Source organism: Waterburya agarophytonicola KI4, from assembly GCF_020640915.1.
Classification (GTDB): Bacteria; Cyanobacteriota; Cyanobacteriia; order Cyanobacteriales; family Xenococcaceae; genus Waterburya; species Waterburya agarophytonicola.
Genome location: NZ_JADWDC010000029.1, coordinates 1 through 55729, shown reverse-complemented (window position 1 = coordinate 55729; position 55729 = coordinate 1). Strand labels below are relative to the sequence as shown.

The 55729-nt window shown below is 37.9% G+C and carries 54 protein-coding genes, 1 tRNA gene, 2 pseudogenes and 1 riboswitch; of the genes and pseudogenes, 20 read left to right on the top strand and 37 right to left on the bottom strand.

Features of this window, described 5'->3' with window-relative positions:
- The first annotated feature begins 37 nt into the window (after positions 1-37).
- Positions 38-373 (top strand): hypothetical protein, encoded by a 336-nt coding sequence (locus I4641_RS12735; RefSeq protein WP_229640908.1) that lies wholly within the window; start codon positions 38-40, stop codon positions 371-373.
- A 71-nt stretch (positions 374-444) separates the two neighbouring features.
- Here the strand turns inward: I4641_RS12735 and I4641_RS12730 are convergent, their stop codons facing one another.
- Entirely contained in the window at positions 445-1674 is a 1230-nt protein-coding gene (locus tag I4641_RS12730; protein WP_369426782.1) for a 4-hydroxy-3-methylbut-2-enyl diphosphate reductase, read from the bottom strand.
- 198 nt (positions 1675-1872) lie between these two features.
- Here I4641_RS12730 and I4641_RS12725 point away from each other — a divergent pair, with 198 nt between their 5' ends.
- The 3 genes from I4641_RS12725 to frp (I4641_RS12715) all read left to right on the top strand — a co-directional run bounded on the left by I4641_RS12725 (position 1873) and on the right by frp (I4641_RS12715) (position 3769).
- A complete protein-coding gene (locus I4641_RS12725) occupies positions 1873-2148 on the top strand; it encodes a DUF3143 domain-containing protein (RefSeq protein ID WP_229640906.1) in 276 nt (91 codons plus the stop codon).
- Between the two features lie 209 nt (positions 2149-2357).
- Positions 2358-3320, top strand: a complete 963-nt coding sequence (locus tag I4641_RS12720) for an orange carotenoid-binding protein (RefSeq protein WP_229640905.1) — start codon at positions 2358-2360, stop codon at positions 3318-3320.
- 128 nt (positions 3321-3448) lie between these two features.
- Positions 3449-3769: a fluorescence recovery protein gene (gene frp, locus I4641_RS12715; protein ID WP_229640904.1), complete on the top strand. Its 321-nt coding sequence runs from the start codon at positions 3449-3451 to the stop codon at positions 3767-3769.
- Positions 3770-4001: 232 nt separating this feature from the next.
- Here the strand turns inward: frp (I4641_RS12715) and I4641_RS12710 are convergent, their stop codons facing one another.
- The 8 genes from I4641_RS12710 to I4641_RS12675 form a co-directional block, all read right to left on the bottom strand.
- A complete protein-coding gene (locus I4641_RS12710; protein WP_229640903.1) occupies positions 4002-5201 on the bottom strand; it encodes a phosphoglycerate kinase in 1200 nt (399 codons plus the stop codon).
- A gap of 84 nt (positions 5202-5285) precedes the next feature.
- Positions 5286-5432 carry a hypothetical protein gene (locus I4641_RS12705; RefSeq protein ID WP_229640902.1) on the bottom strand — a complete coding sequence of 49 codons (147 nt, stop codon included), beginning with the start codon at positions 5430-5432 and terminating at the stop codon, positions 5286-5288.
- 67 nt (positions 5433-5499) lie between these two features.
- A complete protein-coding gene (locus tag I4641_RS12700; protein WP_229640901.1) occupies positions 5500-6210 on the bottom strand; it encodes a class I SAM-dependent methyltransferase in 711 nt (236 codons plus the stop codon).
- Between the two features lie 52 nt (positions 6211-6262).
- On the bottom strand, positions 6263-7645 hold the full coding sequence (gene opcA, locus I4641_RS12695; RefSeq protein ID WP_229640900.1) for a glucose-6-phosphate dehydrogenase assembly protein OpcA: 1383 nt from the start codon (positions 7643-7645) through the stop codon (positions 6263-6265).
- A gap of 33 nt (positions 7646-7678) precedes the next feature.
- The gene (zwf, locus tag I4641_RS12690) at positions 7679-9208 is read right to left on the bottom strand and encodes a glucose-6-phosphate dehydrogenase (RefSeq protein ID WP_229640899.1); all 1530 of its coding nucleotides are present in this window, start codon (positions 9206-9208) and stop codon (positions 7679-7681) included.
- A 101-nt stretch (positions 9209-9309) separates the two neighbouring features.
- Positions 9310-10449 carry a transaldolase gene (gene tal, locus I4641_RS12685; protein ID WP_229640898.1) on the bottom strand — a complete coding sequence of 380 codons (1140 nt, stop codon included), beginning with the start codon at positions 10447-10449 and terminating at the stop codon, positions 9310-9312.
- A gap of 48 nt (positions 10450-10497) precedes the next feature.
- A complete protein-coding gene (gene fbp / locus I4641_RS12680; protein WP_229640897.1) occupies positions 10498-11559 on the bottom strand; it encodes a class 1 fructose-bisphosphatase in 1062 nt (353 codons plus the stop codon).
- Positions 11560-11962: 403 nt separating this feature from the next.
- Entirely contained in the window at positions 11963-12175 is a 213-nt protein-coding gene (locus tag I4641_RS12675) for a ssl0294 family protein (RefSeq protein ID WP_229640896.1), read from the bottom strand.
- A 300-nt stretch (positions 12176-12475) separates the two neighbouring features.
- On the opposite strand from I4641_RS12675, the gene I4641_RS12670 reads away from it, so the two are divergent.
- Both I4641_RS12670 and I4641_RS12665 read left to right on the top strand, forming a co-directional pair.
- Positions 12476-12751, top strand: a complete 276-nt coding sequence (locus tag I4641_RS12670; protein ID WP_229640895.1) for a hypothetical protein — start codon at positions 12476-12478, stop codon at positions 12749-12751.
- Between the two features lie 111 nt (positions 12752-12862).
- Positions 12863-12933 (top strand) — tRNA-Gly (locus I4641_RS12665).
- A 108-nt stretch (positions 12934-13041) separates the two neighbouring features.
- On the opposite strand, the gene I4641_RS12660 is transcribed toward I4641_RS12665, so the two are convergent.
- Positions 13042-13293 (bottom strand): helix-turn-helix domain-containing protein, encoded by a 252-nt coding sequence (locus tag I4641_RS12660; RefSeq protein ID WP_229640894.1) that lies wholly within the window; start codon positions 13291-13293, stop codon positions 13042-13044.
- Between the two features lie 329 nt (positions 13294-13622).
- Here I4641_RS12660 and I4641_RS12655 point away from each other — a divergent pair, with 329 nt between their 5' ends.
- A complete protein-coding gene (locus tag I4641_RS12655; protein ID WP_229640893.1) occupies positions 13623-14999 on the top strand; it encodes a VapE domain-containing protein in 1377 nt (458 codons plus the stop codon).
- Between the two features lie 434 nt (positions 15000-15433).
- On the opposite strand, the gene I4641_RS12650 is transcribed toward I4641_RS12655, so the two are convergent.
- A complete protein-coding gene (locus I4641_RS12650; RefSeq protein ID WP_229640892.1) occupies positions 15434-15931 on the bottom strand; it encodes a hypothetical protein in 498 nt (165 codons plus the stop codon).
- Between the two features lie 388 nt (positions 15932-16319).
- Here I4641_RS12650 and I4641_RS12645 point away from each other — a divergent pair, with 388 nt between their 5' ends.
- From I4641_RS12645 to I4641_RS12605, 9 genes and pseudogenes are all read left to right on the top strand, one after another.
- Positions 16320-16919 (top strand): superoxide dismutase, encoded by a 600-nt coding sequence (locus I4641_RS12645; protein WP_229640891.1) that lies wholly within the window; start codon positions 16320-16322, stop codon positions 16917-16919.
- A gap of 35 nt (positions 16920-16954) precedes the next feature.
- Positions 16955-17101 (top strand): hypothetical protein, encoded by a 147-nt coding sequence (locus tag I4641_RS12640; protein WP_229640890.1) that lies wholly within the window; start codon positions 16955-16957, stop codon positions 17099-17101.
- A gap of 29 nt (positions 17102-17130) precedes the next feature.
- Positions 17131-17340 (top strand): hypothetical protein, encoded by a 210-nt coding sequence (locus I4641_RS12635; RefSeq protein WP_229640889.1) that lies wholly within the window; start codon positions 17131-17133, stop codon positions 17338-17340.
- A gap of 187 nt (positions 17341-17527) precedes the next feature.
- Positions 17528-18487 carry an orange carotenoid-binding protein gene (locus I4641_RS12630; RefSeq protein WP_229640888.1) on the top strand — a complete coding sequence of 320 codons (960 nt, stop codon included), beginning with the start codon at positions 17528-17530 and terminating at the stop codon, positions 18485-18487.
- A 97-nt stretch (positions 18488-18584) separates the two neighbouring features.
- Positions 18585-18728, top strand: a complete 144-nt coding sequence (locus I4641_RS12625) for a CAB/ELIP/HLIP family chlorophyll-binding protein (protein WP_229640910.1) — start codon at positions 18585-18587, stop codon at positions 18726-18728.
- A gap of 234 nt (positions 18729-18962) precedes the next feature.
- Positions 18963-19193 (top strand): annotated as a pseudogene (gene frp / locus I4641_RS12620) (fluorescence recovery protein); the annotation flags it as partial.
- Between the two features lie 220 nt (positions 19194-19413).
- Positions 19414-19575, top strand: a riboswitch (cobalamin riboswitch).
- 255 nt (positions 19576-19830) lie between these two features.
- Entirely contained in the window at positions 19831-20823 is a 993-nt protein-coding gene (locus I4641_RS12615; RefSeq protein ID WP_229640887.1) for a sirohydrochlorin chelatase, read from the top strand.
- 61 nt (positions 20824-20884) lie between these two features.
- Positions 20885-21739 carry a DUF4382 domain-containing protein gene (locus I4641_RS12610; protein WP_229640886.1) on the top strand — a complete coding sequence of 285 codons (855 nt, stop codon included), beginning with the start codon at positions 20885-20887 and terminating at the stop codon, positions 21737-21739.
- A 75-nt stretch (positions 21740-21814) separates the two neighbouring features.
- Positions 21815-23443: an iron uptake porin gene (locus tag I4641_RS12605; RefSeq protein WP_229640885.1), complete on the top strand. Its 1629-nt coding sequence runs from the start codon at positions 21815-21817 to the stop codon at positions 23441-23443.
- A gap of 101 nt (positions 23444-23544) precedes the next feature.
- Here the strand turns inward: I4641_RS12605 and I4641_RS12600 are convergent, their stop codons facing one another.
- The 5 genes from I4641_RS12600 to I4641_RS12580 form a co-directional block, all read right to left on the bottom strand.
- On the bottom strand, positions 23545-23919 hold the full coding sequence (locus tag I4641_RS12600; protein WP_229640884.1) for a hypothetical protein: 375 nt from the start codon (positions 23917-23919) through the stop codon (positions 23545-23547).
- A gap of 100 nt (positions 23920-24019) precedes the next feature.
- A complete protein-coding gene (locus tag I4641_RS12595) occupies positions 24020-24580 on the bottom strand; it encodes a hypothetical protein (RefSeq protein ID WP_229640883.1) in 561 nt (186 codons plus the stop codon).
- A 55-nt stretch (positions 24581-24635) separates the two neighbouring features.
- On the bottom strand, positions 24636-24983 hold the full coding sequence (locus tag I4641_RS12590; protein WP_229640882.1) for a hypothetical protein: 348 nt from the start codon (positions 24981-24983) through the stop codon (positions 24636-24638).
- Positions 24984-25079: 96 nt separating this feature from the next.
- A complete protein-coding gene (locus I4641_RS12585; protein WP_229640881.1) occupies positions 25080-25547 on the bottom strand; it encodes a hypothetical protein in 468 nt (155 codons plus the stop codon).
- Positions 25548-25551: 4 nt separating this feature from the next.
- Positions 25552-25770: a hypothetical protein gene (locus I4641_RS12580; RefSeq protein WP_229640880.1), complete on the bottom strand. Its 219-nt coding sequence runs from the start codon at positions 25768-25770 to the stop codon at positions 25552-25554.
- Positions 25771-26814: 1044 nt separating this feature from the next.
- Here I4641_RS12580 and I4641_RS12575 point away from each other — a divergent pair.
- A complete protein-coding gene (locus I4641_RS12575; RefSeq protein WP_229640879.1) occupies positions 26815-28008 on the top strand; it encodes a hypothetical protein in 1194 nt (397 codons plus the stop codon).
- A 1258-nt stretch (positions 28009-29266) separates the two neighbouring features.
- Here the strand turns inward: I4641_RS12575 and I4641_RS12570 are convergent.
- The 7 genes from I4641_RS12570 to I4641_RS12540 form a co-directional block, all read right to left on the bottom strand.
- Entirely contained in the window at positions 29267-29848 is a 582-nt protein-coding gene (locus tag I4641_RS12570) for a hypothetical protein (protein WP_229640878.1), read from the bottom strand.
- A gap of 100 nt (positions 29849-29948) precedes the next feature.
- Entirely contained in the window at positions 29949-30479 is a 531-nt protein-coding gene (locus tag I4641_RS12565) for a hypothetical protein (RefSeq protein ID WP_229640877.1), read from the bottom strand.
- An 80-nt stretch (positions 30480-30559) separates the two neighbouring features.
- Positions 30560-31249 (bottom strand): hypothetical protein, encoded by a 690-nt coding sequence (locus I4641_RS12560; RefSeq protein WP_229640876.1) that lies wholly within the window; start codon positions 31247-31249, stop codon positions 30560-30562.
- Between the two features lie 176 nt (positions 31250-31425).
- Complete coding sequence (locus tag I4641_RS12555; RefSeq protein ID WP_229640875.1) at positions 31426-31713, bottom strand: hypothetical protein; 288 nt, start codon at positions 31711-31713, stop codon at positions 31426-31428.
- A 52-nt stretch (positions 31714-31765) separates the two neighbouring features.
- The gene (locus I4641_RS12550; RefSeq protein WP_229640874.1) at positions 31766-31945 is read right to left on the bottom strand and encodes a hypothetical protein; all 180 of its coding nucleotides are present in this window, start codon (positions 31943-31945) and stop codon (positions 31766-31768) included.
- Between the two features lie 22 nt (positions 31946-31967).
- Positions 31968-32204, bottom strand: coding sequence for a hypothetical protein (locus I4641_RS12545; RefSeq protein ID WP_229640873.1), 237 nt, complete (start codon positions 32202-32204; stop codon positions 31968-31970).
- Positions 32205-32598: 394 nt separating this feature from the next.
- Entirely contained in the window at positions 32599-36315 is a 3717-nt protein-coding gene (locus I4641_RS12540; protein WP_229640872.1) for a hypothetical protein, read from the bottom strand.
- 699 nt (positions 36316-37014) lie between these two features.
- Here I4641_RS12540 and I4641_RS12535 point away from each other — a divergent pair.
- Positions 37015-37389 carry a hypothetical protein gene (locus tag I4641_RS12535; RefSeq protein WP_229640871.1) on the top strand — a complete coding sequence of 125 codons (375 nt, stop codon included), beginning with the start codon at positions 37015-37017 and terminating at the stop codon, positions 37387-37389.
- Between the two features lie 36 nt (positions 37390-37425).
- Here I4641_RS12535 and I4641_RS12530 read toward each other — a convergent pair whose 3' ends face one another.
- From I4641_RS12530 to I4641_RS12500, 7 genes are all read right to left on the bottom strand, one after another.
- Positions 37426-38592, bottom strand: coding sequence for a tyrosine-type recombinase/integrase (locus I4641_RS12530; protein WP_229640870.1), 1167 nt, complete (start codon positions 38590-38592; stop codon positions 37426-37428).
- A gap of 435 nt (positions 38593-39027) precedes the next feature.
- Positions 39028-40344 carry a DUF58 domain-containing protein gene (locus I4641_RS12525; protein ID WP_229640869.1) on the bottom strand — a complete coding sequence of 439 codons (1317 nt, stop codon included), beginning with the start codon at positions 40342-40344 and terminating at the stop codon, positions 39028-39030.
- 67 nt (positions 40345-40411) lie between these two features.
- Positions 40412-41308, bottom strand: coding sequence for a phosphate ABC transporter permease PstA (pstA, locus tag I4641_RS12520; protein ID WP_229640868.1), 897 nt, complete (start codon positions 41306-41308; stop codon positions 40412-40414).
- Between the two features lie 43 nt (positions 41309-41351).
- Positions 41352-42248 (bottom strand): phosphate ABC transporter permease subunit PstC, encoded by an 897-nt coding sequence (gene pstC / locus I4641_RS12515; protein WP_229640867.1) that lies wholly within the window; start codon positions 42246-42248, stop codon positions 41352-41354.
- A 101-nt stretch (positions 42249-42349) separates the two neighbouring features.
- Positions 42350-42811 (bottom strand): DUF302 domain-containing protein, encoded by a 462-nt coding sequence (locus I4641_RS12510; RefSeq protein ID WP_229640866.1) that lies wholly within the window; start codon positions 42809-42811, stop codon positions 42350-42352.
- Positions 42812-42927: 116 nt separating this feature from the next.
- On the bottom strand, positions 42928-44472 hold the full coding sequence (locus tag I4641_RS12505; RefSeq protein WP_229640865.1) for a mercuric reductase: 1545 nt from the start codon (positions 44470-44472) through the stop codon (positions 42928-42930).
- A 49-nt stretch (positions 44473-44521) separates the two neighbouring features.
- Positions 44522-45265 (bottom strand): TVP38/TMEM64 family protein, encoded by a 744-nt coding sequence (locus I4641_RS12500; protein ID WP_229640864.1) that lies wholly within the window; start codon positions 45263-45265, stop codon positions 44522-44524.
- A gap of 338 nt (positions 45266-45603) precedes the next feature.
- Here I4641_RS12500 and gmd point away from each other — a divergent pair, with 338 nt between their 5' ends.
- Positions 45604-46692 (top strand): GDP-mannose 4,6-dehydratase, encoded by a 1089-nt coding sequence (gene gmd / locus I4641_RS12495; protein ID WP_229640863.1) that lies wholly within the window; start codon positions 45604-45606, stop codon positions 46690-46692.
- A 135-nt stretch (positions 46693-46827) separates the two neighbouring features.
- Here gmd and I4641_RS12490 read toward each other — a convergent pair whose 3' ends face one another.
- The 7 genes from I4641_RS12490 to rimP form a co-directional block, all read right to left on the bottom strand.
- Positions 46828-48249, bottom strand: coding sequence for a helix-turn-helix domain-containing protein (locus I4641_RS12490; protein WP_229640862.1), 1422 nt, complete (start codon positions 48247-48249; stop codon positions 46828-46830).
- A 219-nt stretch (positions 48250-48468) separates the two neighbouring features.
- On the bottom strand, positions 48469-48663 hold the full coding sequence (locus I4641_RS12485) for a hypothetical protein (RefSeq protein WP_229640861.1): 195 nt from the start codon (positions 48661-48663) through the stop codon (positions 48469-48471).
- A gap of 109 nt (positions 48664-48772) precedes the next feature.
- On the bottom strand, positions 48773-49396 hold the full coding sequence (locus I4641_RS12480; protein ID WP_229640860.1) for a low-complexity tail membrane protein: 624 nt from the start codon (positions 49394-49396) through the stop codon (positions 48773-48775).
- A 91-nt stretch (positions 49397-49487) separates the two neighbouring features.
- The gene (gene infB / locus I4641_RS12475) at positions 49488-52439 is read right to left on the bottom strand and encodes a translation initiation factor IF-2 (protein ID WP_229640859.1); all 2952 of its coding nucleotides are present in this window, start codon (positions 52437-52439) and stop codon (positions 49488-49490) included.
- Between the two features lie 267 nt (positions 52440-52706).
- Positions 52707-52958 carry a YlxR family protein gene (locus tag I4641_RS12470; protein WP_229640858.1) on the bottom strand — a complete coding sequence of 84 codons (252 nt, stop codon included), beginning with the start codon at positions 52956-52958 and terminating at the stop codon, positions 52707-52709.
- 162 nt (positions 52959-53120) lie between these two features.
- On the bottom strand, positions 53121-54500 hold the full coding sequence (nusA, locus tag I4641_RS12465) for a transcription termination factor NusA (protein WP_229640857.1): 1380 nt from the start codon (positions 54498-54500) through the stop codon (positions 53121-53123).
- A gap of 106 nt (positions 54501-54606) precedes the next feature.
- Positions 54607-55065: a ribosome maturation factor RimP gene (gene rimP / locus I4641_RS12460; protein WP_229640856.1), complete on the bottom strand. Its 459-nt coding sequence runs from the start codon at positions 55063-55065 to the stop codon at positions 54607-54609.
- Positions 55066-55355: 290 nt separating this feature from the next.
- Between rimP and I4641_RS12455 the strand changes: the two are divergent.
- Positions 55356-55595: pseudogene (locus tag I4641_RS12455) on the top strand (transposase domain-containing protein); the annotation flags it as partial.
- Positions 55596-55729 lie beyond the last annotated feature (134 nt).

The following is a 55729-nucleotide window of genomic DNA, read 5'->3' as shown; positions in this document are numbered from 1 at the left end:
ATCGCTCTTTTTTTTCCCTGATTATAACCTAAACTAGGTGCGTCTAAGCTTATCAACAAATCCAGTTGAAGGACAAGAAAATATTAGTAAGGCTTGTGGCTATGCCACTAAATCCAATAACAACAGCCTTATTTTGAGAGGGAAGGGGGGTATTCCCGCACCTCCAGGTTTAACCTTAGATTCTCAAAGCATCTCAATCAATGGTGCAACTAAGCCAAAATCAACAATCCCTGACGCTATAGACACTAGCAAAGGTAAAATACAGCCAGCAAGAGGAATTAAGGTTACTGATTCTGGAGAGATTATTTTAACAGCATACCGCACAAATAATTCAGGCGATCGCTTGACCCAAATCAAACGCAATTGCATTTAATATCTCGTAGGGGCGAATGGCTATTCGCCCCTACATAATCGTGTGGTTTTTATTTAAAATAACTATATGAGTCAATATTTAGTTATCAAACTGTCGCCATCTGTCGCCATTGCTTTTAAATTAAATATCTTTTCGATAATATCAGCCACAACTTTATCGGGAGTCGAAGCACCAGAAGTAATACCGACAGTGATTTTCCCTTTTGGCAGCCAATTTTCTGCCACAGTTATATCTTGTCCTAAAGGCTTATGTTCCAAGCGATCGCGACTTGTAATTCGTTCTACACTATCAATATGATAGGAAGGGATATTATATTCCACTGCAATTTCTTGTAGGTGGGTAGTATTAGAAGAATTAAAACCACCGATAACTATCATTAGAGATAAGTCTTCTTTAACCAAATCGAACATCGCATCCTGTCTTTCTTGGGTTGCATCGCAAATGGTATTAAAGCTCATGAAATGGTCGTTTAATTCTGCTGGACCATACTTTTTCAGCATAGTTTGTTCCAATAGTTTGCCAATATGCTCGGTTTCACTCTTCAGCATGGTGGTTTGATTGGCGATACCCACTTTTTCTAAATCTGTATCGGGATCGAATCCTTCAGAATATGCGCGCTCGAACTTAGTCAAAAACTCCTCTCTATCTCCACCATTAAGGATATAGTCAGTTACATATTTAGCCTGATCTAAATTTAAGACTACCAAATAGCGATCGGCAAAGGAACTAGTAGCAACAGTTTCTTCGTGGGCGTATTTACCGTGAATAATCGAAGTATAGTCGCGTTTTTTGTGTTTTTCTACGGAAGTCCAAACCTTAGATACCCAAGGACAGGTGGTATCGACAATTTTACAGCCTTTATCGTTGAGTAATTGCATTTCTTGGACGCTTGCACCAAAAGCGGGCAAAATGACCACATCCCCAGAATCTACTACAGTAAAATCCTTCTCATCATTAATAACTTCAATAAAACCAACGTTCATCTCGCGCAAACGCTGATTGACAGAAGGGTTGTGAATAATTTCGTTAGTAATCCAAATTTTTTCGGTAGGGAAATGCCGACGAGCTTCATAAGCCATCGCCACAGCCCTTTCTACACCCCAACAAAAGCCAAAAGACTCTGCCAAGCGGATCGTAACATCTCCATCAACATAACTATAATTGCGATCGCGGATCGTCTGGATCAGATCGCTTTGATACTCACTATTCATTGTCCCCGCAACTTCTTCCCCGTGTCCGAAGCTACGACGATGATAGTTTTCTGACTGTTGCAAAGAACGTTTAAAAGCTTTTGTATCTATTTTTCGATCGGTCATATTTTTTAAATTAAAGCAATTATTAACAGGATAATTTAGGCGATCGCATTATCAAAAACCCCATTCACATCTTACAATAAGAGTTCGATCGCCTCATCGGAATGTTGAAGCTAATTCACATATAGTTAGATAAAAAATCTCGAATATTCTATAGTTTGTATATATCTTCTTAAAATAATTTTTATGAGTCTACCAGAGGCAAACACTCCTTTATACAATCACACTTTACCAACTATTGAAGATTGGCTGCGGGCAAAAGGATGCGATCGCGATAATGATAATATTCACTGTTGGTATATCGATCGAACTTCTTGGAAAGCAGAAATCTGTCTGGAGATTGAAGAATTGACAGTACGTTATTTTGATACATCCGATATAAGTCAAAATAATCTCAGTCGTTCGTTTAAATATTCTTTGAGTCGAGAAGATGTAGAAGAGGCTGTTTTTGCTGGACCATAATCCTGAAGATCCTAAATCATATTTACCTTAAGTTTATCAATACAGTAATTGTTAGGTTTTCTTAACATTATTCCGAATCCCTTGCTAGAGATAGGTTCGTCACTTCTGCAAGATAAGAACCTTCCCCTTGTGTCAAGTTTAATTAACACTTTGTAACAAAAGTTGCTAGTATATTTACATAAGTTAATAAAAGCAACGGAGAAATATCTGTGCCATTTACTATCGATTCTGCTCGTAACATTTTCTCATCCAATACTTTAACTGCTGATGCAGTACCAGCTTTAACAGCTAGATTTAATCAATTGAGTGCTGAAGATCAACTAGCTTGGATTTGGTTTGCGTATTTGGAAATGGGTAAAACTGTCACTGTTGCTGCCCCTGGAGCAGCTAATATGCAGTTTGCCGAGCCTACTCTTGATGCAATTAAAGCAATGGATTTCCAAGCACAGTCGCAGGTAATGTGCGATTTGGCTAACCATACTGATACAGAAATTTGTCGCACCTATGCTACCTGGAGTCCTAATATTAAGCTAGGCTTTTGGTACAGACTTGGAGAATGGATGGAGCAAGGTATTGTCGCTCCAATTCCTGAAGGATATAAGCTTTCAGCCAATGCGAACGCTGTATTAACTACCTTACAGGGTTTAGACTCTGGTCAACAAATTACCGTCCTACGCAATACTGTAGTCGATATGGGTTTTGACACTGGTAAAATGGGCAACTTTCAACGTGTCAGCGAACCCGTTGCCCCTCCAACGGAAATTGCCAAAAGAACTGAAGTAACTATTGAAGGCGTTACTAATAGTACTGTATTAAACTACATGAATTTATTAAACGCCAATGACTTTGATGAGTTGATTAAACTATTTACAGAAGATGGTGCGTTGCAACCTCCTTTCAAAAAACCAATCGTTGGTAAAGATTCCGTCTTCAAATTTTTCAAAGAAGAATGTCCCAATCTAAAGCTCGCTCCCGAGCGTGGTGTTGAAGAACCCGCAGAAGATGGATATACTCAAATAAAAGTAACAGGAAAAGTACAAACTCCTTGGTTTGGTGCTGGTGTCGGTATGAATATGTCTTGGAGATTTTTGATTAATTCCGAAAACAAAATCTTTTTCGTAGCAATTGATTTGTTAGCTTCTCCCCAAGAATTACTCAAACTAGCTCGTTAAATAGAGCTTAATATAGGCTTTTTTAATAACTTCAAAGCCATGTCAAGTTTGTTGATTGTGGTTTTGAGGTATCATGCTTATATTTAAAAACATATATATTAAGTTAAAGTTCAAGATTAGTGTTAAAAGTGAGTAAAATAAAATGGTCTGAAGCGGAGGATACAATAGCCAAACAAGCTTTACAGAAGGCTTATACTAGAGAAACATCAGCTCTGATTGCGAATATTCGCGATCGCGCTGCCTCGATTACAGAATTGTCAGATTTGTGGTATTTACACGATTTATTAAGTACTAAAAGGTACGAAATAGATGGTAAATATACTTATGATTCCTCGGCTATTGTGTTTGACTTTGCCAAATTAATTAAACAAGGATGGCTTAGTCTTGAAGATTTAAAAGGTTTAAGCCCAGAAATATTATCTAAAATATCTGCATTGGCACGGATGTAAAAAACAAAAAACAATAGAACTCTTGCAAAAGTTTTTTATGATCAGATATAGGGTTAACTTTTTGATTGACTAAGAAAGAAACTGGGTAGAAGTATTCTATCGAGAATCAAAAGGGTGGTTAGGATTAAGTGAATACCAAGTTAAAAAAACACCTGTAGAAAGATCAAAGTCAATCCACAGGCATAATAAAACTATATTCAAAAGCTAGCTAATAGCTAATTGCACAGCGATTCTAAGCATCATCCAAAGCAACAATACCAGGAAGGGTTTTACCTTCTAGCAACTCTAAACTTGCACCACCACCAGTAGAGATGTGGCTCATTTTTTCAGCAACACCTACTTTTTCTACCGCAGCTACGGAGTCACCACCACCGATGATCGTGACAGCATCGGATTTACCTGCTAAAGTGTGAGCGATCGCTTCTGTCCCAGCAGCAAATTTATCGAATTCAAATACACCCATAGGGCCATTCCAAATAACTGCATTACAGTCAGCAAGAGCATCTTGGAATACTTTAATTGAATCAGGGCCAATATCTAGTCCCATCCAACCATCGGGAATATCATTAATGCTGACAGTTTTTGCATTAGCATCGGGAGCGAAGTTATCAGCTACGACAACATCAGTAGGTAACAACAATTGAACGCCTTGTTCTTTAGCTTTAGCTTCCAAAGATTTAGCTAATTCTAACTTGTCTTCTTCTACCAAAGAATTACCAACGCTCAAACCACGGGCTTTGTAAAAAGTGAATATCATACCGCCACCGATAAGCAACTTGTCGCACTTGTCGAGTAGGGTTTCGATTACGCCGATTTTACTAGAAACTTTTGAACCACCAATAATTGCAGCTAGAGGACGTTTAGGATTATCGACTGCATCTTGAAGATAGTCTAATTCTTTCTCGATTAAATAGCCAGCAACGCTAGGACTTAAATATTTAGTTACCCCTTCAGTAGAAGCGTGAGCGCGGTGCGCAGTACCAAATGCTTCGTTAACATATAAGTCAGCATTTGCAGCCAGTGCTTTAGCAAATTCAGGGTCGTTACTAGTTTCTTCACTATGGAAACGGAGGTTTTCTAGCAATACAACTTGACCGTTGCTCATACTATTAACAATAGAAGCAACTCCATCGCCTATACAGTCATCGCACTTAGCAACCTCTTGTCCGAGTAATTCGGAAAGTCTTTTGGCAACTGGAGTTAGACGCAATTCTTCTTTTACTTCACCTTTGGGACGACCCATGTGGCTACACAAGATTACTTTACCACCTTTACCAGTTAGATCCTTAATTGTAGGTAATGCAGCTTTGATGCGAGTATCATCTGTAATGTTGCCATTATCATCTAATGGAACATTAAAATCGGCTCTTACTAAAACTTTCTTTCCAGAAACATCTGCTTCTGTTAGACTCGCGACAGTCTTCTTAGCCATTGCGGTTTCCCTCCTAGTTGCTTGTTAAATAATTTAATAAAAATTTCCTATACATAAACAAAAGTTTAAATATTAGGACTACGATTAATCTACCAGAGGGGCTGCACTAAGGAAAGTATTTAAGATAGGAATTTTCAGCGTGAGGGACACCGAGGTTTCCTCGCCATGTCCAATCAAGCTGTTGGTAAACAAAGATTGTTGCTTAATGTGGCGTAGTACTTCTGAAGTCAAATACAAAGAGAATTTCTTGATAACCAAGCTAATTACTAAAGACAAATTCGCGATGAGTATTCGCGAATCATTTTGCTGTTTGTCCAAAGTCCAATAAGTAAGGAATATCTCGCAATTGAGAATATTCAATTCGGTGCTGTTGGATACCGCTTTCTATAAAGCGATCGCGACGTATTTCTGATAATCCCAAGTTTACAAATTGAGCTAATTCCTGATCGGATAAAGCCCAGGGAGGACCATCGGCAATAGTATCGTTGTCTCGGTGGCGAGTAATAATTAATAAAGTTCCCTTGATTGCTACAGTTAAAGCGATCGCTTTGATAACTTGCGATCGCACATTTAGAGGTAAGGCTTGAATATTACGACATTCATAAACTAGATCGAACTTATTTTGCCAATCGGAGTTTAACGCAAATAAATCTCCTACTTGATAATCTACCGTGGATTCGGGAAATCTCTTTTTACACCAAGCGATCGCACTGGAAGAAATATCAAAAGCGGTGACTCGATAACCAATACTAGCCAATATTTCGGCATCGTCTCCCAAGCCACAACCCGTTACTAAGGCAGATTTTCCTTTTGTTTGGGATGGATACTTGGCTAACCAATCTTGTAGATAGGGATGAGCCTGATTTTTTGCCCAGGGTACTTGCTCCGAATCCCCCCCAGCCTCAGCATACAAAGGTTCAAACCAACCAGAAGGATTTTTTTTGGCGATCGCTTCTTGAGACAAACTTGCTACTCTATCTCGCAGTGTTTTTGCTTGTTCTTCAAACATATTTTATCGATCCATATTAGACCTGTCTTAAAAATAGACAGGTCGATTAAGACTATTCTGCTAATTCCGAAAGTTGAGCGTTAAATTCTGCCAGTTTCAAAATTTTGGCGGTAATTGCCATGCTTTCTTCATAGAGCATTTCTCGACCCCATCTTTGTAACTGTTGACTCAGCAAGCTTTCAGTATTTTGATCCGATACGGGAGTCACCTGTTCGATATAGCAAGATTGCGCTCCACCACCAGCTTCCATCCGCATACAGCCTGTGGTGCTAGAGCAAAGCACGGTACAGCAGTCTGCATCCAAATTAGTCGAACTAAGACGCAAGCTAACCAAATCCCCTGGTATATCTCCCCAGTCAGCAGTCGGAATACCAGCTAACTCAGCTAAAATATCCCGTTGTTGATCGTCGATAAATTTGACTTTGCGAATATCGTAGTCTCCACCTTCAAATTTATACTCAACGGGCGTCCATTTGAGACGGCTAGCTAACCAACCCAAATACATTAAAGCTTGGGATTGATTGCCAAGTTCGTAGTCGATAGTTACTTCGTCTACTTCATAAATTTCTGATCGCCTTTCTGGAGGATCGAAAGCAGCAGCAGCCAATTCTTGCCAGGGGGCTAATCTGCGCCAGTTAATGTCTGCTAGGGCAGTATCTTCAGTCAGTAATTCCGCTAAAGATTTTAAATCGATTTCGGGTTGCACGAAACTACTAGAATCAAAAATTACCGTATCGCTGGCAGATACTAAGCGTTTGAATAAAGGATGTTCGGGAGTGGGGGTAGCTTTCCACCAGACAAACTTCGGTAAATCGGCGATCGCTAGTTCGGCAATAATACCACCAATTCTTTCTAATGCTTCGGCAGTACCGCTAAGGGTAATATATTCGCAACAAACCAAGGTATTTTTAGTTTGTTTGTTAATTGGGCAATAAGCCGAAACTTGAGCTTTTACCCCAACATCTTCCTCCAAAATAGGACAAAGAGTGATAATACGACAAGGGTTGGAAGCTGCGATCGCATCAGCGGTAATTCCCTCTGAGTCAGGAGTATAACTAATTGCTGCGGTTTTGTTTTCTGAGGTCAACTTGTCTTCTGCTTTAGCTTTAACAAATGCAGCTTGAAGCTTTTCGTGCAATGCAGTATCGGATTTACCCGTAGCTTCCATGCCATAGGCTTTTTGGGCTGCTTTAATCGCTGCTTTAATTCTAGGCCCTGCAATACCGTCAATTGGACCAGTATAAAAGCCTAAAGATGCCAATAACTGCTGCGTGCCGTCTGGCTCGTAGACAATTAAGCTAAAAGTAGCTGCTCTAGTTACTGCTGTGCCATCTTCGTCCGAACCTTGGCTTTGCCAAAGCGATCGCAATTCTGCTTCAATTTCATCGATGGATACGTCTTTTGGTGCTTGTAGAGATACTATTGGTGAAACCATTTTTCAAATAATCAGTAATTAGTAAAGTAATTATCAAAGTCTGCGCCAGCGACGTTTATCGCGGTTGAGCATCACTTCTGCTTCGGTTGGCTGCCATGTCCCTGCTTCATATTGAGGCATTTTACTAGGATCGCTAGGAGATTCCCACGCATTGATGATGGGCGTCACGATGTTCCAAGCAGCCTCTACTTCGTCAGCGCGAGTAAACAAAGTTTGATCTCCCAACATACAGTCTAATAACAGACGATGATAAGCATCGGCAGTAGTCATACCAAAGGACGAACCATAGCTAAAGTCCATATTTACCGTTCTCGTCCGCAGATCGGGACCAGGAGTTTTAGCTTCAAACTTCAAGGATATGCCCTCATTAGGTTGAATCCTCATGGTCAGAACGTTGGGACTGGTTTGTTGAGCTGCGGATTGAAAGATTAGTAGAGGTACTTCGCGGAAATGGATCGAAATCTCGGTCACTTTCTTGGGCATCCGTTTGCCCGTGCGGAGATAAAACGGTACACCTTTCCATCGCCAGTTATCGATCTCTAGTTTTAATGCCACAAAAGTAGGAGTTGTAGATTCTGGATTAACTCCGTCTTCTTGGCGGTAGCCCTTGACTGGCTGTCCTTTCATCCAACCATCAGAATATTGCGCCCGAATTGCTGATTGTTCTAGATTATTAGAGTCAGCGATATGAGTTGCTTGCAGTACTTTAGTTTTTTCGTTGCGAATACTATCTGCATCTAAAGCGTTAGGCGGTTCCATGGCTGTAATCGCAAATAGTTGCATCAAATGATTTTGCAACATATCTCGCAACGCGCCAGAGGTTTCATAATAACCCGCTCGTTCCTCTACTCCAACGGTTTCGGCTACAGTGATTTGAACGTGATCGACAAATTGACGATTCCACAATGGTTCAAAGATGGCATTGCCAAAACGGAATACCAATATGTTCTGAACTGTTTCTTTGCCCAGATAGTGATCTATGCGATATACCTGTTCTTCTTTGCAAACTCTCTGTACTGCGCGATTAAGGGATTTTGCCGTACTCAAGTCTTTCCCAAAAGGTTTTTCGATTACAATGCGATGCTTGACAGGATCGTCGAGCATTCCTGCGTTTCCTAGCTCTTTGAGGGCTGGTTTAAAGAATTTGGGCGATACTGCCAGATAAAAGACTCTATTGCCTCTAGTTCCCCGTTGAGCATCTAAATCTGCTAAGAAAGTTTTTAATTTTTCATAGCTTGCTGCCTCGTCCATGTTCCCCGAACAGTAGAAAATGCCATTAGCAAAATCTTTCCACAGTTCTTCGTTACCTACGCCATTACCAAATTCTTCTACACCTTCTTTGAGATGTTGTCGAAAAAAGTCATGAGTCCAATCTCTTCTTGCTACCCCGACAATAGTCATTTCTGGGGGCAAACGACGTTCTCTTCTGATTTGGTAGATGGCAGGAATCAGTTTTCTTTGGGTAAGATCTCCTGACGCACCAAAAATCACGATAATTGCAGGATCGGCAGTACGTTCTTGTTGTAAACCAACTCGTAACGGATTTTCTAATATTGCAACCATATTTTATTTATGGGTAATTTTTTTAAAGTTTTAAGTAACAATCTGGGTCAAAGGAAAAAAGGGAAAGGAGAAAAGGGAAGTTTTCCCCGTCGCCCTGTTAATTAAACTGCTGCTAATTGTTGGACTTTTGATTCGAGAGATGACATCAATGATTCAAAAGGTTTGATGAATTTATCGATACCTTCTTCTAATAATTCGTCCATCACTGCATCGAGATCGATACCAACAGCTTCATCTTTTAAGCCATCAATTACTTGTTGTGCGGATTCCAAATCGCTTTCAATCCGATTGGCAGGATCGCAATGATCGACACAAGCTTCAATAGTATTGGGAGGTAGGGTGTTGACTGTATCTATCCCAACCAACTCGTCAACATACATTACATCGCTGTATTCGGGATTTTTGGTACTGGTACTCGCCCACAACAAACGTTGTACTTTAGCACCTTTGGCAACAAGAGCTTCCCATCTATCGCCGTTAAAGATTTCTTTGTATTTTTGGTAAGCAATCTTGGCATTAGCGATCGCAACTTTACCTTTGATTGCTTCTAGTTTTGCCTTTGCTTCTCCTTTAGCAGAGGTTAGTTTGCTATCGATGCGATCGTCAATATTGCTATCAATACGACTGAGGAAGAAACTCGCCACCGAAGAGATTTTGCTAATATCTTCTCCTGCTGCTACTCTTTTTTCTAGCCCTTTGATATAAGCCTCGGCAGTATCGATATAGCTTTGGACTGAAAAGAGCAAAGTTACGTTGACGCTCATACCATCGGCGATCGCTTGTTCTACTGCGGGTAATCCTTCGGGAGTACCAGGAATCTTGATCATCAGGTTAGGGCGATCGATAGTTTTATAATAGCGACGAGCTTCTTTAATCGTACTATCGGTATCTTTCGCCAAGTCGGGCGGAACTTCAATGCTGACGTAGCCATCTAAGCCATCGGTTTCATCGTATACTGACATGAAGATATCACAAGCATTACGAATATCGGTAAAGACTAAATCTTCATAAATTTCTTGGACTGATTTATTCGATTTAATATTACTTTTGATCGCACTATCATATATTTTATTACCCGCGATCGCTTTTTCAAAAATAGCAGGATTAGAAGTAATTCCTCTAATTCCCTGATCGCTAATGGACTGTTTTAATTCTCCCGACTCAATAATGTCACGACTTAGATTATCCATCCAAATACTTTGACCGTATTGATTGCCAATTTCTACAATGGGATTAGACATAATAAATAATTCTCCTATTCATACTTACTTAACAACTAAAATTTGTAGCTAAACCAGAGCCTTTTCTTCTGTATCGCGACGCACTCGATCTTGAATAAAAGATTCAACCAAATCGACATCTTCCGTACTACCAATAAACAAAGGTGTCCGATAGTGTATTTTGTCTGGTACGACGCTTAAAATTCTCTCAAAGCCAGTGGTAGCTTTTGCTCCTGCTTGTTCGGCTAAAAATGCCAAAGGTGCAGATTCATATAACAATCTCAACTTCCCTTCAGGATTTTTCTCCGTACCTGGATAGAGGAACACGCCGCCTTGAAGCAGAATACGATGGAAATCTCCCACTAATGCACCGCTATAGCGAGAAGTGTATCCTTCGTGACGATGAACGTACCGAATATAGTCTCTAATTGATTCGTCCCATTGCCAATAGTTTCCTTCATTAACGCTGTAAACAGAGCCATGAGGGGGAATGATAATATTTTCTTGGGCTAGGATAAATTCTCCCAAACTGGGGTCGAGAATAAATGAATGTACGCCATTTCCCAGAGTGTAAACTAACACAGTAGAAGGGCCATAAAGAACGTAACCCGCTCCTATCTGGCGATCGCCATCTGTTAGTAAATCTTTAGCTTCGCCATCGAGATCTTCTCCCTCTTGTTGGCGTAAAGAAAAGATCGAACCTACATTGAGGTTAATATCTACGTTAGAAGACCCATCAATAGGATCGTATAACAAGGTATAGCGTCCTATAGGACAGTTTTCGGGGATATAATAGGGTTTTTCCATTTCTTCTGATGCTAAGCGACAAACTAAGCCACTTTGCTTGAAGACAGATATAAAGACATCATTGGCATAGATGTCCATTTTTTTAACTGATTCCCCTTGAACGTTGGTTTCTCCTGTAAAACCTAATGCTCCAGCCATCAAACCCGCTTTGCTCAAACGGCGACTAACCAATTTGGCAGCTAGCGCGACTCGATTCATGATGGCACTAACATCTTGTGCTTGGGTAGAGAAATCTGAGAATTGTTGCAATACATGCCTCGAAAGAGTTTGGCAATCTCGATCTAAGCTATATTCTGGAATGACAGCGTTGTCTGAATTTTCCATGAAATTAATATAAGTGAATCTTGTATATCTTGCCTTCTTAGCCTTCTTGATAAATAGATTGCGATCGAGGACAAGAGCTAGATAAATTAACTACGAGATTCGATAAAGCAAAAGTCTAAAGAATAGCGTTGTTATTAAGAGCAAAGTTTATTTAAAGCAAGGGAGGATTTTTCTCACCTGGTTAAATGGAAAGACGTAACCTCCAGTGTTACTTCAGATTTACTACACTCTCTATGTACTCATATTAGAAAGGGATTTCCCCTGAGACTCATAAGCTTAAGGCGAGCTTCAGGTTATTGATAATTTTGGCTGTTTTTGATACAAAAATTCATTAAGCGCAAACGTTTTTTGGCGAAGAAAGGAGATAGCTATTTTGCTTTGCTCTCCTTTGTCTAAAAGGTTGCTAATCTATATTAATTGATTGAGGGCGATCGCCACTATTGGGAGTCGCAGAATTATGATGACTGGAGGAATTATATCCCTGTTGTTCGAGCCATTGAGATAAGGGTTCTTCGTTCAGCTTCAACTGTAAAATGCCAGATACAAAACCTCCTGTAAAGGCGATTGGCTGTTGAATCAATTTTTGCAATGCAGGAGTCAATTCGCTTAAAAACATAAATCTCAGGGATAATTAATAAAGTTTTTGCCAGAAGTAAGTATTAAGGTTTTTGTTGGAAATTGTAGCGTAATTTAATGATTCACTGCATTGCGATCGCCATTATATTTTAATTTGATTGCGATATTTAACAAGGAATATAGAACTATTAAGTTAATCAGTTGAAACTTATACAAGGCTTTTCATTTTGATTTCAATTAGGTTTAATGCCAATAGTGGGTCTTTTTATTGCGGTTGCAATTTTTTAGCAAAAAGAAGATTCTATTGCTGAAAATAGTACACAATTTTGGAAACGGAAAGATGGACGAAGCACCTAAAAAAGACATCTTGCTGGCAGAACTAGAAAGAGAACGTTCTATACGCCGTACGGCAAGATTATTATCTGCCAAGCGATCGCGTATGATAGATGAACTCGACCGTCTTATTAGTCATCTTTCTCTACTCGTGGCTGTTCCTAGCAAAACTTCAGAAGGTTCTCAAACCGAAACAGACCTTTTGATTGAAGCTGCTAAAAGAATTGACGACCCTGTTTTTACTGATTTATTAATCCAGATTATCCAAGAACGAAAAAAATAAGTTCTTAAAAATCCTAAAATATTACAAAATATCAAGATTATTTGGCAAATTGGTTGACCAAAGTAAGGAATATCGTTATCATGATTAAGTCAACAAAAAATTGACGTTGCTGCGGATGTCGTATAGTGGTAATACCTTAGCCTTCCAAGCTAAAGCTAGGGGTTCGATTCCCCTCATCCGCTTACACTATATACAGTAGGGTTTATAGCCTTTCTAATATCGAGTCAAAAATGGGGTGTTTAACTATTCTGACCCATTTCTGACCCAATATCTCGGTCTTCATAATAACTTCACGCTACAGAAGCCCATATTTTGCATCTGTTTATTTCACCGATAGTTGAATGACTCACGCCATATATAGAAGCAATTTCGCGTTGAGTTAATCCTTGTTTAATCAGGTTTTTGATTTCAGCTACTTGTATTTCAGACAGCTTGGTTTTTCTTAACTTAGTTCTGTAAGCGTGTAATACATTATTACTGCCAGTAGCCCACTCTAGCTTGCCGACGTTATTGTCTGTCTTACAGCCGTTAATGTGATTCACTTCAAGTAAGTTACCTGGATTTGGAAGGAAAGCCTTTGCTACAAGCCTATGTATCACTATCATATTCCACATATAAATAGTGTGACCAAAATCAAACAAGAGATTGATTCAAATCACATTGCCTTGTATTACAAAAACATATATTGTTATATACAAGAACTTTGTTCTTGAGCTTTCCAATCTTGGTAAGCAAGTCATCGTCAGTGACTTTAATAACTTGATAAACGGCAAGTTTATAACTCCAGTTAATTTAGCTTGAGTTGATAACTTACTTCAGTCTTTGAAGAGGTTATTAAACTCGGAAAAATTAATCATATAGGAGATATTAAATGTCATTTAATCAAGAACAATTCCTAAATTCTAGTAATGAAGGAATCAATAATTCACAAAATAGTAAGCTAGAAGCAGTTGACGATTTTATCAGTCAATATGAAGCTCCTGAGCTAAGAGAAATATCCGAACAACAAACTCTAGGATTTTTGGAGGAATTCTTAAAACCCAGATTGCGTTATAACCTTCTAACTCAAGACGTTGAGTTGGATGGTCGAAGCTTGCGAAGACATGAAACTGAAACATTGAAGGTCGAAGACCGTATCCAGGTTCTCTGCCAGACAGAATATCAATCTGTATTCCAAAAGCCAAAAACATTCAAGAATGGCTTGATGGATATCATTAGCAACAATCACTATCATCCAGTAGAGAAATATCTCGAAGGCTTGAAACAAAATTGTGCTAATCCAGCAAACATTGATAACTTAGCTGAACGATATCTTGGCAATAATGACCCTTTATCTAATTTGCTATTAAAGAAAACCTTAATAGCTGCGGTTGCCAGAATATTTGACCCTGGGTGCGAAGTTCATTCTGTTTTAGCCCTCTATTCTCCCAAGCAAGGAATAGGAAAATCAAGGTTCTTAAAAACGCTAGCTAAAAACCAAGCTTGGTTTAACGACACTGTTCCTAAAATCTCGGTTAACAGAGACTTCTATTCCAAGCTTCATCGTCATTGGATAACTGAAGTGGGAGAAATTGACACCAAATTTGATAAACATCAAGAGGAGAAAATTAAGGATTTTATAACATCAACTAAAGATTCTTTTAGACCAGCTTATTCTGCTCAATTCCTTAATTGCCGTAGACGTTTCATCCTGACTGGAACAACCAATAATGGAAACTTTCTTAAAGACCAAACTGGCTCACGCCGTTATTGGATTGTGTCTGTTCTCAAGGACAAGATTGACATTCCTGCTTTGAAAAAAGAGGTAGATGCAATCTGGACTGCTGCTGTTGAAGCCTATTTCTCAGGCGAACAATGGTGGTTAACTGATGAAGAAGCTGAACTCGTCGAAGAATCCAATGCTTCGTATTGTTATCAACATCCTTGGTATCAACCAATTAAAAGTTATCTTGATGACCATAAGGACGATAAGTATATTCTGCCCAAGAATATTGCAGCCATTTCCTCTCTTGAAATTCCCAGGAAGGAAATAAATAAGCCTAGTAGCAAAGCTATCAAGGAGATTAGAACCTTATTGCAACAGAAGTTTGAATATGCTCCGAAGAAAATTAGCAATCAGCAGAGACAAAAATTGTTCGATGAACTAACAAATGATTCATCCCTTCGACCACAGGTAAGCAGTATCAAAGATATTCCTTATTCCATCTGGGTTAAGTTCGATGAATTATTTGAAAAAGACTCTGTTTAACGTCAACTAGATGAAACCAAGTTAGAGCAAGGGTTTTAGCTTGGTGAATTTAACAAAATTGACGTTAGGACAAAAATCAAAGTCAGGAATTTTCTATTTCGGTAGAGTTCCTGATTTTTTCTGTTTTGGGAAGATTTAACGTCAACTAGCCGAAAGCCATATATATCAGGGGGTATAGCTTCTAAGAAAAATATTAATTGACGTTACTTGTGTAGTGAAAAAGAAAAAATATTAGAACGCACTTCCTTTCATGAAGTGAGCAGCATCTTCTACGAAGAATGAGTAGCACTTCCTACGTCAGTGGGAACGGGTTGGCGTAAGCGGATTTGTATTAGCTGAGGATAGCTTATGGTGCAATGCCAGAATTGACATATCCAGGTAATACAAACAACCCGTAAACGCCGTAGGCTTGGAAGATTAAGTCAATAAGAAAGTTAACCATTTGTTTTACTGATTAAATCACTGTATATTTCCTGAATAACATAGTCGCACCATATTGATTGACCTGTCGTTGTTCTAGCCCAAATACACAAACCCATAAAATCTCGTTCTACAGTTTCACCTTTATCTTCTAGCTTGTTTAATAACCACTCACTGACTAACCAGTATTCACAAACCTCACAGTGGTAATCGGACAAGTCCCAATTGACATCACTAAAATACTCACGTATTGCATCAATTTTGTTTTCGTGGGTTGGTTCTACTGTGTAGTAATCATTGTCTTTGTCATAGACACCCCATAGATTATCTACGTCTGGTTGAACAACACAAATATTTTGGTTAATAGCCTTCTCTGCTTCATCCCAATCTGTTGAAGTGGTCAAGTGATAAAATTCTTCACGATACTTTTCTTGTTTGAGTAGTTCATCAACTAGGGGACTGATGAAATAGATTACTTCATTAGTTATTAATTCTCTAATTGTTCTAGTCATAATATTGATTTTTTAGTCAAGTAAATTAACAACAAAAAACCCGCCAGTTTAAAAGACATAGCGGGTAGAAGGTCTATTCATATTCAATTGTTGGAAAGTGTTTAAGAGGTCATTACTTCTAGAGCAATCTCGACTCTTTCAACTTGGTTGAAGTTAATTATTTAAACTCCATCAAAGGTAGGGTTAGCTTCAATAGGTCTACTCTCATGTTCGTCTAATCCCCCTCCAGGGGACAAGCATTTTTTATTAATTGAAACTACGCTACTATCAGCAATGGAATCGGGAATAGGCTCAAAATCTCTTATATGCTGTCGATTACAACCGCAGCAAACAGTAATCTTCCCAATATTCGATCGCAGTTACTTTTTATAGCAAGAGGAGAACGAACATGGCTTACGAGCTACCATCCCTTCCTTACGATTACAAGGCTTTAGAACCAGCAATTTCTCAAAGCACTTTAGAATTTCATCACGACAAGCACCATGCGGGTTATGTCAGTAAGTACAACCATGCCGTTCAAGGAACAGAATTAGATAGTAAATCCATTGAAGAGGTGATTAAGGCAATCGCCCAAGATGCTAGCAAAGCAGGACTATTTAATAATGCTGCCCAAGCTTGGAATCATACTTTTTATTGGCAATGTATGAAACCTGATGGCGGTGGTATTCCTACAGGAGAATTGGCACAAAAAATAAACTCTGACTTTGGTAGTTTCGATCTGTTTGTAGAAGCTTTTAAAAATGCAGGGGCAACCCAGTTTGGTAGCGGTTGGGCTTGGTTAGTGCTTGATGGCGATACCCTAAAAGTGACTAAAACCCTTAATGCCGATAATCCTCTAGCTAACGGACAAGTTCCCCTTTTAACAATGGATGTTTGGGAACACGCTTACTATCTCGATTATCAAAATAAACGTCCTGCTTATATCGATGACTTTCTAGGGTTATTGGTTAACTGGGATTTTGTAGCTAAAAATTTAGCTGCTGCGTAAGTAGAAATTAACCACATTTAAAAAAACATTAAACCATGAATGAATTTAAGGACTTCTCAACCCGCAACATTCCTCGCTGGCAATCAAACAAAATGAAACAAATAATCATCGACCGCTGGCAAGAAATTTGGACAGTTGTTGAGACGAGAAATAAAACCAAAAAATCTGACCACACTTATTAGGGCGTGTCAATTTTGTTTAAGCAATAATTATGATGAAGCCAAATTATCCTCAGATTATTCTTTCTTTTGCCTATCGTGGCTGCAAGGTAGAAATAGACCGCGACGAATTGGATGAAGGGTACTGTTCTTATGCAGCTTGGGTCAATCACGACCGAGGTTGTGCTGTGGCAGTCCCCAGTGCTATGACGACAAGAGATGCGATTCGTCAGGCAAAAAGCTGGATCGATCGCAGGTATTAATTTGCTTAATTATTAAGCGGGATAGGGACTAATATTTCTATACCATAGAAGATAGACAATGTAAGTCTTTACACAGTTTTGTTTAAAAAATGTAACTTAAATAAAAATATGTTTACAATAGAGCTAGCGTTTTAAACTACACGCACTTTGAACATAATTTGCACAATAATTGATTAAAAGATCATCTATGCCATTTACTGTAGACTCAGCACGCAATATATTTCCCAACACCTTATCTGCTGATGCTGTACCAGCTTTAACTGCCAGGTTTAATCAACTGAGTGCAGAAGATCAGCTAGCCTGGATTTGGTTTGCTTATTTAGAAATGGGTAAAACTGTTACCGTTGCTGCTCCTGGGGCTGCAAATATGCAATTTGCCGAGCCGACTCTCGATGAAATTAAACAGATGAATTTCCAAGAGCAATCTCAGGTAATGTGCGATCTGGCTAATCATGCAGATACGCCAATTTGCCGTACTTATGCTACTTGGACTCCCAATATCAAGCTGGGTTTTTGGTATCGGTTGGGAGAATGGATGGAACAAGGAATCGTCGCTCCTATTCCTGAAGGATATAAACTTTCCGCCAATGCCAATGCAGTATTGACTACGTTACAGGGATTAGATTCGGGTCAACAAATTACGGTATTGCGTAACACTGTATTGGATATGGGATTCGATACCGCCAAAATGAGTAACTTTACTAGAGTTAGCGAACCTGTTGCTCCTCCTACAGAAATGTCGAAGCGAACTAAAGTCGATATTGCAGGGGTGACTAATCCTGTTGTATTGAGCTACATGAACTTGTTGAATGCCAATGATTTTGATGAGTTAATCAAATTATTTGCTGAGGATGGTGCGTTGCAACCTCCTTTCAAAAGACCAATTGTTGGTAAAGATGCGGTACTAAAATTCTTCTTTGAAGAATGTCCCAATCTTAAACTAGCTCCAGAGCGCGGTATTACCGAACCAGCAGAAGATGATTACACCCAAATCAAAGTGACAGGAAAAGTGCAAACTCCTTGGTTTGGTGCGGGAGTAGGCATGAATATGTCCTGGCGATTCTTGCTCAATAGCGAAAACAAAATTTTCTTTGTGGCGATCGATCTGTTGGCATCTCCCAAAGAATTACTCAATCTAGCTCGTTAGCTGTAAAAATACGAAGTTTGTCAAACGATTGCAATAAAAATTTACATTAGCTATAATAATGATAGGAATTATTAGCAATAGTACATTTGAGGTCATCATGGAAAATCAAGAGAATAAGTTTGGTTTTAGTCGATTTGCTGAAGTATGGAACGGTCGTTTAGCAATGCTAGGTTTTGTAATTGCTGCCATCACTGAATATTTCACAGGTCAAGGCATTCTTAGTCAGATCGGTTTAATGTAAACTTCATCTAAAAAGGTTTTATTTAGTCAAGTTGACCAAATAACGAACGGACAAAGAAATTATAATAGCAGCCGATCTCGCAAAACAAAACCAGAGATCGGCTGTTTATTTTTGCTTATTTTGATGATAGGATTTTAATTTATAAAATAAACATATGTACTAAACAGAAATTAATTATTAATGCTAGAAATCATTAAAAACCAATTATCTGCAACGGAATAAAAAGTAGCTAAACAAGCTTTACAAAAAGCTTATGAGAGAGAAATTTCTGCTTTGATGAACGATATTCGCGATCGCGCTACTTCTTTAAACAAGATAGAAGACTTATGGTATTTGCACGATTTATTAAGCACTAAAAGGTACGAAATTGATGGTAAATATGTCTATAACTTTTCTAGTATTGCATTTGACTTTGCTGGCTTGATTAAAGAAAAATGGTTAACCATTGAGGATATTCAGGGTTAACCATTGGAAATGTTATCTAAAATATCTGCTTTAGCGCAAATGTAAATAATCGAGCGTAAAATAAAAATTTATATTTCAATTAATTAAAAACGGGCTAAAAATACTGTCTCTATTTAGTCTATTTTTTTTGTTATTTAAGCAGAAAATGATTTAGAGTAAAACAATTAAAAAATTCAAACTTTTTTTATATTTAAGTAATTCAATTAAAGGTATGATAATGATCACGAATTAAACAATCGGTTCTAATAAAAAACAGCTATTAGAAGTAATGGGGAAAGTTTGGTGAAAATCCAACACTGTCCCGCAACTGTAATGAGATAGAAGAACTAGTTAAGATTCATAATCTCTTAGTCAGAATGCCCGCCGATGACTTAAAACAAATCAACTAATATATCTGCGAGGTACAGATGTTTATTAACTTTTTAGGTTCAAAAATTAGTTTTTTTAATAGAATTCTGCTGCTTCAGCTATCAAAGATAAATAGCTAAATATCAAAGTTTGAAAGCAATTTTGATAGACATTTTCATGGGCGAGATCTTATTAATTAGATCGTTAAGTTCGCTTGCTTTTATGCTGCTCGTTATTAGGTTGGCAACATAACATTTCAGATCTATTTACTTCATTAATTTCTAATTACATGGTTATTACCAATACATTTAAGCAATCTACATTTGACTCGCGATCGCTAGCACCTTTGCCTTATCAAAGACCTTTACTAGCGATCGGTCACGGAACGAGAAACGATCGCGGAAGACAAACTTTTCTCGACTTTGTAGCAACTTATCAGAAACTAGATACATCTCGTCCTGTAATTCCTTGTTTCTTAGAATTAACCAAACCAACTATTCAAGAAGGAATAGAAGCTTGCATTCAACAGGGGTTTACAGAAGTTACGGCGTTACCGATTTTACTATTTGCTGCCCGACACAATAAATTTGATGTCACCAATGAACTAGACCGAGCTAGTGCGCCCTATCCCCAGTTGAATTTAAGTTATGGTCGTCACTTTGGCATTACACCCAAGATTATCGAGCTATGGCGCGATCGCCTATCAGAGCTAGATAAACCAGAACATAACCCCCGCAATATCTCCCGTGAAGATACCGTATTACTCTTTATCGGTCGGGGTTCGAGCGATCCAGATGCCAATGGAGACGTATACAAACTAGCTCGCCTTATGTGGGAAGGGAGTGGCTATAAGACAGTTGAAACCTGTTTTATAGGCATTACTCATCCTCGCTTGGAAGAAGGCTTTCGTCGGGCTTATCTCTATCAACCAAAACGCATTATTGTTTTACCCTACTTCTTATTTACGGGTACTTTAATGGAAAAAATCTCTAATATTACTGCCCAACAAAAAGAACAGTATCCCGATATTGATTTTGCTTGCTTACCTGAAATGGGTCTTGCTCCCCAATTGCTACAAATATTTAGGGAGCGAGAAATTGAGGCGCAGTTGGGTCAAGTGGCAATGAACTGTGAAATGTGCAAGTTCCGTCTCGCTGCTGTAGATGAACACGGACACGGACATCATCATCACGACAGTCATGGACATCACCATCATCATAACGATCGCGATCCCTATGCCAAATTAGAAGATTATCATCAGCGTATTTGGAAGACACCTTAGTAGTTTTAGCGATTGCCAGCTAAAACAACACATTAACATTATTTGAAAAATCCGAAAAACTATGAATAGTAACCTAGTCAAATTCAACATTATTGCTCTATTGTCTTTGACAATCGCCAGTTGTGCTAACAGTGGAACATCAGAAAGTAATAACGGTAATCCTGCTGTTGCCAATGCCCAAGAGCCAGCGACTTTAAACCTAGTGGCTAACGGAGAAGATTTTGTCCGCCAAGGTTTTGTGACTAAAGATGGTTGGACAATGAGTTTCAATCGCCTGGATGTAAATCTAGCTGAAGTCACCGCATATCAAATAGATGGTGCTTTTGAACCAACAGAAACAGACACTCTCGACGGTTTGGAGTATCAGGAAAGAGTTTCTTTAGTAGATACACCCCAAGTTATAGATTTAGCAGAAGGAGAAGCAGACGCAACACCTATCTTAGTTACAGATGCAGAAGTAACTCCTGGCTTTTATAATGCTATGGCTTGGCAAGTCGATACTGCGGGCGCAGACTCTCCCCTAGCAGGTAAAACGATAGTCATGCAGGGAACAGCTACCAAAGACGATCGGGTAATTAACTTTGATATTAGTCTCGATCGTCCCATCCAATATCTCTGCGGTGAATATGTGGGGGACGAACGCAAGGGAATGGTGGAGGCAGATTCACCAGGGGAAATAGAAACCACCTTTCACTTCGACCATGTATTTGGCGATGCGGAAACTAGTGCCGATGAAGCTATCAATGTCGATGCTTTGGGTTTTGAGCCTTTAGCGCAATTAGCATCTAATGACAGTTTAACTATTGATGATGCCACCCTGACTCAACAACTATCTGCCGAAGACCAAGAAAAACTTACCAAAGCAGTAATTGGGTTAGGTCACGTAGGAGAAGGTCATTGTGCGGTTATTGAATAATGATCTTGAATGGCAATATAGTTTTTAAATTAAGAATAATAATCGTTATCATGAACATTTTGTGTGTGAGGAAAAATGACAATCGTTAATCAAACCGCCTCGATTATTTTGGCAACCTTAGTTACAGGAATTTATGGCACTGCTGTAAAAGCTCAAGTCCAGCAGTATGAAGACAACAGTATCGGTCAGATAACCAATGTCAATCAATTACGGGATGTTTCCCCTACAGACTGGGCTTATGAAGCCTTACGTAGCTTAGTAGATCGTTATGGTTGCATTTCTGGTTTCCCCAATCAAACCTATCGTGGAAATCAACCTCTCAGCCGTTATGAGTTTGCTGCGGGTTTGAATTCCTGTTTAAATCAAATAGAGCGTCTGATTGCTTCTCAAGGTCAAGTAGGACAAGAAGATGTTGATACGATTAATCGCCTGAGTCAAGAATTTGAGGCAGAATTAGCTAGTATCGGTGGCAGAGTTGATGAACTGGAGAGTCGAACTGCGGTACTGGAAGATAGTCAATTTTCTACTACTACCAAACTAGCAGGAGAAGCAATCTTTGGTATTTCTGATATAGTCGCAGGTTCAAATGATGATGGAGTAGATGCAACTGACGACGATATCGACAGTGAAGCTGTATTTGGTTATCGTACCCGCTTAGAGTTGGAGACTAGCTTTACGGGAGAGGATTTACTCTTCACTCGCTTGTCTACAGGTAATTTTCCCGAATTTGCGGACGAAACAGGAACATTTCAGGGAGAATTAGCTTTTGCCGAACCTGCTGACAGCGATCTAGGTTTAGAAGTGCTAATTTATGATCGCCCTTTGGGAGAAAATACCAATATTTTAATCGGTGCAATCGGTATGGCTGCGGATGATATTGCTAATACAGTTAGCGTGTTAGATGGCGATGGTGGTAGTGGTGCGCTATCTGCTTTTGGTACTCGTAGTCCGATTTATTTACCACCAGGAGAAACGGGAATTGGTCTGATTCATAGCTTTAGCGACAAGCTAGAGTTTAGTGTGGGTTATCTAGCAGGAGAAGCCAGCGATCCGAGTGAGGAAGCAGGTTTGTTTGACGGATCTTATAGTGCGCTGGGACAGCTTACCATTACTCCATTTGAAAAATTAAATGTTGCTCTAACCTACGTACATGGTTTAGATCAAAGCGATACGGGAGTAGGTAGTGATTTGTCTAATATTCAGTCTTTAACTACGACAGAAGTAGAAGATGGCGATCCACCTTTACTGCCAGGACAGTTTGAAGGTGGAGTACCTACAGTTAGCGATTCCTATGGCGCACAGTTCTCTTTTGCCTTGAGCGATCGCATTGTGATTGGTGGTTGGGGTGGTTTGAGCAAGGTAACTACTCTATCTAGCTTTACTGATGAGGGGCAAACTATCCCTCGCGGGACACAGGATATTTGGAATTGGGCGGGAACATTAGCCTTCCCCGATCTGCTTAAAGAAGGGAGTATGGGTGGCATCATTGTTGGGATGCAGCCTTGGGTAGCTAAATCTACAATAGATGTAGAGGGCTTTGACGAAGACGAAGAACAGGCTTTGCATCTAGAAGCTTTTTATCAATATCAGTTAAATGACAATATCGCTATTACTCCTGGAGTTATTTATATTAATAATCCAGATAATAACAGCGATAATGACGATTTGTTGATCGGTACTATAAGAACCACTTTTGCTTTTTAGGAGTTTAGATAATTATTTATCATATTTTATAATAAAATATAACCCGCGAAGCCATATACAATGAGCATCACGGGTTATTTACTGATTAAATAAATTGCTGATTAATTTACATATATATCTGGCTTTTCTTCCTGGATTACTACTGTGATTAAATCTTGGGATAATTGCCAATAACAAAGAGTGCAAAATTCATAGTAGTAATCGTCTTGCCCCATACAATATCCTACGGTGCTTAGACATCCTGGGCATTCAAAATATAAAGCTTCTTCATGGCAGTTACCACACTCACATTTGATATTGTCAGGATATGTATAGTCCTGCATATCATGGTTGTAGTAAGCTTCTATAAGAGCTTCTTTAGTAGGGGCATCATAGTATTTAGTCCCATTCCTCATCATATGCCATTTACCATCTATAGGCTTCATTTCTAAACCCTGATCCTGAATATCAAGTGCTGCTAAATCGTATCTAATCACAGTGTTGTACCTCTTGTTATGTAGTGAGATAGAGGCTTCAACAGGTATACAAAAGTGCTAGTTTGTGTAGGAAATATCCCGTTAGGTAAGAAACTAAAACTCAAGGAATATATTTACTTATGGAAATAAAGAGAGATACGCCTAAACTTCTAACACTATTTTCATAAAACTCAAAGCCCTTAGCATCCATTTCATTCTTCATAGTCTCGATACAGAAGACTAAAAGCTTTGCTCGTTCCTGAGTTAGCTTAGACAAATCCTGCTTCTGTCTATCAGTAAGGAGTTCAGGCAATCCTAAGTCATTGCTTAGATAATCTTCTACGGCATTATTGGCTACTTGTTGAGTAGTAGTAGTGCCATTATTAACATAGCCATTTGATTTAGGTATGCTAGACATTACCTCTTTTACTGGCTTTAGTCCTGCACTATCAATATTGTGAGGTGGCTCTCTATCAAGAACACTATATTTACCCTTGTCAGATTCAATAAGCTCAACAATATCGCCTTTATGTTTTGAGCGATATAGTTTATTACCAAGCTCATTACTCCAACAAGCTACCTGGGAATTATCAGACAATAACTCCGCATTGAGGACGAGCTTTAATCCATATTTAGTCTTAGCTTGAACGACGTTGATAACTTTTGCTTGATGGGTTTTCATAATGATATTTAGTTGATTAATTATTCAAGTAATTGGACAAATAAAAAGAGGGTAATTAAAATGGGTGTTGGTCTTCAGGAATACACTCCCAAACTGACTGAATGCTCCAGTGCTTTCTCAAGTAACCTTGAGCTTCTAATAAATCAGCAATAATGTCATAAGACGCACCGCCACAAGGTAAATGAACAATCTCTCTTGGAACTGTGAGATAAACTATGTCATCGTCTACTGGTATCTCTACATGGCGGTTATCTTGGATAAAAGAGTCAGTTTCTACTGTTATTAGTGAGACACCAATCGATACTGTTGAAGGTCGTGGGTCATAGTTTTCATCGTAGCTACCTTGAGGTGGTCTTGATTTTGATATGGTCATTAGTTTTAGTTGCTGAAAATGTATAGACAATAAAAACCCGCCACCTAAATTAATAGATGGCGGTCTAATTTCTTTTACCTAGTTTTGTGTCATGCGGTATGACGAATACTTTGAAAGCAGGATATTTTACTCTTCAAAAGTTGCAATAATATTTTGCTCCTGACATTGTTTTTGGATTAAAAGAATCTTAGAACTATTATTCTCTACCCCAAATAAATGAATACGCTTCTGATGATTAGGATAATGATAACCATAAGTTATAACTTGTCCTAAAGCAGCATTCCATTTCTTTATATGCTTGACTTCTATAATTTGATTGCTAGTTAATATATCTATTCTGCCAGATGGAACTCTAACCTCCGTCTGACCATTTAAAGATTTGGCTAATTTATCTCGATAATAACTCTCATTACGTTTTTTCTTCGGCTTATTAGCTCTAGGATTATCATCAGAATTAATATCTGGCTGCTGATGTTTTTGTTCAGACGTAGGATTAGAGAACAAGTCTTGAAATATCGTTTTAAGTTGCTTACTGTCAGGTGCAAGTCTTTTGCCAGCTTGTTTGATAATATTATTTCTGCGTCTGAACATCATTTGTTTATTTACTATTTATGACGGCTGAAATAAGCAGGAATCCCGCACCAGCAGCAATAGCTATTTCTTCCAACCACTTGCTACCACTATATCTGTACCACCGAGCAAAACTTTCTAAGATATTTAGAACTGATTCTAGTCCCCAACCGAGAGCTTGAAGAGTAAGATACACTAAGGCTGCCACACCTAAAGCTTGGATAAAAGTATTTTTAAACAGGTTCATAAGATTACAAATGTGAATAAACTCGATGTATTCTTATAATTCCCGAAAAGCTACTTTTTGAAGCTACAGCAAGCACAAAAACAACATAACTATTTAGTTTAAATAGTTATCTCTATAGTTATTACAAACTTAAACTCTATATTTCAAATATTCCTTAATTGCTAATCTAACTAATTCACTAACTCTCATATTATTTTTATCTGCTAAGATTCCTAATCTTTCCCAGTCATTAGGTACTAATCTTATATTTCTACTTATCATTATTTTCTTCATGTAAAAAGTAATCACTGTGGCTACTTTTCTATTATTAGAAAATAGTAGTAATAAGTAATAGGCAACTCTCCACTTTTACTGTCGGGGGAATAGCGAGAATTTAACAGCAAATAAAACACACACGCCCAACTTTAAAATCGCTATAGACGTGGGTTTAATTAATAAATGAGTGTTCTATGGGAAAATAGATTAAGGGGCTTGTATGGTTAAATATATGGGGATATATAGCCATTAGGCAAACTATTAATAGACAGCTTTATTACTTTGATAAAACACCAGCAGCAAATTAGTAATTGTGGAGCGCGTTGCGCGTTACCCGTCGGGCGTAAAAAGATGACGCACCCCCATTGTTTTAATACTGTTCCATAGTCCACTTTCGCGTCCTATTCTATTACTCGCCTACGGCGTTATATTTAATACTTGTATTGCTATTAATTACAATCAATACTGTTGTTAGTATTTAAACAATGAGGTTGTTCAGATATTCGCCTGTCGCCTCATACCTTACAGTTTTTATAGTTCCTCATATTCCTATACTTAAGAAGTGTTATATATATTACTAGTATTTTGTATTTTTTTCTAGAATGACCCTATATATACCTTTTCAGGGATTTAGACTAGTCAAAAAATTGATAAGTTAACTAGTCAGAAAATTGACTAGTTTTAAATGACATTTGAAGTATTAAAAGCTACAATTAGATAGATAACAAAAAAGAGAGCTAGCCGACCAAAACTACTCTCTTTTTATTCAACAAAATATTTTCAAATTATATGTCAATTATAACATTTCAAAACCAAGATTGTAAGGTATATAAGCAAGTGCCTATGACAAAAGATATGCTAGTTAAAGACTTATTTACTAATATAACTAAATCAACATTAAGGGGACAATCCTACAGCAATATTTTAGATACTCTCAAGCGTGGCTTACGCTATAACGATTGTAAAACTAAATACAGTCTGAATACAGTTGTTGTAAAAGATGCGTGTCCTAATAATAGTTATGGAAGTTATAACCGTTCTATGTCTCATCTTAAAAAGTTAGGCATGATTCTTGCCCATGAAGGGCATATTTACCTTAATCCTCTAGTAGAAACTAGAACTACTTCCAAGTTTTATGAACTAGTAATAGAGTATTATAATCTTCTTTGGTTTGAAAAGTTTAGGTCTACTGTTCATATTACCTACAAAGGTTTTGATTATTCTTTACCTACTGTTGAAAGACTAAAACAAATCATTGTGGAAGAGCATAAGGTCTTGCTACAGAATGATGAAAATCAACAGTGCCTTTCTACTCAAAACCTTTACGATATTGCTTTTACTTTTAAAAAGTCTGAATTAGAGAACCAGTTTCCTTTTATTGATACTAAAGATTTAGTAGCTCTTAAATCTAAGATTACTAAAATCTACACTAATCTTGGTTATACCACTATGAAAGAAATTGCTGCTACTCATGCTGATATGTTATTTGAACAACTACCTATACAACGCTTAGATAATAATGAAGTAGCATTCGGTCGTCTTCCTTCTAAATGGAAATGTATTCACTTTACTGAAACACAAGAATATATTAATGCCCTTGATGAATTAGAAGAACAACAACAATCTATTGATTTTACTCAAGAAGAACTTTTTACTGTAATTCAACCTCAACTACAATCACAATTTAAAAAAGAAGATGCTGCTAATGAAGCTTTTACTTCTACTATATCTATTAATTCAATCAATAACTCTAATAGGGTTCAACAGCTTTCTTGTTTATTACCCCAGTATATTTCTGCACTTACACCAGAAGAGATTTTAGAAGAACAACTAGATTGGTGGGCTGACCTCTCTTATGAAGATAAAGTTATCTACTTCCAAGATAATCCAAAGCTCGCTAATAAACTGCATAAAGAGTTAACAGGATTTATATTATTCGCTGAACAACTGGCTGATTATTCTGCTTCTTTTTCTAAAGTTTAATGCTTAAACAAAACATTCTTCTCATTATATATTTAATCCTATTTATTGCGCCTATTTTCTAATACTATTAAAGAAGATGATGAATTAACATTGAGAATATTGATTTACATTGACATAGCTTTCACTCCGTCGAAAGATGGAGTTTTAATTTGTTATCCATTAAGGCAAATACTTTGAAATAAATCTAGTCCTACTACTATTAGTAGGTCTTTTTTTGTCTATAGATTTATGGCATATAAAGACACTCTTAACCACAGCAATATCAAGAGAGCTTATACGAGCTAAAGTCTCAATATATATATGATTTTTACTAATATTATGTGCCTAACTTTTTGAACTACCTGTGTTTTTATTGTAATCAATTAGTATATATACTCCAGATATATTCATACTTTAAGACAAACGATATAGGGGCATATATAGCCTCAGAAATACTTTTAGGTGTAATAGGTAGTTCTTCCTTTATAAGCTCGTATAAGCCCATATAAATTAGCCCACTACCCTTAATGTTTTTCCTGAACTTACTTTGTATTTCTATTAACACTTGTTCTTTATTACTCATAGGCTCTCATCAGGTTTCTAACTATATTATTTAGCTGACGAGAGAATGACCTATTATGTTTTTTAGCTTCTCTTTCTATAAACTCTATTACATAATTCTGAAGAGTTACGTGCTTTGGAGAAGTTTGAATTTTATTCTTAGTATCCATGATTAGTGCAATTAAGTATATAAATACTATTGTATCTAGAATAATAGTATTTATATTACTCAATAATTACCGAAGTTAATGGATTAATTAAAAATACTTTTTCTTAAACTTTACTACGTTTAAAGGAAGAATACAGGCAAAGTTATCGACAAAGAATTGTTTATCTTCAGCACACCATTTACTAAACTTAGGAAGAATATATTTTCTATACTCTTCTATATTTAATCTTCTATTAGGTAGATTAATACCAATGATCCTATTGAATTGTTGTTCTATACTTTCTTGTTCTTCTAATTCTTCAATACACTCATCAAGATAGTTAACTAATGATTCTGCGCTTTTACGTGCTGCCTTTAATTGAGATAAAGTTTGAGGTTTAAATGTTTTATCCCAAAACTGTTCTGCTAACTCTTTAATTTCTTCTTGTGTATTTTGTATATCCTCTTGATCGCAATTAATAACCCCTACTACATCTTCTTCTTGCTCTCCTTCTGACGTAGGAAGAGGAGCTTGAGTACTAGGGGCGGGACTTTCTACTAATTGCCAAATTACTTTACCACTAGGTCTTTAACTTCTTCTGGTACTTCAAGATCCATTAGTTGCCAATAATCATCTAGGTTAGGCTTTACTGACTGAGGATCTATCCAGTTATCTTTGATAGTCTCAATAGTCTGCACTATAAAGTCATGCCACTTATTATTAGGATCAAGGTACTCTATAACTTTGTCAGTGCGCTTAACAAACCAAGCTAAGTTATTCGGACTATTGAATAAAGTCAGCCAAGGACAGTCTTCGATACCATTAGTGATCCTAATCGTCTTGATGCCCAACTGCTTAATCTCATCATCATATTTACTCTTGCTGCCAAGAGCAGTCATAATATCATTCTCAATAATTGATAACCCAATATTCTGTTTAACCTCTATATCATTAGCTTCTAAGACACTTGCCAAGTCAATATCGTATTTGTCACAGTAAGCATTTACTACGCCTCTATGCTCTTTAAACAGTCGGCTAAATATTTGATCGGCTGATACGTTAAGACGCTCGTATACTAAGGTACTGATGCTATCACAATGCTGTTTATATCCAGCCTCAATCAATTCTAAAATGTTATTTGAAATTTCCATTATTCCTAAAATATGTTTTTAATTACAACTGCTATGTACAAAAAACTAGACCCCCAGCGAGTTGTTTAACTAGAGGTCTATGAAATAAATTACTTTCTAATTATTCTGGAAGCTCTACCTGATATTTATTAGGTTTCTGGCTTTCTTGATGATGCGAACTTGAAGGAAGAGATCTTAAATCTTCATTACTAGAATTTAAGAATTTACTGCTGGTAAATCTAGATGTACGTTGGAACTCTACTTTTATTTCTTCAAAGTCAGCATCAATCACGTCATCTTCTACTTCAGTTAATAGACGAACATTCTCATCCTCTTCAGCTTCCAACTGAGCCACAGCATTATTAACCATTGCTGCATATCTGTTATTTGCTCTGACTACTGCATCATATTGTTCGTCTAATAGTTGCTCCTCAAGATCTTTAGATGCTTCATAGAGCAATCTATCCTCAATAGCTTCCCCACTACTGACAGCAATTTGTTTATTTGAAGCTCTGAAACTATTCCTGAACTTATCATTAGCGTTACTAACTCTAGATTGCTTCTTAGCAATTCTCTCATCAAGATTGATTCTAGGCTTTCCATGAGAATTGACATTACTATTTGATTTATTAGGATTATTAGGGTTAGGCATAACAATTTTTATTACTCCTTTGATTGATTTTTAATAAATAAATTTGATAGAGATAGAGCCTATACAATTAAATACTTAGATTAAACTCCTACTTGTTCTTTCAGTGCCTCAGCTATTTCTAGAGGAGACATACCAGCACTACGCATTGCCGAAGCCACCATGTTTAATTTGTCCTGTTGTGAGTCAAGAGGGATTTCAATTGGTTCGACTACTGATGGAAATCTGCGGGGATTACTCCAGACACGCTCTTGATTATTATTCTTACGGCTATGACGAACAGCTTGATAACTGACAGTGCCATAACGAGCAACAGCAGTTTGAGGGAGAATAGTACGTCTTTTTATTTGTGCAACTTCTGGGGGTGCATCCTCTTCTACTTCAATTAGCTCTACATCTAAAAAAGTCAAACGGTCTTTTTCTTCTCTATTACCTTTGTTATAAATAACTAATCCATCAGTTACAACACGAAGAAAGACAAAAGGATATTTATTACCCCTCTCATTAAGAGGACGGTTAGCTTGAATGCTTTCAATTTGTTCTATAAGCAAGTCAGCTTCTTCATCATCAGCAATACAGATAGTTCCTACATTGCCTTCTACACTTTGACCGCTTATGCTTACCAGTTGATTATAGTGACTGACTACAAGATCTTGAGAATAAACAATTTCACCAATAAAGGTTTTATTACCTTGTTTGGTCAAGCCTACATGAATCTCATCACTACCTTTGCGGAAAGCTAAACGGATGATTGCTGTTTGGATATTAGACATAATTTAATTCTCCTGTTTGATTGGGATTTAGAATTGATTGAATTAGTAGTTACCTTGAAATGATTGTGTTTCTTTAACGTCTGACTCCATTAGGTTCTGGAAAAAGACAATAAAAAAGACCCGCTACTTTGAGTAACGGATCTTTCTCTGGTAATTAAATTGACGGATAAACTTAATTAAGAATTCATTCTCTTGGTAGCCAGATAAATATTTAATAGCTCACATAGTTTTCTATCTCCACCACAGGTATTACTTAGCTTTTGAAAGCCTTCACACACAGCTTTATCATCAGCATTAAGTCTGCTCAATGTAGCACTGAGTTTCTGTGAGTTATTTATTTTCCATGCAGCTAAAGATTTTGTTTCTTGCTCTCTGCGTAGCTCTAAACCAAACTTTTCTACGGCTGCTTTTTGTCTTACTTTTGCTTCTTCTAAATTTGTAGAAGCATTTTTTGATTGATACATATTATTAATAAGAGTTACTGTATATACATTTACTACTACAGTACGCTTATATCTATATATCTTTATAGGCAAGTTTGTTTTCTACTAAAAACAGTAGGCTGGTCTTTTCTATCTCACTGATAGTTTTATCACTGACTATATAGTCACTAACATTGGCTAATCCGACGGTAGCGATTAACTTTTCTAAGTTTGCTTTTAACAATTGGAATCTATTTTTATCGAGTGTCATCATTTATTTTCTTTCTACTTTTTAATTAATCATCATCCCAGTCAGCAGGTACTATACCTTCTGATACAGGGTCTATAGGTTCTCCTCTCAAGTCTGGTTCGGCTATGGGATATTTCTGCAACATTTCACTAATAAACTCATCAGCTTTTTCTTCTGGTACTAAACCAGCCTGTTGAACAAAGCTGACAAACTTATCTCTCGATACATTGCTGTTAATCATATTCAGCAATAGCTGACCTACACCTGGTCTAAAGATACTCATCTTAATTTCCTAATTTCCTCTACATACAACGGACAATATTATAAGTAGACAAATCTTCTCGATATTTCTCTCTACACAGATAAAAGAAAAAATATATTCCCCACACAGGGAATTTAAAGTTAATCATAGGGATTCAGGCTTTTCTTCTACTAAATCTCAATTAGGTTTAGTTAGTTAGTTGGATACTTCTTAGTTACGAAAACCAGTGTCGTCATCCTTAACCAACTTAGGATATATTTGTTTATCTGCTCTATTACGAAAATAGCTAGCAGCATAAACTATCCCTAACCTAAAATAGATTGTTCGATAAGCCTTAGATTTATGTGTAAAACTTTTTATATCAAAAGATTTCTCTAGTTACCTTGTTTATACTCTTGGATACAGAGTCACGTTATTAACGTTGGCATTGGGAACGCAAAGCACTAATAACAGAAATCTGTTTACCGAAACGGCTTTGAATGCCATCTACAACACTGAAGATATTATCTTCATTATCAGTTATCTGTTTACGAGCAATCAGACGTGTTGCTTGAGCAATTACCGCACTGCTATTACCTTCACTATCACGTTTGCCATTTTGAACTTCACGACCAATGACAGCATTAGCAGCACCTTTAACTACGAGAGGATTAAACTCAGATTTGACTTGAGTTGCTAGGGCTTTCCTACGACGGGGATTACCACTTGTTATAGAAACGCCATTAGTCATAGTTACAAATAGGTGGGGCAAAGCTGCTCCAGGAAAGAACACAGCACCAATAGCTAAATCAATTAAGTCAATAGTGTTATCTCTTTCAGTTTCACTGCAAATTTCACTCATGACTTTGTTTTCCAACACAGCTTTGACTTCCTCATCGAGTCGGTCAATTTTAGCCTCATTCTTGACGCTCCAACCGCCTAAGCCAGTTTCTTCATAGATAAACCAACTCTCTAGCAAGGCTTTGAATTCAGCAGTTGTTACTGATTCAATGCCATTGTTATAGGCTTTATTACCTATCTCTTGAGTTAATGCAGAAGCATTGTTATACAGTTTGCCTACAGCATATTTATAGTGATTGTGGACGTTACTAGCCAAAGCAATAAATTCATCAACAGAGATTTCATTACCAAGCTCAGTCCAGCTTTCCATCAACTGTTTGACAGTTTTAGCTGCACCAACTACACCAGCATCTACAGCCAAAGCATCTTCTACAGGAGAGACACCTTCACCTTTGTTAAATAAATCCCAGTGGTGAGACATAGCACTGAATTTATCATTGAAGGCTACAGCGTCTTTAGGGCTGTTAAAGCCAAATTGGGCAGCATCAGTTAGATAACCTAAGTCACCATCAAAGTCACCAAGATTAGATTTAATCCAAACAACAGGATTAATAGCAATGACGCTGCTATCTAAACTGTCATCGATTTTGACCACAACAGCAGTGAACATAGGAAGAGGACAGCGAGATAGGAACGCTATTCTATTGGCAGCTAAACTACCATTAGCTCTGACAACAGCATTACCAGATTTAACTAATTTGTTTAGCTCTTTATCTTTGAGCATGGGATTATCAGAGCTAACCTTAACAATAGGAAGTCCAGTTTTATCATCAGTCCCAATAGTTAAATCCCCAACTACTTTCTGATGAAATGCCACACCAGCTTTGGTGAATTGATTTGCTTTCTTAGCAGTCTTGAGATTGTTGACCCAAGTTGAGAATACGTTGCTTCTGAGAAATAGAGATTTTCTTTCTAAGTCAGAGAGATTGTCACTACTGATGATATTAATGAAGTTAAAGACATCTTCTAGAACATTAGAAGAGACAACATCGGCATCTTCATCTTCAACATAGGAAATTACAGGGGCAATGTCAGCAGCAGGATTACCCGCTACATCCCAACTACCATATTTAAGAAATACACCAAAGGGAAGGTTAGCAGCCCAAGTGTGAATGCTGCCATCTCGTTTAGCAAAGTCCCATTCAACACGGATACCATGCAAAGCTTTCTTAGCCATTGCGCCCATCCAAGCTTTACTACGAAACTCAGCTTTAATATCCATAAAGGATCTTAGGGCTTCAACATCGTGAGGCAATTTGAATACAGGGATTTCCTTGTCACCAATCAGCAAATCAGCATTGTCTAATTGTTTGCCAGCCAGGTTAGCTAAAGCTACACCTACTTTCTCACTAGCAAAGGATAGGATTTGTTGCTCGTTAAGACCGAGATAGCTAACACCGTGATTCTCGTCAGCAGTGGATACTTCTACTTCCATCATGGAATAGCCAAAGAAGCCCTTGACTGTTTCTACAGCATAAAGTTTGCCTTCTTCTTCAATGAACTCTACACCTTCTAGGTGATTTAGTTCGTCTCTGACAATGCCAGCAACTTCACGTTTGATTACATAAGTGCTAGCTTTAGCATCTAACCAAGCGATTAGATCTTCCTGAGTCCAGACTTTACCGTCTACAGTTAGAACTCCTTTGTCCCATACAACATTGCTATCAATGAACTCATCATCATTAGCAAAGATGTCAATGACAGCAGAACTACCTTTGATAGTTTCACGGTTGAGAATTGCTACCCAATCTTGAGCTACACCATCTTTAACAACAAGAGTGTTAGTTTGATAAGCAGTGGCTTTCTTAGTTAAGCCTCTTACTTTGGGGGATTTCTTTACAGAAACAACTTCTGCTTTAGTTTTGACTATTAGAGAACGAATTTGATTGTTAAAGTCAGCACCACCAAAGCGAACCTCAATATAGTTGTGGTTGTTAATAGCTACAGGAAAGTGAAAGCGATTAGCTAATACAGGGATTCCATTGAACTTAACAACTTGATGGGCTTTGAGTTCTTGATTGGCTTTACACCATTCAACAATAAACTGCTCAATTTCTTGCTTGAGATTACCTAATTGTTCTTCAGGACTGTTACCAAGAGAAGCAAGATATTCTGCTTCAAAGGAATACAGGTCAATTCTGATAGGGTTGAGGTTCTTAACCTGCTCAAACTTGAATTCTACATTCTTAGCAGCGTTGGTTTCCATGATGCCATTGTTAAGACCAAAAGCACCAAAGCTGACAAATACAGGGACTTGAACGCCAGCAGCACGAACTGTCTTACCTCCACTAAGAGCAAACTGGAGGTTACTTAAATAAGTTGCCGATTCTTCACCAGCAATGATGATAGAGGCATTATCGGCTTTAAGGAAGCCATGACTAGCAAATCTGTTGAGGATTTTAGCACCGTTATCAGAAGGGACTGGATTGAGAGTTACTAACTTACCGTCAACTAAATCCACACCAGCAGCACGACAGCCATCACCATATACCAGATATTTCTTGTTGTTTTTATCAGAAAATACGGGTTCGCCTAAAGCTAGAAAGAAAGCAGCAGCTACAGCTATTTCATTGCCGTTGAAGTCAGCTTTACAGAATTCGAGAGTTTGCTGCTCATTCTTCGCAGAAGAGTGCTTGTTACCAAGGAACTTAGGACATACGCCAATAGCACTAACTTTATGAGTCTCAATAATGCCTTGTTGGTCTAACTCTTGTCCTTCAATCTTACTATTACGACGACCATAATATTCTTTCGCTTGGATAGGACGGTCAACTAATACTTTACCGATAAGAGATTGAACTAAGTCCTCTACATCTCCAGCAGCAATACAATTACCTACGGTGTTTTGCAGCAAATATAGACCAGCAGCAGCAGGATAAATACCAGATACTACTTCGCTATCATTAACCTTTTCATCTGCTTTGAAGGTTAGGATTACATACTCGCGAGTGTGATAAACATTAGGAATCTTGTTACCTTCTCTTAATACAGCTACAGTGCCATGACTATAGTTGATAGTTATTTTGGTTTGGAAACCATTTCTAGTCTGATGAACTTTAACAACTTCACCAGTTAGTTTATTAGCTCTGTTGGCTTTGTCATAACTAACATCAAAGCGTGATTTCATCAATTCAGCGATTGCTCTATCTTGACTGATAGCTTCCTCAATGAAGTTAGTTACCTCAAGTTTATTCAAGAATTCTAAATCCACAGCATTGTTATTTCTAATATATTTAGAATGCAATGCTTCTAAAGTTGATTCTGTTACTTTGATAGTATTGAAATTAGTCATTTGTTTGTCTCCTTATTTGTTAAATGAAATGACAAAAAAAGGGTCAGTCTAATGACCAACCCTGCAAAAAATAAATATTTAGTTGTAGTTAATGAAAAAAAGTTCTGCCTCCCTTCAATTCGTAGGTAGGGGGAGGGAGGGTCTTAGTCATTATTTCTCTCTCTTGGAACGAGCCTAATAAACCCTCCAGATAAAGCTGTAAAACAAGTAAATACAATAAGTAATAATTAATATTTGAAAATCATTTCCCAACCCCATATACAGGAAAAGTTTAAAAAGTGAAATCCAAAAATACCTACAAAATATTTTTACTGCTCTGTTGGCGATTTTGCCACTTAGAATCTACTTATTGGTCATAAAAGTTGCCTATAAAACTATATGTTTTATGTAGTTATATAGAACTATATAGGCAGAACGAAAATGAATATATGGCTCAATAAAATATTATCCACAATAGAAAATAATCCTAAATTAAGTAACTCTACTAAAGAAGAGTTCAAAAGATTCCTAATCTACAATTTCATTCATGAACAAGATGACGAGTAAATATAAAACTAAAGAACATGACTACGAGCAAGTAGTTTCATATTTAACTACTGATGATAAAAATAGACTTCGTAATTATTGTCATAGGGAGGGATTAACTATGACTGGTCTTATACGAAGAGAACTATTACAATTAATTACTAATGAAAATCAATGAATAATAACTATAAACATCCTGGGATGAAGAATGAGGGTGTTCAACCCTACGTAGGTACATTAGAAGCCGAACAAGAGTTGCACGCTTATGAATTAGAAAATTCTAGACCTGCTGTTGAAGCATTCCCTTCTACTCCTAATCACAATCTCAATCATTTGTCTCCTGATTTTCTAGAGTTTTCTGATACTCAAGAAACACAAATACAACGAGAACTATATGCAAGCCAAGAATGCCCTGTCTCTTCTACTTATACTAAGTTGTGTGATTTAAGAGATAAGCTTAATTCCCAACAGAATACTTTGAAGTCTCGACTTAAACAAGTTGGGGAGCAACTGAAACAAGTTAATCAACAGTTAAGTAAGTTTTCTTAGGCTGTAGAGGGGTAAAATTCCCCTCTATTTAGTTAATTAGAGTTCTGGTATATCAAAGCTATCTTTGGCTGCTAGGTAATGGTCACAAATCATCTTGGTACTTGTACCTGCCCAAGCTGCAACAGTAGCAGGATCATAACCTTGTCTTATCCAAGAAGTGATTGCTGAATGACGCAAGCAATAGGGCTTGAGATATCTATAAATCTTGTCATCATCAACTAGACCATTAATAACTCTTTTCCAATAACTACTACGCCAGCCTCCTTGATTGATGTATCCGCCTCCAACAGCAGGAAAGATTAAATCATGTTCGTTCTCAACTACTGGCATTGTTCTAAGTAATTCTCTTAATCGCTCGTTAGCTGACAGTAATCTGATTTCTCTAGTCTTAGTATGAGGTAACAGGATTTTATTGGAGTATGCTTTGTTGAACCTAACGTAAGTCTTGTCTTTCTTCCGCTTGATATCATCCCAAGTTAGAGCATGAGCTTCTTCTGGTCTTGCTCCAGTAATACATAAGAACTCAACTAAAGGAGCATAAAAAGAATGTAAGTAGCCTGACTTCTTGGATTTGTATTCATCAGAGTAGAAGGCAGCAATAATCGCTTCAATCTCAAACTTTTCAAAGCACTCTATTTTCTTCTTAGCTGTTTTAGGTAACTCTACATCTCGATATACATTACGAGTTAAGACACCCTGTTTAACAGCTTGTGATGCTGCGGGATAAAGACTGGCTCTGAAGATTCCAGCTAGAGAACTGGGTTTATATATAGAGAGTAAGTGATTGATGAACTCTGCTGCTTTCTCTGTCTTCAGTAATGATGAAGGGACTAGATTAATATACCTATCCATCTCATTCCAGCAATGCTTGATTGTGGTTGGTGCTACTCGATTCTTATTAGCTTCTTTGTATGACTCCCAAATGACTTTTAGATTGGGTTTCTTGCTGGATACTGAAATAGATTGAGTTTGTTTATATCCATAGCGTTGAAGAGTATCATCAAAATCTTCAAGCTGTATATCCCTCTCTATGAGATTCGCTACTCGTATTGTTTCTTGCCAACCTGTTTCAGTTGCTTTAGCAATTGTGATTTCAATTCTATTGTGTGCAGGGTAAGTAAATCTTAGTCTTAGGCTGTTCCCTCGTCTTAGAATATTGATTCTGCCTACCTTTCCTTTCCAATTATCTTGGTCTAAATACATATTGGGTCACTCCAATTGTGACCCATTTCTGACCCAATTATTTGGTTGTAAGCTACTATATGAGGTGTTGAGCTAACGAAAAACTAGGCGTTTGAGCATTTCTACTTAGCCTTCCAAGCTAAAGCTAGGGGTTCGATTCCCCTCATCCGCTTTTTGAGTTATATCAATAGTTTCCGCTATTCCACTTTGAAAGGAATTAAGGATTACTCCATATTACCCCCAAAATTTCTCCAAAAAGAAATAGTTGAATCATTGTCTTATAGAAACTTCACCAAACATTTTTCCTATTGTTCTCTGTATTAATCCTTGATGAATAAGCTGTAGGATAGTCTCCTGATCTGAATTACTCAGTTTTGCTTGTCGCGATCCTGTTTGATAAATAACTTATAATTATTGCTGTTATTAAAGTTGAAACTTATTACCAATAACCAAGAACTAACCACCAACATTCATTAATGATTCTTGCACTTTGTCTACAAATAATATGTGCAAATTCGCTACATTAATCTGACTATAATCTCGATTTGGTTCGGCTAATAGTAAAACCAATAAAGGAATATCAAATCTTTGTAGATTTTGTACTAATTTTTTTCTTTCTTCATCCCAATCAATCAAAATACAAATACAACCGCTTAACATAGATAATCTTTCCATTACCGCAGCAGTCAAATAATCAAAAGACTTATCTTGACAAGCTCGAACTCCCGCTAAAATTTCCAGCATTTGTTCGCTATCTCCTAAGCCTCTACCGCTAGTAAAACAATAAGATTCTAGACCCACAAACATTAAATCTAACAAGGATTCTTGGGTATAAAAATCACAAGCAAAGGAAGCAGCTACGGAAACCGCTTCTTCTAAAATTTCACTCTCACTTTGGAATTGAAAAGTATCTAAAATAAGAGCATGGCGGACAAAATATTCACTTTGTTCTTCTTTAATAACTGGTTTGTCGATCTTTGCCCAACTCTTCCAATGAATGTTCCGCAAAGGATCGCCTGGACGATAATCTCGCAAAGAGACAAACTCTTCAGAATCTCCTACCGAGGAAGCCAAACTAACCGTACCAGATTGGGACATTCTCGAACCAGGAAGGTTAATAACTGGTAGCTGATATCTGTGGGGTAATACTAATAAAGATTGGGGTAGATTAATAGTTCTAATCCCCCGATAAATATTAAAAGGATCGGAACGCAAAACGCTAATTCCCTTCAATCTGACTACTCCTCGATGAGTGGGATCAATTTCGCCTTTAACTACTGTTTCACCTTGGGGTTTGAGAGGAGGTAAAGAGATCGCTTTAGTTGTGGCTTTTCGTTCCCGTGCGATCGCTTTTAACCAATGAAAATAGATATTGATTAGGGAATTACGACCTGATTTTATACGCTCAAATTCTGCTAAACTAAGTTTACAATTGCCGATATCTTCGATAAACTGCAATCCTTGTTGTCTTTGTTTGGTTTTATTGGTGATAGTTATTTTATATGCCAGCTTTACTCCAACTGTGGCGAATCTTGGTAAATTGCGCTGTGCTTCAAAACGGAAGCGGAAAAAAAAGCTATAAAATAAAGCGATCGCTAAAACTGCTAATAAAAAAGTTAGAATTTGATAAGCCATTGTCTGCTTTGTATCTAAGCCGATGATGACAGTAGCAGCAAGACAAAGTAATAGCCCCAATCCCCCAGGAGTAAAAGATTTTAGCAACCACTGTTGTTTCTGATAACTCCAACAAAAAAGACGATACAGAACTTTCATTGAATCAACAAAATGAAAGCTCTATATTGGCACAATTTATGATTACTTTTTTAAGGTATGTTCTTTTTTAATATGTTCTTTTTGCTGTTGCCAAACGAGAAAGGACACTAGTAATCAATACCAGCAGCACTAAAATAAATGCAGCACCCCAAGCTAGGTCTTGCTGATTCTTAAAAGGAACAATTGCAAAATTGTAAACCAACACTGCCAAAGAAGCCGTAGGTTCGGCTAACATATTATCAAAATTAGGCCAGTATTGAGTAAATAGGGCGGTAAAGAGAAGGGGGGCGGTTTCTCCCGCAGCACGAGCAATAGAAAGAGTTACTCCAGTAATAATTGCGGGTAACGCAGCGGGTAAGACTACTTGTAAAATAGTTTGATATGGATTGGCGCCAATACCCACGGAGGCTTGACGTACGTCTTGAGGAACGAGTTTTAAAGATTCGTCGGTAGTGCGGACAATAATTGGCAACATCAAAATCGCTAAAGCAAATCCCCCAGCCCAAGCAGAATAAGTTTTAGTGGTCAAAACAACAGCACTATAAGCGAATACCCCGACAATAATCGAAGGTACGCCACTAAGCACATTGGTAGCAAAACGAATCAAATCCGCTGCTTTTCCTTCATTAAATTCTGAAAGATAAATTGCAGCCATAACACCAATAGGAACGCTAATTAATGCTCCTATTCCCACCATAATCACTGTACCTAAGATCGCATTACCAAATCCGCCACCTTCTACTAAAGGAGGAGGGGGTAATTCCGTAAACACAGAAGCAGAAAGAGAGCTAATCCCCTTGGTTAATAGATAAGTCAGAATAATAAATAGGGGGATAATTGCCATTAGGGTAAATAAACCTGCAATACCACTCATAATCAATCCAAATAAAGTCCGAGGGGAAGTTGGATTGCGTTTTAAATTGACGACATCAAAGTCTGATTCTTTTACTGTCTTGATACTCATTACTGTTAAATTTTTTATCCAATCGATAGATCTGGGAAATGTTTTAAATTTTTTGTAGTCTAGTCACTAGTAGCTGTGCCAAAACATTCACGACCAAGGTAATCGCAAATAAAATCAAAGCTGCATACATTAAAGCTGCTACTTGCAAACCACTAGCTTCGGCAAACTGATTAGCTAAAAGAGAAGAAACTGTATTAGAAGGGGCAAATACCGAAGTATCTACTTTGTTGGAGTTACCAATTAGCATTGTTACCGCCATTGTCTCCCCCAAAGCACGACCTAAAGCCAGCATAATTCCGCCGATAATGCCCGAAGATGCAGCAGGTAGAATAATCTGCAAAATTGCTTCCCAACGAGTTGCACCCAAACCTACCGCAGCCTGACGCATACCTTGGTCTACGTTGATAATGGCATCGCGACCAATGGCAGCAATAGTGGGCAAGATCATTACCGATAAAATGAGGGCAGCAGGTAACATTCCTGGGCCTCTCAGGGGGGTAAAACCCTTGAGAAAGGGAATTAAGACAAAAATACCCCACAAGCCGTAAACTACGCTAGGTACCGCTGCTAATAGCTCGACTAAGAAAACAATGATTCTTTGTACTGCGGGGGGTAAATAATCTTCGCTGAGAAAAATCGCTACTCCTATGCCAATGGGAACAGATATCGCCAAAGCAATCAAGGAACTAACCAAAGTACCGTAAATAGCTGGCCAAACTCCATACTGACTATTAACAGGATTCCAACTACTGGTAGAAAGAAAACCCAACCCAAATTTTTGAATAGCTGGCATGGCTTTTAATGCTACTTGAATGGTAATCCAAATCAAGATACCTGCGATCGCAAAGGCAAAAGCTTTTGCCATCCAATAAAAACTTTTGTCTAAAACTCTTTCAATATTAGGACGAGGTTCGATCCTCGGTTCATAGTTGTTATTCATATTTATATTTAATTACACCCACCTACTTATTTACCGTACTACGATTAAGTTTAGGTAAAGCCAACATCAGTTAATAAGTAATACAGGTTTTGAATTGATGGTTATTTTGTTGCTGCTTCGGCAATACCTTTTAAGGCGGTATGAACTTTATCTAAGACTTGATCACAACCTTGAATATTGTGTCGTTGTTTGAGATATTCAGGTTGATTGTATGCAATTTGAGTTTGTCGATCTTCGTCTTGATAAACTAAGATTTTCTGCGGTAAATCGATCGCTGTAGTAATCGAACAATTCATCAAAGGAGTACCGACTTGAGGATTGCCAAAAATCAATAATTCAGTGGGATTTAATTCTAAGTCTGCATTTTGAGCATTTTTACTATGGTCGATGCGAGCAAACAAAGTCAAACTTTTTTCGTCGATCATAGCTGACAAGCGATCGCTTGTTTCTTTTACACTATAAGGACTAGCTAGAGTCACCAATCCATTATCTTGGAGATTCATGCCATAAGAGGCGAGAGAAATTGCCAAAATTGGTAAAAAGAATTTGAGAGAACTATTCATATAGACTGATTTTTTGCAACATTGTAGAATTACCTTGGTATATTATCTAGCAAAATTACCCCAGTAAGAGATCGATCGTCAAAATCAATCCCTTACAGCAAATTCAAAGCGATCGTTTAAGATAATTTATACAAGAAACCGAGTAATTTCTTCGTCTTTTCGGTTAATAGAGTCCGACGATAAGTATCCGCAGCCTGTTTGATCGCATTTGCTTGGGTAGGATAGGGATGAATAACCGTAGAAATCTTGCTCAAACCCATTTTGCCAATCATAGCCGTAGTAATCTCGCTAATCATCTCTCCGCCATGACGGGCAACGATAGTCGCCCCCAAAATTTCATCCGATCCCCGCTTGTGTAAAATCTTCGCAAAGCCATCTGTTTCTCCATCTGCTAATGCCCGATCTACATCATCAAAATCAATCTTGATCGTATTGCAATCAATTCCTTGAGCTTGGGCTTCTTCCTCATACATACCTACGTGAGCAATTTCAGGATCGGTAAATGTTACCCAAGGCATAACCAAATCGCTGAGTTTAGATTTACCCAAGCCAAAAGGCGAAAATAGAGTATTTTTAATCACAATTCTGGCTGCTGCATCTGCTGCGTGGGTAAATTTCCAATCCATGCAGATATCCCCTGCTGCATATATTTTAGAATTACTAGTCTGAAGATTATCGTTAACTTTAATTCCTTTTCTGGGGTCGTATTCTACCCCGACAGCCTCTAAATTAAGACTCTCTACGTTAGGTTGTCTTCCCGCACCCGCTAAGATATGGTCTACTACCACCGATTCTTGTCCGCCGTTTCCTCTATAGCTAATTACTTTGCCTTCAGGACTTTCCTTGATATTCTGCAATTGGCAACTCAGCACCAAACGAATACCTTCGTTGAGAAAAGCCTGTTGAACCACTTCTGCTGCGTCAGAATCTTCTTTATTCAACAAATGCGAACCCTTATGAAATAAAATCACCTCACTACCCAAGCGATGAAAAGCCTGGGCTAATTCGCAGCCAATCGGCCCCCCACCAATGACAGCCAGTCTCTTCGGCAATTCTGTTAGAGAAAAAACAGTTTCATTAGTTAAGTAACCAACTTCTTCTATGCCTTCAATTCTTGGTTTTACTGCCCGCGCCCCAGAAGCAATCACCGCTTTTTTAAATTTGAGGCTTTGTCCATTGACGGTAATACTATCACCGCTATTGAAACTCGCCTCGCCAAAAAAAACATCAACCCCAGCTTTTTTAGCTGCCACAGCCGAGTCTACGGGACTGATTTTAGTTCTAACTTTACGCATCCTTGCCATCACCGCAGGAAAATCAACCCGAACATCTTCTGGTGGCTGCACTCCATAAGGAGAAGCTTTTTTCATATCTGCAACTACGCGAGAAGAACGAATCAGACATTTAGATGGAACACAACCCACATTCAGACAATCCCCCCCCATCAAATTCTTTTCAATCATGGCTACTTTTAAGCCAATTCCCAATCCTGCTGCCCCTTTCGCCGTAACTAGTCCTGCTGTCCCTGCCCCAATCACCACTAAATCGTAACAGTCGGCTGGTTGAGGATTTGCCCAATCTGGAGGATGAACATTAGCCAGTAATTCCTGGTTATATTCGTCCATTGGTGCAATGGTCACTGCATGGTCTTGATTGTTCATAATAAGAAGAGACAAGGTATGCCTTGTCCGTACAGTATTTAGTAATTATTTAAGCCTGTTGTTCTTCGCTAGTTTCGATAGATTCGTCTAGAGCTTTACGCGCGATTTTGGTTACGTAGAGAGTGACTGCTACTGTAGCAATAAAACCAATAATCCGAATTACCCATTGTGCCACAGGATTAGCATCAGCTTGAGTTTCTCCTCCGATAGTTGCAATACTACCCGCTAAAGAACCAATATAGACATACATAATTGTTCCAGGAATCATGCCCACCGAACCTAGAACATAATCTTTTAAAGATACTCCCGTAACCCCCAGACCATAATTAAGCAAATTAAAGGGAAATACAGGGGATAGACGAGTTAACAGGACAATTTTCAATCCTTCTTTACCTACAGCGCGATCGATCACGCTAAATTTTTGATTTCCTGCAATTTTTTTAGATATCCAACCCCGCGCTAAATAACGACCTACTAAAAAAGCTAAAGTCGCCCCAATAGTCGCCCCAAAGAAAACATAAATTGAACCCTGAACTACCCCAAATAGAACCCCCGCGCCCAAAGTAAGCACCGAACCAGGTAAAAATGCTACTGTGGCAATAATATAAATTACTATAAAAGCAATAGGTGCGATCGCGCCTAAATCCTCTACCCATTGCAAAGCATTTCTCAGGAATTGCTGAGGATTAAAACCAGAATTACCCGCAGCTTCTTGTGCCTGTACTGGTGCTGCCACCAAGGTTATACCTATCAGGATTAATATAGCTATCTTGAAGTATTTATTGATTCTCATGATTCTTGAGGATAGATATCGACTCTACTTTAACTCTATAATCCAAATTCTCAAGATTTACTGAAAATGACCTTAAAACTTTACTAGTTGATGATTAATTTATTTTTTGGTTTGATTGGCTGACTTGCAACCAGAATGTATCCACTGTAAGATGATTGTATGACAGAGTCATCTCCTGATTATAATGAGATATTTAATTTTTTGAAGTAACATAAAAATTCATAAACTTCAGTAAGATGTAATATCTTTTAATTATTTAACTAAAGCTTAATTTTTTATTTTAATCTGGTTGCAGATCCCAAATATATTCGTCATAGCTATCTATCTATTCTCGACTAATGAAGCAAACCAAAGTAGCATTGCTAACAGGAATTACTGGACAAGATGGTTCGTATTTAAGTGAATTTTTAATATCTCAAGGTTACGAAGTGCATGGAATTATTCGCAGAACTTCCACCTTTAATACCGATCGCATTGACCATATTTATGTTGATCCCCACGATGAAGATGCAAACTTGTTTTTGCATTATGGAGATCTAACTGATGGTACTACCCTAAGAAGAATTTTAGAAGAAGTCAAACCAGTTGAAATCTACAATTTAGGTTCGCAATCTCACGTGCGAGTTAGTTTCGACTCGCCAGAATATACAGTAGATTCTGTGGGAATGGGTACATTGCGCTTGCTCGAAGCAATTCGCGACTATCAACAAAGAACGGGGATTGAAGTCAGATTTTATCAAGCAGGTTCTTCAGAAATGTTTGGCAAGGTTCAACATGTTCCTCAAAGTGAAACTACTCCCTTCTATCCCCGCAGTCCTTATGCTTGCGCGAAGGTATACGCTCATTGGCAGACAATCAACTATCGCGAATCTTACGATCTGTTTGCTTGTAATGGTATTTTATTTAACCATGAATCTCCCCGTCGTGGAGAAACCTTTGTTACCAGAAAAATTACTAGAGCAGTTGCGAGGATAGTTGCCCAGACGCAACAAAAACTTTATTTGGGCAATTTGGATTCCAAAAGAGATTGGGGTTATGCCAAAGATTATGTTAGAGCCATGTGGTTAATGCTTCAACAAGATCGTCCCGATGATTATGTTGTTGCCACAGGAGAAACTCACTCCATCAAAGATTTTCTCGAACTGGCTTTTAATTACGTCAACCTCAATTGGCAAGATTATGTTGCTTTTGACGAGCGTTATTTACGCCCAGCAGAAGTCGATCTTTTGGTTGGCGATCCTGCCAAAGCTAATAATCACTTAGGTTGGCAACCGTCAATAGATTTTCCTGGTTTGGTTAAACTCATGATAGATGCGGATTTATCAGCTATTGGCTTGCCTACAACCGACGGAATCGAACCTAGCGAATTTAAGCAAGATGGCGACTTTCGAGTAATGAATCGGGGTCTAGTTGCTACGGTAGATTAGTTTTTTGCTGTTGTCGAGCAGAAATACTAGAGGGGGGAGTAGTAAAGAAGATAGAGAAACAAATTACTGTCGATACTTCGCTTTTGCTACTCCTCGATCGACAAAGCAATTTAATTCTTTACCAAAAAACAATTTTTAAAGCCCTCTAGAAATACGCCAATATTTTTGCACTAATTGATAGCGAAAAGTATAAGTACTGCCTGAGAGATTATCTTCTTGTATCAAATAATAATCCTTCATCAGCAGTCTCAAAACGCTTCTGGCAGTCTCCTTATCTTGAGTATGGGGTTCGCTTTTAAGATATTGCCATATCCTCTGAAATGGCGTGGGAGGATTGATAGAGAGGATATCTAAAATCTCTAAAGCATAGGGTTTTTGAATATCATTATAATAATTATCAATTCTTTCGCGATAATGCTCCATTTTCCAGAGATTCAAGGGATTTCGTAGAGATTCATCGACAATGTTCATAATAATCTCTTGATTTATTTCCCCCGAATAATCTTTTAGTTGATTGACTAGGTGATGGATATAAAAGGGAATGCAATCTACCGCCAAAGCAATTTCTGTCGCGGTTTCTTGGAAGTTAAAGATAGTTACATCTTCTCCCCGCAGTAAATTAATGGTCAATTGTATGGCATCTTCTTGAGCCAAAGGTTGACCGTCAACGGGATACATATCATTGGTAGGATCGTTACTGTATCCAGCCTTCTGAAGATTTTTAATAATATGGTGCAAACCAATTGAACCAGAAAATACCATGCGGATATCGGGATAAGTTTGACGGAGCGATCGCAAAATATCCAAAGTTTCCATAGCTGCTTCATCACTAAAATTCCCCAAGAGATGGGGTATTTCATCCCAAATAAACACAATTTGTTTACTTTGCAATGTTACTAAGTCTTCAATAGTCTTAGTTAATAAAGTCTTCCAGTGGGGTGCTGTTATTTCGGGAAACCGATATCCAGTAAAATGACTGCCAATTAATTCGCTGACAAATTCTCTAACTCTTTGGGCTTTTCCTGCTTCTCTAAGGTATGTTTCCGTATCCTGCCAAATAACTTCCACAAATTCAATTGGACTTCTTATTCCTTCCAAATCCCGATAAATAGGCAGCATATCCTCTGGTGCTTCGAGGGTCATTTTTTTGAGGGTACTGCTTTTACCAATTCTCCTCTCGCCACTAAAGATAAAACTTTGTTGCCGCAGTCTGTCCCAAAGCTGCTCGATGAGACGATCTCGACCAACAATTTCATCGGGAGATATTTGTCCTCCTGGGTTTGATTTGAAGTCATCCTGTTTAAATCTAAAACTTTCGATGCTATCGTTCCATTCTCTTTCTGGTTGAGAAGCACCGTTCCAGTCGAGATTTAACTCCTGACAAAGACGAATAAAAGTGTTGAGGGCAACGGGTTTACAGTTAATAAACTTAGAGACGGAAGAACGAGATATTTCTAAACGCTCGGCTATTGTACGTTGAGTTAATTGCTGAGTTGCTAAAGATTCCTCTACTTTTGGTATCCATTTGCTGTTTAACTGTAAAGAGCTACGTGCCATATTGTTTTAATTGTATTTGCTAGATAAAAGCAGAAATTAAGACTGTCTTAAATTATCATAAGCAATCATACTAAAACAAAAACAAAGAAAATTGTTGCTTTAAGATTTTCTTTGGGTTGAATTATAATTATTTAAAACTTTTAATAGGGACGTATATAGCGATACGCCCCCATTAGAGCAAGGAAAATCTATCAAAGCTTTATTTTTGGGAAGATGTTTTTAGTAAGCAAGAGTTTCTAGAGTTTCTTCTAGATAGCGTCGTACCTGTATGTCTAAATCAGCATTAGTATTTACTTCTCTTTCTTGTTGCCAGCTTTGAAAACCCGAACTTTTAGCGATCGCTTTCCTGAGACTAAACCAAATTGCCCGATCTTGTTCTCTGCCATCTTGGGTCGTGATAGTTGAATTTGTCATCTATAATATTATTTTCTTGTTTTGCTATATTTACAGTGTAACTCAACTGAAAAGATAGTCTGTAATAGCCACTACATAATTGTTGATTTGCTATCGAGTCTAGTTGAATTTAGATGGTTTCTTGAGAATCAGTTTCTGAAGCCAAAAACCAGAGTATTCTGTCTACTTTAATTCCAGCCAGAGTAAAGTCATGATAAATTTTATCTGTAGTATAAGGTGCAATCTTTACCAATTTAGATTCCTGGGTTAGCAAAACAAGTAAAACGCTCAAGGGTATCTGAAAGAATAAGTTGCTGGCAAAAAAGCTGGCTCCAGCAATTCCTAAGCCCAAAATACGCCATTGGGGTAAAAAATCAACTATTCCTGTGGTTAAGGGAGATAAACGGTAGAGCAACCACAATAATAAAGTCATCATAACTGCTGCGATCGCACTAAACAGTTTTTGTTTGAATGTTTTAAACAGTGACAAGATTACTTTTTGATTATCATCTAAACATTCTGGCTTAAGAGCCACAAACAAAACGCTAAAAATATCAAAAGGATGACTAACCTGCATCCAGAATACAGGAAGCACTCCAACAATTAGCAAGAATGATAATTCAACAATAACAGGATAACTCTTTCCAATGCTTAAAGCGATCGCGCTCGCCCCTACAAAAATAGGAAATAGGGCTACACCCATTAAATGAATCCACAAAAAAGGTTCTGAACGTATACTTTTGACATTTGACATCAATCATTAAACAGATATTTATAAATGTTAAACATCAAGTAGACAGTAGATATGAGTATATATTGCTCTATGTACTGTCTACTTAAATTTACTAACTAGTTGCTAAGGTACGACGCTTGAAGACCAGTTCGTAGGCTTCAATAATATCCCCTTCCTTCCAATCAGAGAATTTACTTGCACCGATACCACATTCAAAACCAGTATTGACTTCTTTCACGTCATCTTTCATCCGTTTGAGAGAATTCAAATCCCCCTCGTGAACTATTTTGTTACCGCGACGGACGCGAATCTTACAATTACGAACTATTTTGCCAGACAAGACATAACAACCCGCAACCGCACCGCGACCTACAGGGAACACTGCTCGAACTTCGACTTGACCTAGATCTTCTTGAACCTCTTCAGGATCTAATAGACCTTCCATCGCTCCTTGAATCTCATCCAGCAGCTTGTAGATAATGTTGTATTGACGAATATCAACACCTTCTCGATCTGCTGCTTGTCTTGCTCCTGATGCCAACGTAGTATTAAATCCAATAATTACTGCACCACTAGCTGCTGCCAAGTCTACATCTGTTTCAGTTACTTCTCCAGGAGAAGCAAGTAAAGTCCGAATTTGAACTTCGTTTTGAGGTAACTGTGCCAAAGAACCTAAAATAGCTTCTACAGACCCTTGAACGTCAGCCTTAATAATCAAATTAAGTTCCTTAAGCTCCCCTTCTTGTGCCTGAGCAGATATAGTACTCAAGCTGATACGACGAGATGATAGAGATTGCAATAAACGAGTATCGCGCTGTTCGATAGCTCTTTGGTCTGCAACGACCCTAGCTTCTCGTTCGCTAGGATAAATATCAAACTCATCTCCTGCTTCAGGAACGTCATTCAATCCTAAAATTTCCACCGCAAAAGAAGGAGTGGCTTCTTCTACTTTTTCTCCCATGTCATCAACCATGGCTCTTACTTTACCCAGGACAGAACCAGCAACAATGCTGTCTCCAACTCGTAAAGTACCATTCTGTACTAATAAAGTAGCAACAGGGCCTCTATTTCGATCTAGGTTAGCCTCGATTACCGTTCCTTTAGCAGGACGATTAGGATTGGCAGAAAGTTCTTCAACTTCGGCTACTAAAAGAATCATTTCTAGTAATTCATCTAGATTGTCTCCTTTGAGCGCGCTTACGTTAACCATTGTGGTGTCTCCACCCCAATCTTCAGGAACTAAACCTTGTTCGGTTAATTCTTGTTTAATTCTGTCAGGATTAGAGTCAGGCTTATCAACCTTATTAATTGCCACGATCAAAGGAACTTGCGCTGCTTTTGCATGGCTGATTGCTTCTTTAGTTTGAGGCTGTACTCCATCATCTGCAGCCACTACCAAAATAGCTATATCTGTCACTCTAGTTCCTCTAGCTCGCATAGCAGTAAAGGCTTCGTGACCAGGAGTATCTAGAAAAACAATCTGCTGTTGTTTTCCTGCGTGTTCTACATCTACGTGATATGCACCAATATGCTGAGTGATTCCTCCCGCTTCTCCTGATGCCACAGTACTTTTACGAATTGAATCTAGTAGGGTAGTTTTACCATGATCCACGTGACCCATAATCGTAACTACAGGAGGACGAAGCTGAAGATTTTCTAGGTCATCAGCATCAAGCATTTCAGTTTCTTTAACCGCTGCGGATGTTTCTTCTGGAGTTTCTACTATAACCTCTAGTTCTTCCGCCACCATCTTGGCTGTTTCTAAATCAAGAGTTTGAGTGATGTTGACGGGAATCCCTTTAAAGAAGAGACTTCTAATGATATCTGTTTCAGGAGTATTTAATCTTTGTGCCAAATCTCTGACAGTCAAATTATCCGTCAAAGTTATAAATTCTGGTAAAGTTGGAGCAACTTTACCTTTTGTCTGACGTTCTGTTTTTTGAGTCTTTTCCGTTTTAAAGGAAGGTTTTCTGGGTTTTTTATGACTGCTTGCAGCGGGTTGCTGTTGCTGCATTGACTGAGGTTTTGGAGGACGAGCCGTTGATAGACTAAATGCAGTATCAATCTGTACTGTAGTCGAATCTGCATCAAAATCATCATCATCATCCAATACTGGCTTGGGTGCGCGACGCTTCTTGGCTGCTTTTTTGGCTTTAGACAGTTTACCTTCGTCTTCTTCTTCGTTTTCCCATTCTTTGACTTTACGAGGAGGTGTAGGACGTTTTAAACGAGTAACTTTTTTGACTTCAGTTTTGCTGATCACATCATCAGTGTCAATCTCGTCATCAACTAAATCTTCTGTCTCGTTTTCATCTACTTCTTCTTTAGATATTTTGCCAACTTTTCCTACTACCTGAGCTTTTTGCGGTCTTTGGTTTAGCTTTGGTAGAGAAGGAATAACTTTTTTCTTTTTCTCAGTTTCGGTTTCTTCTCTTCCTTCCAATTTACTTGGAGACTGTTCTGAAGAACGTATTTTGGGCTTGATGGGGGCGGGAATAGAACTTTTCTTCGCTACACTCTTAGTTTTTTGAGGTCTAGAAGGTGGAGAAGACAACTTTGGAGGTTTAACCATCGCTGGTTTAGACATTTGTTCTGAAGCCTTCTGTTCTTTGGAAACAGTGGGAGTTACCTCACTTTCTGCCGCCGAAAATTCTGGCTTTTGAGTTGCTTTAGCTTGGATGGATGATTCTTCTTGAGATATTCTAGCTGCCGTTGATTTGGGACGACTAGGGGGAGAAACTAACTTGGGTGATGCTCCTAATGATGGTCTTTTGGGTTGAGTAGGAGCATTGGAGGTATCTGTTTTGTGGTGAATTGCCAAAATTTGTTGTTTGCGTTTTCCTGAAGCTTTGGGGGGTTGTAATTCTTGTTTAGGACTGTTTGCTTTCTCTGCACGAGGGGATTTAGCAGCTACGGCTTTAACTCTTTCTGCTTGAGATGCGGTAACTGTACTGCTATGACTTTTGACTGCAATATTTAACTGCTCGCAAATCTCCTTGATATCTTTGTTCTCCAAATTTAATTCTTTTGATAGTTCGTATATTCTTACTTTGCCGTTGTTCATCCACTATTCCCCTCAATTAATTGTTTGTGTTTATACGGTCATTGGTTTGCTCGTGTAGTTTTTCATCTTCTTAAGATTACTGGTAAAACTTTTATGACTCTATCAGATAAGATCTAGATTGAAAAATAGAACAATATTTATAAGTGTGCAATTATCATTCATAACCATTACCTCTTACATCTTTATTTTAGAGAAAAATACAAAATTATCTATCTTATCTTAAGCTTTCAGTACTAATAATATAATTTTTGTTGTTTGACCTTAACATTATCCCCTCAAACGTTCTTGTAAATCTTGATAAATATGTTCGGGAACTTTGGTTCTAAGAGAACTACTTAGGCGGTTTTTCGTCTTCGCTTGAGTCAAGCAATTAATATCGGGACAAATATAAGCAGAACGCCCCATTCCTCTGTCTATTTCTATTTGATGGTTTAATGCTATGCGAACCACTCGCCAAAATGACTGCTTGGGTCTGTTACGACGACAACTAACGCATCGACGATAGTTTTTTTGCTTCATCTTGATATCTATAACCTACACTTAGTTTCTAGATTGAGGAGACTTAACTCGATCTAAAACAGGGATTTTAAACAAAAGTTTGCTCGATCGCTTGTTTTAAGTCTAATTACCTGAATCCAAGAATTAAGATCTCGCCGTTTGCCAATCTCCTCAATTACTGTTTTATTCTATTGTGGGATAGAGACTTTCTTGTTCGTCTGAAAGTTCTGTTGGTGTTTGCGATTCTAATTCGTTCTCAACAGTTGGTGTTTCGGTTACTAGATTGTCCGTTTCTTCTTCTTCTATTTCCTCTTCTTCTTCTATTTCCTCTTCTTCTTCTATTTCCTCTTCTTCTGCTACTTTCAAGGCAGCTTTTGCTTCTGCTTGGGCTGCCCATTTTGCCATTTCAGCTTCTTCGTCAAATAAATTGCTATCCTTAATATCAATTTTCCATCCTGTCAAACGAGCTGCTAGACGGACGTTTTGTCCTTCTTTGCCAATGGCTAAACTTAGCTGATCGTCTGCAACTAAGACTAAGGACTGTTTTTCTTCTACATCAGCTAAAACTACGCGATCTACCCTTGCTGGGCTGAGAGAATTAGCAATGTAGGTTGCAGGATCTGGCGACCAACGAATGACATCGATTTTTTCCCCCCTCAATTCATTTACCACTGCTTGAATTCGCGAACCTCTAGCACCAATACAAGCCCCTACGGGATCTACATCTCGTTCCAAAGTATCTACTGCTATTTTAGTACGAACTCCGACATGACGGGATGGAGGATGAGCTTCTCTCGCTACTGCTACAATGCGGACTATTTCTTCTTCTATTTCAGGAACTTCGTTACTGAATAATTCTACGACCAATCCAGCAGTAGCCCTAGAAACCATTAGTTGAGGACCGCGATGGGGAGTGTCTCTAACTTTTTTCAAGTAGACTTTGAAAGTAGTATTAGAGCGATAGGTGTCGTTGGGTAATTGTTCTCGTTTGGGCAATTCTGCTTCCACTTCTGGCTGTCCCAAACCACTAGTAACTGCCACAATGGCAGACTGTCTTTCAAACCGAACGACCCTTGCTTGTAAAACTGTATCTTCTAGATCGTTAAATTCTTCTTGAATTAGTTTTCTTTGTTGATCCCGTAGTTTTTGCAACAATACTTGCTTGGTTTGGATTGCTGCCATTCGACCGAAATCTTTTTGCTCGGGAGTTACATCGACTATTACAGAATCTCCTACTTCAATTTCTAAATCTTCCACTTGTTCTTGTACTTCGCTCAAAGAAATATGATGGTCGCGATCTTCGATTTGATCTTTACTCACATCAACAATAACTTTGGTAGTTAGAATTTGAAATCCTTCTTCTTCTGTGTCTAATTGAACGTTAAAATTCTCAAAATATTCTTCGCTGAATTCCTCATTGCGGGATTTGGAACGGCGAAATTTTTCATAGCCTTTGACTAAAGCCTCTCTAAGAGCTTCTTCCACAGCAGTCCCTGGAAGGTTGTATCTTTGGCTAATTTCTTCGATGGTTGCCTTTAGACCAGGCAAACTTACTAGAGTCATACTACGCTCCTAAGATTAAAATTTAAGCTATGGTTAATGGGGGTAATTAAGTTTAAGTACCTGTCATCGTTAATGTTGAACGCATTCCTCTGACACTGAAGTAGAGTTATTCATCTTCAAGCTGTACTTTTGCCACGAGTTCTCGCGGTATAGCGATCGCTTTTCCTTTTTGATTGATATGAATTGCTGTTTCGTCTCGCTGTTGCAGTCGCCCTTGCCATTCTTTTTTATTTTTGTAAGGAGCAAAAGTCTTAATTCTTACGGCAAAGCCTTTAAAGGCGGTAAATTCTCTATCGCTAGTCAGTATACGAGAAATACCAGGACTGGAAATTTCTAAGACATAAGCGGTAGGAATAATTTCAGCTAAGTCTAACTCTTCTTCGAGAATCCTACTCATTTGTTCGCAGTTTTCTAGACTGGTATCTCCACCAGGATTCCGCACGTCTATTCTCAGAATTGGCGGTGTTTTATTGGTTTGAAACACTGCATCAACTAATTCTAGATTTAAGTCTTCGGCTAAAGGAGATGCCAGTTCGATAATTTGGGTCACAATGGGATGAGTCATGTTGGTAAAAGTTACTTTGTACCAACTCAACTAAGTTCAGTTAGCACGCTAAAGGCATTTTTTTATTTAGACAACAAAAAAAGCGGGCGTTTCCCACTTCCATGCTTCTTTATATTTCTGTAGGCAGAAAGGCTTTGACTACTTTTGTGACCTTCCTTCAATATATGATACCAATAAATTATAAATTGCGACAATAATTAAAACTTGCTGCTCTCTCAATACTTCTCGGTTAAGCCCAAAATAGTATAAAGTAACTAAGATTAACCATTATCAAATTAAGGTATTTAAAGTTGCAGCTCAAAGAATTTTCTTTGATTAATCCCAAGTTAGAAGCTTCATCAGTATTTCAAGCGATAGAAACAGTCATTCAACCATCGATGATTGAAGAAGCTTTAGAGAAAACCAGGAGTTTTGAATCACGTCAAAGAAAGCTCACATCAAGTTTGGTAGTATGTTTAGTGATTGCGATGAGCTATTGGTCATCAGATTCAATGACAACAGTTCTCAAAAATTTAGTTAACGGATTAACAGCAATTCTCATTTTGAAGAGAAAAAAGAAGTTGTTCTATGCTTAAACTAGAGAACAAAACTGAAAAGTTTTGATTGTAGCTAGGGTGTTGATTTTGAGGTTGATTAACAGATAAAATGTCATATGAGTTCTCTG

Excerpts from the sequence above, each read along its gene's own strand:
- I4641_RS12725 (WP_229640906.1), top strand. The coding sequence starts at position 1,873 with ATGAGTCTACCAGAGGCAAACACTCCTTTATACAATCACACTTTACCA.
- I4641_RS12710 (WP_229640903.1), bottom strand. The coding sequence starts at position 5,201 with ATGGCTAAGAAGACTGTCGCGAGTCTAACAGAAGCAGATGTTTCTGGA.
- I4641_RS12700 (WP_229640901.1), bottom strand. The coding sequence starts at position 6,210 with ATGTTTGAAGAACAAGCAAAAACACTGCGAGATAGAGTAGCAAGTTTG.
- opcA (WP_229640900.1), bottom strand. The coding sequence starts at position 7,645 with ATGGTTTCACCAATAGTATCTCTACAAGCACCAAAAGACGTATCCATC.
- zwf (WP_229640899.1), bottom strand. The coding sequence starts at position 9,208 with ATGGTTGCAATATTAGAAAATCCGTTACGAGTTGGTTTACAACAAGAA.
- tal (WP_229640898.1), bottom strand. The coding sequence starts at position 10,449 with ATGTCTAATCCCATTGTAGAAATTGGCAATCAATACGGTCAAAGTATT.
- fbp (WP_229640897.1), bottom strand. The coding sequence starts at position 11,559 with ATGGAAAATTCAGACAACGCTGTCATTCCAGAATATAGCTTAGATCGA.
- I4641_RS12675 (WP_229640896.1), bottom strand. The coding sequence starts at position 12,175 with ATGTTTTTAAGCGAATTGACTCCTGCATTGCAAAAATTGATTCAACAG.
- I4641_RS12670 (WP_229640895.1), top strand. The coding sequence starts at position 12,476 with ATGGACGAAGCACCTAAAAAAGACATCTTGCTGGCAGAACTAGAAAGA.
- I4641_RS12655 (WP_229640893.1), top strand. The coding sequence starts at position 13,623 with ATGTCATTTAATCAAGAACAATTCCTAAATTCTAGTAATGAAGGAATC.
- I4641_RS12650 (WP_229640892.1), bottom strand. The coding sequence starts at position 15,931 with ATGACTAGAACAATTAGAGAATTAATAACTAATGAAGTAATCTATTTC.
- I4641_RS12645 (WP_229640891.1), top strand. The coding sequence starts at position 16,320 with ATGGCTTACGAGCTACCATCCCTTCCTTACGATTACAAGGCTTTAGAA.
- I4641_RS12640 (WP_229640890.1), top strand. The coding sequence starts at position 16,955 with ATGAATGAATTTAAGGACTTCTCAACCCGCAACATTCCTCGCTGGCAA.
- I4641_RS12635 (WP_229640889.1), top strand. The coding sequence starts at position 17,131 with ATGATGAAGCCAAATTATCCTCAGATTATTCTTTCTTTTGCCTATCGT.
- I4641_RS12630 (WP_229640888.1), top strand. The coding sequence starts at position 17,528 with ATGCCATTTACTGTAGACTCAGCACGCAATATATTTCCCAACACCTTA.
- I4641_RS12625 (WP_229640910.1), top strand. The coding sequence starts at position 18,585 with ATGGAAAATCAAGAGAATAAGTTTGGTTTTAGTCGATTTGCTGAAGTA.
- I4641_RS12615 (WP_229640887.1), top strand. The coding sequence starts at position 19,831 with ATGGTTATTACCAATACATTTAAGCAATCTACATTTGACTCGCGATCG.
- I4641_RS12610 (WP_229640886.1), top strand. The coding sequence starts at position 20,885 with ATGAATAGTAACCTAGTCAAATTCAACATTATTGCTCTATTGTCTTTG.
- I4641_RS12605 (WP_229640885.1), top strand. The coding sequence starts at position 21,815 with ATGACAATCGTTAATCAAACCGCCTCGATTATTTTGGCAACCTTAGTT.
- I4641_RS12595 (WP_229640883.1), bottom strand. The coding sequence starts at position 24,580 with ATGAAAACCCATCAAGCAAAAGTTATCAACGTCGTTCAAGCTAAGACT.
- I4641_RS12585 (WP_229640881.1), bottom strand. The coding sequence starts at position 25,547 with ATGATGTTCAGACGCAGAAATAATATTATCAAACAAGCTGGCAAAAGA.
- I4641_RS12580 (WP_229640880.1), bottom strand. The coding sequence starts at position 25,770 with ATGAACCTGTTTAAAAATACTTTTATCCAAGCTTTAGGTGTGGCAGCC.
- I4641_RS12575 (WP_229640879.1), top strand. The coding sequence starts at position 26,815 with ATGTCAATTATAACATTTCAAAACCAAGATTGTAAGGTATATAAGCAA.
- I4641_RS12570 (WP_229640878.1), bottom strand. The coding sequence starts at position 29,848 with ATGGAAATTTCAAATAACATTTTAGAATTGATTGAGGCTGGATATAAA.
- I4641_RS12565 (WP_229640877.1), bottom strand. The coding sequence starts at position 30,479 with ATGCCTAACCCTAATAATCCTAATAAATCAAATAGTAATGTCAATTCT.
- I4641_RS12560 (WP_229640876.1), bottom strand. The coding sequence starts at position 31,249 with ATGTCTAATATCCAAACAGCAATCATCCGTTTAGCTTTCCGCAAAGGT.
- I4641_RS12555 (WP_229640875.1), bottom strand. The coding sequence starts at position 31,713 with ATGTATCAATCAAAAAATGCTTCTACAAATTTAGAAGAAGCAAAAGTA.
- I4641_RS12550 (WP_229640874.1), bottom strand. The coding sequence starts at position 31,945 with ATGATGACACTCGATAAAAATAGATTCCAATTGTTAAAAGCAAACTTA.
- I4641_RS12545 (WP_229640873.1), bottom strand. The coding sequence starts at position 32,204 with ATGAGTATCTTTAGACCAGGTGTAGGTCAGCTATTGCTGAATATGATT.
- I4641_RS12540 (WP_229640872.1), bottom strand. The coding sequence starts at position 36,315 with ATGACTAATTTCAATACTATCAAAGTAACAGAATCAACTTTAGAAGCA.
- I4641_RS12535 (WP_229640871.1), top strand. The coding sequence starts at position 37,015 with ATGAATAATAACTATAAACATCCTGGGATGAAGAATGAGGGTGTTCAA.
- I4641_RS12530 (WP_229640870.1), bottom strand. The coding sequence starts at position 38,592 with ATGTATTTAGACCAAGATAATTGGAAAGGAAAGGTAGGCAGAATCAAT.
- I4641_RS12525 (WP_229640869.1), bottom strand. The coding sequence starts at position 40,344 with ATGAAAGTTCTGTATCGTCTTTTTTGTTGGAGTTATCAGAAACAACAG.
- pstA (WP_229640868.1), bottom strand. The coding sequence starts at position 41,308 with ATGAGTATCAAGACAGTAAAAGAATCAGACTTTGATGTCGTCAATTTA.
- pstC (WP_229640867.1), bottom strand. The coding sequence starts at position 42,248 with ATGAATAACAACTATGAACCGAGGATCGAACCTCGTCCTAATATTGAA.
- I4641_RS12510 (WP_229640866.1), bottom strand. The coding sequence starts at position 42,811 with ATGAATAGTTCTCTCAAATTCTTTTTACCAATTTTGGCAATTTCTCTC.
- I4641_RS12505 (WP_229640865.1), bottom strand. The coding sequence starts at position 44,472 with ATGAACAATCAAGACCATGCAGTGACCATTGCACCAATGGACGAATAT.
- I4641_RS12500 (WP_229640864.1), bottom strand. The coding sequence starts at position 45,265 with ATGAGAATCAATAAATACTTCAAGATAGCTATATTAATCCTGATAGGT.
- gmd (WP_229640863.1), top strand. The coding sequence starts at position 45,604 with ATGAAGCAAACCAAAGTAGCATTGCTAACAGGAATTACTGGACAAGAT.
- I4641_RS12490 (WP_229640862.1), bottom strand. The coding sequence starts at position 48,249 with ATGGCACGTAGCTCTTTACAGTTAAACAGCAAATGGATACCAAAAGTA.
- I4641_RS12485 (WP_229640861.1), bottom strand. The coding sequence starts at position 48,663 with ATGACAAATTCAACTATCACGACCCAAGATGGCAGAGAACAAGATCGG.
- I4641_RS12480 (WP_229640860.1), bottom strand. The coding sequence starts at position 49,396 with ATGTCAAATGTCAAAAGTATACGTTCAGAACCTTTTTTGTGGATTCAT.
- infB (WP_229640859.1), bottom strand. The coding sequence starts at position 52,439 with ATGAACAACGGCAAAGTAAGAATATACGAACTATCAAAAGAATTAAAT.
- I4641_RS12470 (WP_229640858.1), bottom strand. The coding sequence starts at position 52,958 with ATGAAGCAAAAAAACTATCGTCGATGCGTTAGTTGTCGTCGTAACAGA.
- nusA (WP_229640857.1), bottom strand. The coding sequence starts at position 54,500 with ATGACTCTAGTAAGTTTGCCTGGTCTAAAGGCAACCATCGAAGAAATT.
- rimP (WP_229640856.1), bottom strand. The coding sequence starts at position 55,065 with ATGACTCATCCCATTGTGACCCAAATTATCGAACTGGCATCTCCTTTA.